Here is a 55,992-nt window from a genome sequence, read left to right as displayed (position 1 = left end):
ATATTTTGCAGCATCACCGTCTTGCCGACGCGCGGGGGCGCGACGATCAGCGTGCGCTGGCCCTTTCCCTGCGGCGAGATGATATCGATCACCCGCGCCGACTTGTCCTTCACCGTCGGGTCGGACGGATCGAGCGTTAGCTTCTCATCCGGATAGAGCGGCGTCAGATTGTCGAAATTGACGCGGTGGCGCACCGCATCGGGATCGTCGAAATTGACTGCGGTCAGTTTGACCAGCGCGAAATAGCGCTCGCCATCCTTCGGCCCGCGGATTTCACCTTCGACCGTATCACCGGTGCGCAGGCCGAATTTACGGACCTGATTGGGCGAGATGTAGATATCGTCGGGCCCGGCGAGATAATTCGCTTCCGGGCTGCGCAAAAAACCGAAGCCGTCGGGCAGCACTTCGATCGTGCCCAGCCCCATGATCATCTCGCCTTCTTCGGCCTGGACCTTGAGGATCGCGAACATCAGATCCTGCTTGCGCAGCGTCGATGCGCTCTCGATGCCGAGTTCCTCGGCCATCGCGACCAGTTCAGCCGGCTTTTTGTTTTTCAGGTCTTTGAGATGCATGGGTAACGTCCGGGCATGAAGATGCTGGGGAAGAGCTTCGATCGGCGAAGGGTACGCGACGATGCTTGAGGAAGGATACCGCAGCCGAACGGGTGGACCCGCCGCACTAGGGCACGCTCACGGAATACGACCGCGCTTTGCTCGCGTCAAGGCTCGACACTCCTGACGGATTGAAACCGCGATCCTCAGAAGGGCTGAACGATCGCCAGAATGACGATGAAGGTCACGAGGACCGCCGGAACTTCGTTGATGAGGCGCAATTGCCGGCCCGTCAGCGTCGGCTTTCCCGCCGCGAGTTTCTTGCCATAGCCGACCGCCCAGCCATGATAGCCGGTCAGCACAACCACCAGCAAAAGCTTGGCGTGAAGCCAACCCAGCCCGCTCATGCCAGAAAATAGCCCGGCATTGGCAGCAAGAACCAGGCCGAGCACCCACACCACCACCATCGCAGGCGTCATGATGATCGTGCGGATCTTGGCCTCGCGCTCGACCCACAGCGCCGCTTCAGGCGAACCAATTGCGGCTTCCTGATGATAGACGAGATAGCGCGGCAGCATAAACAGCCCCGCCATCCAGAAGATCACGAAAATCAAATGCGCCGCCTTTACCCACGGATACGCATTGCCGAGCATTCCGATCATCTCACGCTCCGGATATAGGCCAGCAACTGCTCGACATGTGCGATCGGCGTGTCCTGCAGGATGCCGTGGCCGAGGTTGAAAATGTGCGGCCGGTCGGCAAAGGCATCGAGGATGCGCTGCGCCGCCTGCGCCATCGCTGACCCTCCGGCGATGAGCACGAGCGGGTCGAGATTGCCTTGCACCGGCATCCCGTTCGGCAAATTGGCAGCGGCCCATTCGGGATCGATCGTCTCATCGACCCCGACCGCATCGACCCCGGTTTCGCGCGCATACGCGGGGAGTTTTTCGCCGGCACCTTTGGGAAAGCCGATCACCGGCACGCCGGGATGGCGCGCATGGAGCGCCGCCACGATCGCCGCATTAGGCGCGATCACCCAGCGTTCGAATTGCGCCGGGCTGAGGCTGCCCGACCAGCTGTCGAACAATTGCACCGCCTCGACCCCGGCCTCAATCTGCTTCGACAGATAGTCGATCGTGCACGCCGAGATCGCGCCGATAATCTCGGCAAAGGCCGCCGGATCGCCGTACGCGAAGCGCCGCGTCTCGCTCTGATCCTTGCTGCCATGCCCCGCGACCATGTACGTCGCGACCGTCCACGGGCTTCCGGCAAAGCCCAGGAAGGTGGTCTGAGGCGGCAATTGCGCCGCGACTTGCCGCACGGTCTCATAGACCGGATTAAGCCGTTCCAGCGCCAGCAGCAGCCCCGACAGGGCATGATCGACCAGGGCTGGCGTCAGCGCCGGTCCCTCGCCTACCCCGAAGGTCAGGTCCTGCCCCAGCGCCGCGGGAACCATCAGAATGTCGGAGAAGAGGATCGCACCGTCGAAACCAAAGCGACGGATCGGCTGGATCGTCACTTCGGCCGCCGCTGCGCTATCGTTGACCAAAGCGAGGAAGCCGCCTTTTTCGGCGCGAAGGGCGCGATACTCGGGCAAATAGCGTCCCGCTTGGCGCATCAGCCAGACCGGCGGGATCGGTTGACGCTCCCCCTGCAGACACGCGAGCAGCGGCTTTTTAACAGTCGTCACGGTCGAAACTCCCACCGGCTTTCGCTCACCCTCTTCTATAAGATTCTAGAATCTTAAAAGGATGTAGTCGTTGTTGGCACGTCGAAAACGGGGCTTATGCCGTCATCCCCAAAATGCCAACAGCTTGCGGTCCGGGTACGCCCACAACCGCTGTGAGTCGGGTCGGCTATCCCCATAATCCACAGGCTGTGCACTGAATTCGCCGCCGTGCAGGCAATTGTGGATAAAGGGGCGGTTATGCACGGGCGGACCATGGCTTTGCTGGACGGCGAAGTTGCGCTAGCGGTTGCGACCATGTTGTCCACAGTTTCGCCCAGCCGGCCTATTTGATGCGCTTGCATCTGCATCTGTTGTCGGATTCGACCGGCGAAACGCTCGAGAACATCGCGAAGGCGGCGCTCGCGCAATATGACGGCGTCGAAACGATCCGTCATTTCTGGCCAATGGTGCGGACAGAGGCGCATCTCGAACGGATCCTGCAGGAAATCTCGCAAAATCCGGGGCTGGTGCTGTTCACCTTAGTAAATAGCGAGACGCGGCGGACACTTGAGACGCGCTGTCGGGCGTTGGGTCTGCCGGCGATCGCGCCGATGGATGGGGTGACGCATGCGCTTTCGGGTTTGCTCGGCCAGGCAGCGAAGGCGCGGCCGGGGCGGCAACACGTGCTCGATGCTGCCTATTTCGCGCGGGTCGAGGCGATTCACTTCACCATTGCGCATGACGACGGCATTGGTGCCGAGGACTGGGAAGAAGCCGACATCGTGCTCGCGGGGGTCTCGCGATCGTCAAAAACGCCGACCTCAATCTATCTCGCCAATCGCGGTTTCAAGACCGCCAATATCCCAATCGTGGTGGAAAGCCCGCCGCCACAGATCCTTTATGCGCTGAAAAATCCTTTGGTCGTAGGGCTCACCACCAGCGCCGACCGCTTGATTCAGGTGCGGCGCAACCGGCTTTTGTCGCTCAACCAAGTGACCGAGACCGCCTATGTTGATCAGGAGTCGGTGACGCGCGAGGTCGCCTATGCACGGCGGATGTTTGCCGACAATGGCTGGCCGGTGATCGACGTGACGCGGCGCTCGATCGAAGAGACGGCAGCAGCAATCATCGCGCTGGTCGGGGAGCGCAGCGGCGACATGCAGGGAGCATCATGATGCAGGTCGCACAGCGTTTGGTGCTGGCATCGCAAAGCAGCTCGCGCCGCGCGATGCTGACGGCGGCCGGCGTGGTCTTCGACGCAGTTTCCGCAGGGGTGGATGAGGAATCGGCCAAGGCAGCGCTGCTGGGCGACGGTCTTGCCGCACGCGACATGGCGGATGCGCTGTCCGAATTGAAGGCGATCAAGGTCTCGTCGGGTGACGGACAAGCGCTGGTGCTGGGGTGCGATTCGATCGTCGCGCTCGAAGATGGCACGATGCTCGACAAGCCGCGCGATCGTGCCGAAGCGGTGGCGCATTTGCAGCGATTGTCGGGGAAACGCCACGAATTGGTCAGCGCGGCGGTGATCGCTGAAGGCGGTCGCCCGGTCTGGCGCGTCGTTGATCGCGCCCGGATGCACGTCCGTCCGCTGTCAGAGGCGTTCATCGAACAGTATCTCGATCTCGAATGGCCCGAGATTAGCGGGTGCGTCGGGTGTTACCGGATCGAAGGGCCCGGCGCGCAACTATTCAGCCGGATCGAGGGGAGTCAGTTCACCGTGCTCGGGCTGCCCCTGCTCCCTGTGCTCGATTATCTGCGGGTACGGGGAGTGTTGGCGTCATGATGTTTGCCGAAGTGATCGGCGATCCGATCGCGCATTCCAAATCGCCGATGATTCATAAATTCTGGATCGACGCAGCCGGGATCGACGCCGACTATAAGCGTTCGCATGTCCGGCCCGACGCGCTGGCCGGCTACCTCGCCTCCGCGCGCGCCGATCCCAATTGGCGAGGGTGCAACGTCACGTTGCCGCATAAGATTGCGATTATGGAGCTGGTCAATGATCCGGGTAATATCCGCGGGACGATCGGCGCGATGAACACGATCCTGCGGCAGGATGACGGATCCCTCATCGGCACCAACACCGATGCGGCGGGTTTCTACGCGCCGATTGCCGAGCTCGATTTGGCGGGCGCGCCGGTCGTGGTGATCGGCGCCGGCGGTGCCGCGCGGGCGGTGCTGTTTGCGCTGTCACGGCTTGGCGTGGGGCCGGTGACCATTCTCAACCGGAATGTATTGAAGGCGGCCGCCTTGCTGTCGTCCTTTGGGTTAACGGGGCAAGCGCTGGCGCTCCATGCAAAACTTCCACCCGCCGCGTTGCTGGTCAATGCCAGCTCGCTCGGTATGGCAGGTCAACCGCCGCTTGATTTGGACCTGAGCGCCCTGCCGGACGACGCGGTGGTCTACGATGTGGTCTATGCGCCGCTTGAAACGGTGTTGCTCGCAGCGGCGCGGTCGCGCGATCTCGAGACCGTCGACGGGCTCGACATGTTGATCGGCCAAGCGGCGTTGGCGTTCGAGCTGTTCTTCGGCGTAGCGCCGCCGCGCGACGAGAACAGCGATGCTGAGCTTCGCGCGTTGCTGACGGCATGACGTCACCCAATCCGATCAGGCCGGGTCCGATCACGATCGGCCTGACCGGATCGATCGGGATGGGCAAATCGACCGTCGCCGCGATGTTTGCAGAGGCCGGCGTGCCGGTGTTCGATGCCGACGCCGCGGTCCACCGGCTGCAAGGCAAGAATGGACGTCTGGTTCCTGCCATCGAGGCTGCCTTTCCCGGCTCGACCGGACCCGAGGGAGTCGATCGTGCGCGGCTCGGGCCGATGGTGCTGGGCGATTCGGCGGCGTTGAAGCGGCTCGAAGCGATCGTCCATCCCGCCGTGGGCGAGGAACGCGCCATGTTCCTCGCGGCCCATGCCGATGCGCCGCTGGTGGTGTTCGACGTGCCCTTGTTGTTCGAAACCGGCGGCGAGTCGCGCGTCGACAGCGTTGTCGTAGTGTCGGCGGACCCCGACGCGCAGCGTATGCGCGTGCTGGCACGGCCTGGGATGACGCCGGAAAAGCTCGACGCCATCCTCGCCAGACAATGGCCCGATCACGAAAAAGTCGCGCGAGCCAACTTCGTCGTGCCGACCGGCGGTTCGCTCGACGCGACGCGCCGCGCGGTCCACGCCATCATCGCTTGCTTAGCGGCGCGCCAACCCCCATCATCGTGAGTACCATGCGCGAAATCGTCTTCGATACCGAGACCACCGGATTCAGTTTCGCCGACGGCGACCGCATGGTTGAGATCGGTTGCCTTGAAATGATCAACCGGGTCGAGACCGGACGCACGTTCCACGCATACTTTCACCCCGAACGGCCGATGCCACCCGAGGCACAGCGCGTCCACGGGCTGAGCGACGCCTTCCTCGCCGACAAGCCGCTGTTCGTTCAGCAAGCCGACGATCTGCTTGATTTCATCGCCGACAGTCCGCTCGTCGCGCACAATGCGAGCTTCGACTTCGGATTCCTCAACGGCGAATTGCAGCGCTGCGGGCGTGGCACCGTCGGCTTGCACCGCATGGTCGATACCGTGGCGATGGCGCGGATGCGGCATCCAGGGGCGAAGCACAGCCTTGATGCGCTATGCGGTCGCTATGGCATTGATCGTAGCCATCGCACGCTGCACGGCGCGCTGCTCGACGCGCAATTGCTGGCGCAAGTCTATGTCGAGCTCACCGGCGGGCGGCAAATCGGGCTCGGTCTGGTGAGCGAAGCGGCGATCGACCTGACCCCAGCCCTGCCATCGGTCCCTGCGATCGTCCGTCCAGCACGCGTCTTCGCGTTGAGCGAGGGCGATCTGGCGCGGCACGCAAGCTTCATGAAAACCGTGGTTAATCCATTGTGGGGGAGCGATCCGGCGCTGCAATAGTTTGAAGGGGGTCGAGGTATCCGACCGATACCGTCTATCGGCTAGGTGATCGTCACAGGCGACACCGGCCGAACCTAAGGAGAATGCTCATGGATATTCGGGTTTCCGGCCATCAGGTCGAAACGGGCGAGGCGCTCAAGATCCATGTCGACGAGCGACTCCAGGGTATCGCCACCAAATATTTCGCGCGCGCCATTTCGGCCAAGGTCACCTTTGGTAAGGGGCCGCACGATAACCGCTTCACCTGCGATATCGTGGCGCATGTCATGCAGGGACTGATCCTGAAGGGCAGCGGCGATGCCACCGAAGCGCATGTCGCTTTTGAAGGCGCTGCGGGCAAGATCGAAAAGCAGCTACGCCGGTATATGCGCCGCCTGAAGGACCGTAACGCCGGGGTCGCCATTGCCGTAACCGCCGAGGCGGTGATCGCCGCGGATAATGCCGGTTACACGCTGTTTCAGGAAAATCTGGCCGAGGAGGAAGTCGAGGATTTCCCGCTGATCGTCGCCGAAACGCGCGTCGATGTCCCTGATGCGACGGTGTCCGATGCGGTGATGATGCTCGATTTGCGCAATACCGCCGCCTTATTGTTCCGCAATTCGGGGTCGGGCACTTATAATATGGTCTATCGTCGCGGCGATGGCACAATCGGTTGGGTCGAGCCGCATCGGCAATAGCCTGATTTCCCAGCGGATCGGTCGCGCTTTCGCGAAGGCTGGATCGCCGCTATGGGCCCGCGTCTCGCCGCATGCGATGGGCGGGCCCCAAGGATTGTAATGACCGATCTGAACGACCTTCTCTCGCCCGATGCCGTGCTCGAACATGTCAGTGCAGGCACGCGTAAAGCCCTGTTTCAACAGCTCGCCGCCGCGGCGGCTGCCGCTTACACACTCGACCCGGCGGTGGTGGCGAGCGCCGTTACAGCGCGCGAAAAGCTCGGCTCGACAGCGTTCGGCGCGGGGGTCGCAACGCCGCATGGCAAGGTGCCGGGGCTGGCACAGGTGTGCGGCGTGTTCGCCCGACTGACCCATCCGCTCGATCTCGACGCCGTCGACGATCTACCGGTCGATATCGTCTTCATGTTGCTCTCGCCGCCCGATGCCGGGGCGGATCATCTGAAAGCCCTGGCACGGGTGTCCCGCGCGCTCCGCGACAAGCCGCTGGTCGAAAAACTGCGGGGGGCGGCGTCGCGCGATGCGCTGGTTGTCTTGCTCACCGCCGATGCGGTGCGGGACGCTGCCTGAGATGGAGCACTCGCCCGCTGGGGCGGCGGCGCATTTCCGGGCGCTCGAATCGCTCTATGCCGCAGCGCCGATCAACCGCCTGTTCGACTCCACACTCGAAATTCCCGAAGCGGGGATCGCGCGAATCCACTTCACGCTTGATGAGCGCTATTTCCATGCGGCCGGTGCCGCACATGGCACGAGCTATTTCAAGATGCTCGATGATGCCGCCTTTTATGCCGCGAACAGCCTCGTCACCGACCGCTTTCTGCTAACGACTGCGTTCAACCTGTTGCTCACCAAACCGCTCCGCGCGGGGCCAGTGACTGCTGAGGGGCGCTGGATCTCGGGTCAGCGCCGCGTGTTCGTGGCCGAAGCGCGCCTGATCGATGCCGAGGGCGATGAAGCGGCGCGGGGAACCGGCACGTTTATGCGATCGCAGATTCCACTGGCCGGGTTGCCGGGATATCGCGCTTCATGAGCGGATCGCTGCCGACCGCGATCCTCGTGTCGGCTTTGCTTAAACGCGTCAACGACGCCGGTGGTATGGGCATGGTGCGTGCGCGCGGCGATGCCGAATCCGGCACTATCCTGCTGATCTTAAATGAGGAACCTGGGGCATCCCGACTGTTAGAGCGTGTGATCGGGGTGCACGGTAAGCCGGTATTCGTGGCAACCGGTCCCATCGACGCGAACGACGCCGGTGCTCGCGACGCATATTGGCGCAGGCGGCGGTCCCGTGATCCCGATTTGTGGGTGATCGAACTGGATATCGCATCGGCAGAACGATTCGCCGCAGAAACGATCCTCGATGGTTGACGGCGCTGCGCTGCACAACGATAGGCCGCCGCCTTAGTCACGCGCGTTGTGCCGTGCCGGGTGCGATCCGGCGAGGTTACGCAGTCGGGGGGCTGTCCGGGTGGGCGACATCGTGTCGCGCATGTCCGCGCACCAACCGCATTTTAGTCGTTTTCATGTCGTTTTCGAATCGCGTCGCTACCTTTGCGACGGTTACTTTCGCCCTTGCCGCTTTGATCGGCATTGGTACTCCTGGCTTCGCGCAGGAAATCAATCGTGCCATTAACGTGCCGACCCTTGCTTCGGTTCCTGCCCAAGCCACCGCGAACCAGCCGGTTCTGACGCCCGCCATCGCGACCAGCGCTGGACCGACCGACCCTCTCGATTCCTCCGCGAGCGATGATCTTCAGAACGGTGATACCGTCGAATATGGCACGCTCGCAGATGCCGTTGCCGCACAGTCGATGCCGGAAACGATCGCCGACGATCTGCAGTGCATGGCCGGCGCGATCTATTTCGAATCGAAGGGCGAGCCGCTCACTGGCCAGCTTGCTGTCGCCGAGGTTATCCTCAACCGCACCAAATCCGGGCGCTTCCCCAAGTCGGTTTGTTCGGTCGTCACGCAGCGCGGACAATTCTCGTTTGTCCGCGGTGGCCGCGTTCCGGCGATCGCGCTGAACAAGCAGTATCGCACCGCCGTTGCCGTCGCACGCGTTGCGCTCGCCGATGCGTGGGACAGCCCCGCCTCGGGTGCGATGTACTTCCACGCGCGCCGCGTTTCGCCAAGCTGGAACCGCACCCAAGTCGCTGCGATCGGAAATCACGTCTTCTATCGCTGAAGCAAGCGCGTCGGATTTGACGCGTTCGTGAAATGTTCTAGGATTGGGGGATGCTGCAACCGCCCCCCGATTCAGCGATAGCCGCGTGTGCCGAGCCTTTCGGATCGCAGTTGTGCGCCGCCGATGTGGCGCGCGGCACGATCCGACTGTTGCTGCGCCACGATCTTGTCGCGCTCGCCGAAGTCCCGCTCGACGGCAATCGCCGTGCCGATCTGATGGCCATCGATGCGCGCGGTCGAATCGTCATCGTCGAGATCAAGGTATCGCGCGCCGATTTGTTGGGTGACGCGAAATGGCCGGACTATCTCGGCTGCTGCGACCGTTATTATTGGGCAGTCCCGGCCGGGTTCGACATCGGACCGCTCGACGGCCCCGCCTTCCTGCCCGCGCGAACCGGCATCATCGTCGCTGACCGTTACGACGCGGCGATCGTGCGCGAGGCGGATACCGAAGCGGTTTCCGCCGCGACGCGCAAGCGTGTGACCTTGGCCTTTGGACGGCGCGCCGGGCGGCGTTTGATCGCGTTGACCGATCCCGACGCGCAACCGCTGCTTTAGAGCTTCGGGCCGGATACTGCGCGCCGAACCTTTTTCGGCGCTGCGTCGAGCATCGTGGCGATGGCGGGGGAGCGCGTGTCCTGATGCGCATAATCGCGCGCCGAAAAACCCTGCAAATGGTCGGCTTGGTCGGGGTCGCCGCCAAGATCGAGCAATTCGCGCACCATCGGCTGGTCGCGGCGCTGCACCGCGATGATCAGCGCGGTCTCGCCGCTCGCGTTGCCGAGATTGGGATTGGCCCCGCCCTTGATGAGCACGCTGATCAACTCGCCGCGCCCCAGCCGCGCTGCGATCAGCAAGGCGGTCTCGCCCTTGCCGTCGCGCAGGTTCGCGTCCGCACCCTTGGAGAGGAGATAACTGAGATACGGCAAGTCGCCACGCCGCGTCACGATATGCAGCGCGCCTTCGCCCGATACGACATCGCGGGTGTTGACGACGGTTGCGCCAGGCTTGTCGAGAAAGGCGATGACCTCGTCATTCTTCGAATCCTTCACGGCCTGAAGAAATTTGTAGCCCGGCGACTGGCCGAGCTGCGCCGTGGCGGGCCCGGCGATCGTCATTGCCATCGGTACGGCAATCAGGGCGAGGGCAAAGGAGGAGACACGAAAAAGCATCGAACACGTCCTGGCTGACAGGTGGGTTTTGAAATGGGTCATGGGCTTGGGTAAATGCGGCAAACCTTGCACCGTATCGCCTAACAGATCATGGCTGGCGGCGCCATGAACCAGATTTTCCGCGCCATCTCGATCCTGTTGCTCGCCGCTTTGCCGATTGCGTGTGGCGGCCCTGCTACGCCCGGCCGCGCGCCGCTCGAGGGCGTGAAGATCGGCGGGCCGTTCAGTCTGATCGATCAGGATGGCAAGCCACGCACCGATCGGGATTTTGCCGGACGCTATCGCATCGTCTATTTCGGTTACACCTTCTGCCCCGATGTCTGCCCGACCGACGTCCAGACGATTGGCGCGGGGCTGCGCGCATTCGAGGCGCAGGACCCCGCGCGGGCGGCCAAGGTTGTGCCGATTTTCGTAACGGTCGACCCCACGCGCGATACGTCGGCGGTGCTCAAGGCGTTCGTTTCGGCCTTTCACCCGCGCATGGTCGGCCTGACCGGGACCCCGCAAGCGATTGCGGCGGCGGCCAAGGCGTATGGCATCTATGTCGAGGCCGAAAAGCCCAATGCCGAGGGCGGCTATCTCGTCGCGCACAGCCGCTTCGCCTATCTGATGGATCCGGCCGGCATGCCGATCGCTTTGCTGCCGCAAGACAAGACGCCGCAGGATGTCGCGGCGGAACTCAACCGGTGGGTGCGCTGACGATGTCGGATGGCAGCAAAGGCAGTGGCAAATTCTGGGAAGAACCGATCGACACGCTCGATCGCGGCCAGTGGGAGGCCTTGTGCGACGGCTGCGGTAAATGCTGCGTCCACAAGCTCGAGGATGAGGAAACCGGCGAGCTGTTGCCGACCAACGTGTCGTGCCGCTTGCTCGACCGTGCGACGGCACAATGTTCGAATTACAAACATCGCCACGCCTATGTCAGCGAATGCGTCCGCCTGAGCCGCGCCAATGTCCGCACGATCGACTGGTTGCCCGCAACCTGCGCCTATCGGCTGCGCGCGGCCGATGAGCCGTTGTACGACTGGCACTATCTCGTTTCGGGCGACCGGGAATCGGTCCACCGTGCGGGCCAGTCGGTGCGCGGCTGGACCGTGTCGGAGGACGATGCGGGCGAGCTCGAATTTCATTTGGTCGACCGCGAGCTGTGAAGCCAATGCGGATCGGGGTGGCATGAGCGCGCCGGTCGAAATCGTCCGCAATGCCCGTGCCCGTCGCGCCCGGCTGTCGGTCGACAGCGCGACCGGGCGGGTCCGGTTGGTGCTGCCGCTGCGCGCCCCGCTCAAGGCGGCCTTGGCTTGGGCCGAAGAGAAAGCGGATTGGATTGCGGCGCAGCGGGCGCGCTTGCCCCAACCCGTCCCGTTTGCGCCAGGTGCCGAGATCCCGTTCGGCGACGGCGCTTTGACGATCGCCTGGGACGAGCGCGCGCCGCGCCGCGTGGAGCGCGTCGGCGATGTCTTGCGCTGCGGCGGAACCGAAGACGGCCTGTCGCGCCGCGTTGCCATGTGGCTGAAGCGCGAGGCGCTGCGCGTGTTGAGCGCCGAAACCGTCGAATTCGCGGCCCGCGCCGGGGTCGAAGTTACGAAGGTAGCGATTGGCGATCCGAAGACGCGCTGGGGCAGCTGCGCGTCGTCGGGGACGATCCGCTATAGCTGGCGCTTGATCCTGATGCCCACCTTCGTTCGACGATCGACCGTCGCGCACGAAGTCGCGCACCGGCTGCACATGAACCACAGCGCGCAGTTTTATCGTGTCGTCGCGGTTCTCGACGAAGGTGAACCGGACGCGTCGCGTCGCTGGCTCCGCGCAAACGGTGCCGCGCTTCACTGGGTTGGGCGCGGATCCTGACGATCGGCCGGCGGCGTGCGCGTCGGGGCGGGCGCAGGGCGCGAGGGTTCGCGGCCTAGCACGCGGTCGATCCAGGCTTGATCGAGCTTCTGATCGTCTTTCTTGTCGGCGGGTGGGGCGCCTGGTTGTTCGGCGGACCCACGACTTTCGATCGGGTTGCCATCGGCATCGACTTGCTGCCCCGGCGGGAGCGGCGCGGTGTCGCCTGGCGCGAGCGGATTGCCATTTTCGTCGACGAACAGGCCGTTATCGGCCTCCCCGAAATAGGATTCCTGATCGGGTTCGAGCTGGAATTCGGGCAAGGTCACTTTGGTATCGAACTCTTCGGGCGGACGGCTCGCCACCGCAATTTTCATGAATGTGGCAAACGCCTTGGCCGGCGCGGTGCCGCCGTGCAGGCCGGGGATCGGCTTTGCATCGTCACGCCCCATCCACACGCCCGTCGTCAGCCCGCTCGAAAAGCCGAGGAACCAGCCATCCTTGCTCGATGTCGTCGTGCCGGTCTTGCCCGCGACCGGGCGACCGATCTGCGCGGCGCGGCCGGTGCCGGTATTGACCGTCGTCTGCAACAGGTCGGTCATTTGCGCCGCGACGTAGGGCGCGACCAGCACATGGCTGGTATCGACCGACTGCGCATAGATCGTCTCGCCCGAGGCGGTCACCTTGGTGATGCCATAGGGGGTGACTGCGACGCCCTTATTGCCGACGCTGGCAAACGCACGCGTCATGTCGATCAAGCGCACCTCGGACGTACCGAGCACCATCGAGGGATGCGTGTTGACCTTGGTCGTGATGCCAAAGCGCCGCGCCATATCGGCGACGGTCGCGAAACCAACCTCCTGGCCAAGCTTCGCCGCAACCGTGTTGAGCGAATAGGCAAAGGCGGTACGCAAGCTCACCGCGCCGCTGTTGCGCCGCGAATCGTTGCGCGGGCTCCACCCGTCGATCGTGATCGGCTCGTCGACGATCGAATCCTCGACCTTATGCCCCGCCTCGAGTGCCGCCAGATAGACGAACAGCTTGAACGCCGAGCCCGGCTGGCGCTGGGCTTGCGTCGCGCGATTGTAGATCGACGTGACATAATCGGTCCCGCCGACCATTGCGCGGACCGCGCCGTCGCGGTCGATCGACACCAAAGCCCCTTGCGCGCCCTTCGGCGCATTCGCCTGGATCGCAGCATCGGCGGCACGCTGCATATTGAGATCGAGCGTCGTCCACACTTCCAATGGGCGCTGCGTTTCGTCGATCAGCACTTCGAGCTGCGGGAGCGCCCAATCGGTGAAATAGCGCACGCTGTTCTGCCGTGCTTCGGGGACGAAGGCGATCGCACCGACGCCGGCTTCTGCGTCTTGCGCTTGCGCCGGGGTGATCGCGCCGGTTTCCTGCATCACCGACAGCACGACTCGCGCGCGACCGCGCGCCGCGTCGATATCGGCGGTCGGCGAATAATTGGACGGCGCCTTGACCAGCCCGGCGATGACCGCCGCTTCGCTTAAACTCAGATGATCGGCACCGTGGCCGAAGAATTTCCGGCTCGCCGCGTCGATGCCGTACGCGCCGCCGCCGAAATAGACCTTGTTGAGGTACAGTTCGAGCACTTGATCCTTGCTGAACTTGCGCTCCAGCGCGAGTGCGAGGATGCCCTCGCGGATCTTGCGATCGAACCTTTTGTTCGAATTGAGGAAAATGTTGCGCGCAATCTGCTGGGTGATCGTCGATCCGCCCTGCCGCCAATGGCCCTTCTCGATCCGCACCTGGACCGATCGCGCCATGCCGATCGGATCGACGCCAGGGTGCATGCGGAAGCGGCGATCCTCGACCGAGATCATCGCATCGCGCATCACCGCCGGAATGCGATCATAGGGCAGCCATTCGCCATAGCTCGGGCCGATCGACACGATCACCGTGCCATCGGCGGCATGGACGCGAATCATCTGGCCGTTGGGCGAGGATTTCAGCTCGTCATAGCTCGGCAATTGCCCTTGCGAGACATAGACCGTGATCGCAAGAATGATGAACGCCAGCAGGGCAAGGCCGCCCGCAATTTGCAAGCCCAGCACGCTGCGCCGACGCCAGAGCGGCGCCTTGGCAGAACGGGGGGTGGAGAAATAAGAACGGGCCATCGAGCGATCGCAGCGTTAGGCTTTACGGCGCGCGCCGACAAGCCGTGACGCCAAGGATTAACCGTGCAGTTCGTCGCGTGTTGCGCCCTCTCCGGCGCTTTCCCCGGCACCTTCGGCGGCGGCTTCGCGCCCGCGGAAATCGAGGCTCAGCGAATTCATGCAATAGCGCAGACCTGTCGGCGGTGGGCCGTCGGGGAAGACATGGCCAAGATGCCCGTCGCAGCGCGCACAGCGGGCTTCGGTGCGGGTCATGCCGTGGCTGGTGTCGCGATGCTCGATCACGCGCTCAGGCGAAATCGGTTGGGTAAAGCTCGGCCAGCCCGACCCGGAATCATATTTGTCCGCCGAATCGAACAAGGGCTGCCCGCAGCCGCCGCAGCGATACAGCCCGTTGGCCTTGTTATTGTTGTACCGCCCGGAGAAAGCGGGTTCGGTCCCGGCCTCGCGCAGCACGTGATACGCCTCGGGGCTCAACTTCTTGTGCCATTCGGTTTCGGACAAAGTGATGTGATCCATGGGTACGATGTTCCTGTCAGCGGGGGCTGTCGTCAAGCGGGGAATGGCCGATCCGCGTCAGCGACGCGATCGTATCGATCAAGCGTGGAATATGGGACAGCAGCGGCAGCGCGGCAAGGGTCACGCGGGGGCGTTCGGCCGCATCGCGCACCAGCCCGGCCAGCGCGATCGGGCGCCGCGTCGCCCGCGCGAAGTCACGCTGGAATCGTGGTGCCGCCGCCGCGCCGCCGCCCAGAAAGGCATGCGCCGCGCGGAGTCCGCTGGCGATCGCGATGCCCATACCCTCGCCCGCAAGCGACGGGATGACCCCGGCCTGATCGCCGAGCCGGAACAGGCCGCCCACGCCGTGCGTGGCGCGCCAGCCATAGGGCACGTTGGCGATCGCATCGATCGCTTCGCTGCCGCTGCGATAGGCCAGGCGTTCGCCGAGTCGGGGGTACTGTTGCGCAAGGGCGTCGAGCAACGCGGCAGGGGATCCCGCCGCCAGCATCGCCGAGCGGTGGACCGCCATGCAGACGTTGGCGCTATTATCCTCCTGCAAATTGATCCCGACATAGCCGCGATCGAACAGATGCAGCTCGACCGCATCGCCGATCAGCCGGGTAAGGCCCGGCGCGGCGGCGAGCCGGATACGCAGCCCCAGCACCGGATCGTCGCCGCGTGCCTCCGCGGGCCGTGCTGCACCGCGCACGTCATGCTTTCCGCTTGCGAGGAACAGCGTATCGCTTGCGAGCGCTGCACCATCGTCGAGCGACGCGGTCGTGCCCTCAAGGCTGCGCACGGTAACGCCGCGCTCGACCGCGGCCCCCGCCGCCACCGCTCGGGCGAGCAAAACGGTGTCGAGCGTGCGCCGGGAGACGCCAAGCGCCGGACGCGGCAAGGCTGCCTCGATCACACGCTCACCCGCGATGATCCGCGTCCGCGTAATCCGCGCCGCGCCCAAGGCGCTCGGCTCGACCCCGAGCCGCGCGAGCGACTCAAGCGTGCGCCAGCTCAGGAACCCGCCGCAAATCGCATCGCCGGTTTCGCGGCTGCGCTCGACCAGCACATGGGTCGCGCCAGCGCGCGCAAGCACGATCGCGGCACTTGCCCCGGCCGGGCCACCGCCGACGATTAGTGTGGGGATTGGGCGCACAGCGTTTCCACACACAATTTTTCAACACACAGGCGAAACGGGAAGGCACGATAAACCCGCGCATCGACGCCGGCCTCAGCCAGGATCGGGGGCCATTCCGCGGGTCGATACGACCGTGCGATCGACAGCGTCCCGTCATGCCGGACGATCGGGTGCCAGCGTGCGAGCGTGGCGAGCAGTGGATAGCCGAAATACGCAAAGCCGTGGCGGTGGAGATCGTTGACCAGCCAGCCAGCAGCGCTTTCGCGCTCCATGAAGCGTAGGAAGGAAACGAGTTGGTCGTGCGTCATGTGGTGCGCGACCAAGCTGGAGATGACAAAATCCCACCCTTCCCCGGCATGATCGGCATAATCGCCGGTTCGATACCGGATCGGCAGCTCCGCCGACGTATGCGCTGTCGCCGCGGCTTGGCTGCGCGGATTGAGGTCGACGCCGAACAGTTCGGCCTCAAGGCCGCGTTTCGCCGCCCAGCGCGCGATCCGGCGCAGCATGTCGCCATCGCCATAGCCAACATCGAGCAGCCTGAAGCGCGTCATGCCCGCAGTCCCACGCCGCAGGAAATCGAGCGTCGGGCGCGCGGCCATCGTCACGACATTGACCTTGGCGAGGTCCCCGACCACCGCCGCATAGGTTTCGGACGCCAGATCGTCGGCGTCCATCAGCTCTTCGGCCATGGCGCGAGTCGCCAACGTCACGCCGCGCTCCGGAAGCCGAAGCCTTCGGCGGCAAGACCGGGGCCGAACGCCAGCGCCACGCCGTCGTGGATCGGCGGGCCGCCGAGCAAGCGCGCCAGCACGAACATCAGCGTTGCGGACGACATATTGCCGAAATCCGCCAGCACCCCGCGCGACGCGGCGAGCACACCTTGCTGGAGATGCAGCGCGCTTTCGACCGCATCAAGGATCGAGCGGCCACCGGCATGGACCGCCCACCCGTCGATCTCGCTCGGGTCGCGCCCACCGGTCGCGGCGGCGGCGAAGGCGGGGTCGGCGAGCCCAGCGGCAATCCGCGCCGGGACTTCGCCCGACAAATGCATCGCAAAGCCGCGGTCGGTAATGTCCCAGCGGATCAAGCCCGCCGAATCGGGCAAGGTTGTCGCGAACGGCTGGCCGAGTGCCAGGCCGACCGGTTCGGCGGTGACGAGCGCGGCGGCGGCCCCATCGCCGAACTGCAGCATCGCCAGTAATGGCTCTAGCGCAGGATTATCCTGCAAATGCAGCGTCGACAGCTCGACGCACAGGACCAACACGCGCGCGTGCGGGTCGGAGCGAACGATGTGGCGCGCGCTGCGCAGGGCCGCGACGGCGGCGTAACAGCCCATGAAGCCGACCAGCAACCGCTCGACCGAGGGCGCAAGGCCGATCTGCGCGGCGATGATCTGGTCGATGCCGGGGGCGACGAAGCCGGTGCAGCTCGCCACCACGAAATGCGTGATGCCGTCGAGCGCGACTTGCGCGCGCAACGCTTCGATCGCAGCGATGCTCAGGACCGGGGCGGCCTCGGCATAAAGCCGCATCCGCTCGGCCGTACCGGGCAGCAGATCGCGCGCGTAAAAGCCGCCGGGATCGACCGGCGATCCACCATCCGCGCCGCGCGGCAACACCGACCAGCGGTGCCCGATCGCGGCACGCCCCGCCATCCGATCGAACACGCGCGCGGCGCGTTCATCGGGCAGCCGCGTGCGCGCCCAGCCGATAAAGGCTTGATGGATGTCGTGATCGGGAACGGCGGTGCCGATCGCGGCGATATGGGCAGTAGGATGCAAAGCAGGCTTTCGGGCGGCGCGGGCGGGGTGCGTCCGGTCCAGGCGTAACGCTACCCCAGCCGATACGATCCGCAAAGCCCGGCCTTATGCCGTATCGACTCGCACCCGCAGCATCGCGAGCGCCGCCAGCGCCATCACCACGGCGGCGAACAGCATCGTCCAGATCGGCTCGTTGGGAAAAAACGCCTGCATGATCGAGCCCATGACCGTCGCCACCAGCAATTGCGGAATTACGACGAAGACGTTGAACAGCCCCATATAGATGCCAAGCTTGCGCTGCGGCAGGCTCGAAGCGAGGATCGCATAGGGCATGGCGAGGATCGAGGCCCAGGCGATGCCGATGCCGATCTCGCTCAGCAGCAGCATCTGCGGGTCGCGAATCACCAGAAAACTGGCATAGCCTGCCGCCCCACATAGCAGGCCGACGACATGCGTTCGCGCCGCGCCGATTCGCTTGGCAAGGAACGGCAACAGCGTCAGCGCGGCGATCGCGGCGACGCCATTATACGTGCCGAACAGGACATCGACCCAGCTTGCGCCTTCCTGATAGCGCGCGCTCGTCGGATCGCTTGCGCCAAAGGCATATTGCGCGACGATCGGGGTGGTGTTGATCCACATGATGAACAGTGCCGACCAACTGAAGAATTGCACCAGCGCGAGGCGTTTCATCAGATCGGGCATACCCGAGAAGTCGCCGACGATATGGCCGAGCATCGACGCCGAATTCCCGGCGCGCGCCCGCGCAATCGCGATGATGCTGGCGATGCCATAGCCGCCCAGCAGTCCGCCAAGCAGATAGACTTCCTTCTTGAGCCCGAACCCGGCAACCGTAGCGATCACCGCGACCCCGCCCGCGATCCACCACAGACTGCCGGTGAAGGTGCGCGCGGCGAGCAAGCGCAGCGTTTCGCTCTCCTGTTGGGTCGTGCCGTCGAACGCGGCCATTTCGGCGGGCGAATATTCGCGCGTCGTCAGCACCGTCCACAACACCGACAGGAAGAGTGCCGCCCCGCCGAACCAGAAGGCGTAGCGCACCGTATCGGGAATTACGCCGGGAGCAGCGGTATTGGCGACCCCCCAATGTTCGAGCAATTTGGGGAAGATCGACCCGACCACCGCCCCCGCCCCGATAAAGGCGGTCTGCACGGCATAGCCGACGCTGTGCTGATCCTTGCGCAACATATCGCCGACGAACGCGCGGAACGGCTCCATCGAAATGTTGAGCGAAGCGTCGAGCACCCACAGCATAACGGCGGCGAACAGCAGCAGGTTCGCCAGCGGCATGACGAACAAGGCGAGCGTGGCGAGGATCGCACCGGTCAGGAAATAGGGTCGCCGCCGCCCCAGCCGCCCAAGCCAGGTCTTGTCCGACAGGTGCCCGATGATCGGCTGGACCAACAGCCCGGTCAGCGGGGCCGCGACCCACAGCGCCGGCAAATCGTCGAGATTGCTGCCGAGCGTCTGAAAAACGCGGCTCATATTGGCGTTTTGCAGCGCAAAGCCGATCTGGATGCCGAAAAAGCCGAACGAGATGTTCCACAGTCCGGCAAAGGACTGGCGCGGCCGTTCGTTCACTGATCCATCCCCTGCGCTTTTATCGCCTGTACGCGCGGTCGTGGCGGGGAACGCGGTGTCAGTCGCCATGAATACGTATGTCGCTCGACGCGCGCACGACCAGGCGCGGCGGCAGGATCGCGGTGGCGGTCGCCTCCCCCCGGATCCGCGCGAGCAGCGTGTCGACGAGGAATTCGCCGGCGCGGCGATAATCCTGCGCGACGGTCGTGAGCGGCGGATGCGCGAGCGTAGCGGCGGGCAAATCGTCGAAGCCGATGATCTTGACGTCGTCGGGAACGCGGCGCCCCGCCTCGGCCAGTGCGCGCATCGCGCCGATCGCGATCAGATCGCTCGCGGCGAAGATCGCGTCGAAATCACGCGCGCGCGCCAGCAGCGTGACGGCGGCGGCATAACCCGAGGCTTCGGTGGTGATCGCATCGACTTGCAGCGCGGGGTCGAACAGCATGCCCGCCTCGTCGATCGCTTCGCCGAGGCCACGATAGCGATCCTCGAATTCGGGATAATGGCTCGACGCTTCGCCCAGAAACGCGATCCGGCGGCACCCTTGCGCGATCAGATGGCGTCCGGCGTCGCGCCCGCCGCGGACATTGTCGCAGCCGACCGTCGCATCGGCGGCGCGGTTCGACCGCACCGATCCCCAACGTACGAAATGCGTGTTCTGCGCCGCGAGCAAATCGAGCCGCGCGCGATATTGCTCATAATCGCCATAGCCGAGCAGGATGATGCCGTCGGCTTTGCGGCTATCCTCATAATCGACGTGCCAGTCGTTCGACAGCTGCTGAAACGAAATCAGCAAATCATAGCCGCGCAAAGCGCACGTCCGTGTGATCGACCCGAGCATCGCCAGGAAGAACGGGTTGATCAGCGAATCGTCGGGTGTGGGATCTTCGAAAAACAGCAAGGCGAGCGTGTTCGAACTGCCGCGCCGCAAGTTCGACGCATTCTTGTCGACCTTATAGTTGAGCTGTTGCGCGATCGCTTCGATCCGCAGCCGCGTGGCTGCGCTGACCGTCCGGTCGCCGCGCAGCGCGCGCGACACGGTCGGTTGCGACACGCCGGCGAGCGCCGCAATATCGAAAGATGTCGGTTTGTCGTTCAGCGCCATTTGCGCAAGCGGTTCCTCAGCCTGATCGGCGCCGGGCTTCCGGTCGCCGCACCCGGTGTACGCCTTGCCCGACGCTTACGAAAGACCCCTGCCGGGGCAGGTTTGAATACGTATGTCGTTTCCTTGGCTTTGCAATCGCCCGGGCGCAATCACGCTGGCGAAACGCTCAACGCGCAAAAGACGCCGTGGAGCCAAAGGGGAGAGAGAGCATGATCGCATCGATGCGCCGTGAGGCGACGCAATTCCGCACCACCTTGTCATTGGGGACGAGCATCGGCGCACTGGGGGCGGCGCTGCTGCTATTCGGCACCACTGCCGCGCACGCGCAGACTGCGCCGGCGACCGACACGCCGGCCGCCGACGCGGACGACAAGGAAATCGTCGTCACCGGCTTCCGCGCCTCGCTGCAAAGTGCAGTCAACGCCAAGAAAACGCGCGATCAGGTCGTCGAATCGATTTCGGCGGAAGATATCGGCAAGCTGCCCGACGCCTCGATCGCGGAATCGATCGCGCGCTTGCCGGGCCTGACCTCGCAACGTGTCTCGGGCCGCTCGAACGCGATCTCGATCCGCGGTTTCGCCCCCGATTTTTCGACCACCTTGCTCAACGGGCGCGAGCAGACCTCGACCGGCGACAATCGCGCGGTCGAATATGACCAATATCCGTCGGAAATCATCAGCTCGGTACTCGTCTACAAGACGCCGCAAGCCAATATTATCGGCCAGGGCCTGTCGGGTACGGTCGATCTCAAGACGGTCCGTCCGCTCGAATATGGCAAGCCTGCGATCTCGATCGGCGGGCGCGGCACCTATGCCGATCTCGGCAAGCTCAACGCCGAATCGCAGGATGTCGGCTACCGCGTCAATGGCACTTTCATCGACCAGTTCGCCAACGACACGATCGGCGTTGCGCTGTCTGCCAGCTATCTCAACGAACCGTATCAGATCCAGGAATTCAACGCCTGGGGCTATGCCGGCGGCGGTACCGCGGCGAACCCGGTCGTGATCGGCGGCTCCAAATCCTATGCCACCTCGACCACGCTCAAGCGGCTCGGGCTTCAGGGCACGCTCGAATGGCGCCCGACACCCAATTTCACCACGACCATCGACGGTTTCTATTCCGATTTCAGCGATAATCAGATCAAGCGCGGGATCGAACTGCCGCTCGGCTTTGACGTTAACAACAGCGCCACCGCGCCGAATGCGACCAAGCTGAACGTCACCGCCAATGACGGCGTGTTCGCAACGGCGGGCACCTTTTCCAACGTCGAGGGTGTGGTCCGCAACGACGCCTTCCAACGCAAGGCAAAGCTCTATTCGTTCGGCTGGAACGGTAAGTGGACCGGCGACGACGGCTGGAACGTAATGGGCGATTTCAGCTATTCGAAGACCGACCGCAACGAACTGATCCTCGAATCCAACGCCGGCACCGCGCGCGGGCAGGATACCGGTGCGGTCGACACGATCGGCTTCACCAGCAATTCGAACGGCACGGTGTTCCGCCCGACGCTCAATTACGGCGACTATAACCTCATCAAGCTGACCAGCCCGCTTGGCTGGGGTGGCAATCAGACCGGCGTGGACGGCAAGCAGATCCTCAACGGTCAGGACGGTTATTATAACAACCGCATCATCAAGGACGAACTGAAGCAGTATCGTCTCGAGGTCGAGAAGGAGACCGACGGCTTCCTCAAGAGCGTGCAATTCGGCCTGAATTATACCGACCGCTCCAAATCGCTGACTCCGGACGAGGCGTTTCTTGGGCTGGTTGCCAACACCAACGGCACCACGGACGTCGTCGTTCCGACGCAGTTCCGACTGCCGACGACGAATCTGAACTATCTCGGGCTCGGGCCGGTGATCAGCTATGATCCGATCGCGTTGCTCAACGCCGGGATCTATCAGCTCGTCAAGAATCCGTATGGCGATGTGGTGGTCAAGGCGTACAACGTCACCGAGCGGCTGATGACCAGCTACCTCCAGGCCAATATCAAGCAGCTGATCGGATCGAACACGCTGACCGGCAATGTCGGCGTCCAGGCGGTCTTCACCGATCAGCATTCAAGCGGTGCGCAGGCGGCGTATCTTGGCACCAATCCCAACGGATCGCCCAACATCGCGGGCATTCCCCGGCGCGAGGGCGCGAATTACGCCGATATTCTGCCCAGCCTCAATCTGTCGTTCCGCACGGCGAGCGATTTCGTGTTCCGCTTCAGCGCGGCGCGCGAGACGATCCGTCCGCGGCTCGACGATATGCGCGCTTCGCTTAGCTATGGCACGACCGTCGGCGACAATGGCGGAATCGCCAACCCGCTGCCGAACCGTACCTATGCCGTGGTGCGGGGTGGATCGGGCAACCCCGATCTACGGCCGTGGCGTGCCAATGCGGTCGATCTCACGTTCGAGAAATACTTCGGCACCAAGGGATATGTTGCCCTCCAGCTCTTCTACAAGGACCTGAAGAGCTACATCTATAACGCCGATGTACCGTTCGATTTCACCGGCTTTCCGGTCCAGTCGGCCGGTGTCGACGGCAATGGCCTGCCGATCATCATCAATTATCAAGGCACCGTGAACGTGCCGATCAACGGCAATGGCGGCAGCCTGTACGGTGTGGAATTGGCAGCCACCTTCCCGCTGGCTACGCTGACCCGCGCGCTCGATGGTTTCGGCGTGACCGGCGGCGTTTCCTATACGAAGACCAAGATCAGCCCGACTCCGGGTGCCCCAGCCGAGGACATCCCTGGCTATTCGAAATATGTCGCCAACGGCACCGCCTATTTCGAGAAATGGGGTTTCTCGGCCCGCGCCAGCGCGCGCTATCGCTCGACTTTCATCGGCGAACTGTCGGGCTTTGGCGGCGCGCGGACGCGGCGCCGTGCACGCGATGAGACGATCATCGATGCGCAAATCGGCTATGATTTCAGCAGTGGGTTTGCCAAGGGCCTCTCGCTGTTCGTGCAGGGGCAGAACCTGACCAACTCGCCGTTCGTGACCGCCGATCCGCGTGACGATCGTGCGGTGATCGACTATCAAACCTATGGTCGCCGCTATCTTGCGGGTGCCAGCTTCAAGTTCTGATTCGATCGTATGCATTGCCCCGGCCCGACTTTGGTCGGGCCGGGGCAAGCGGGTCCAAAGGTCTTCGGTGTGATGGAACGCGGCTCAGAGACCGGCGATATGACGGCCGCGCGATCCGCGATCCGGCGCGTCGTCATTGTCGGCGGCGGCACCGCGGGGTGGATGGCGGCCGCCGCGCTTGCGCGCTTCCTGCCAGCGGGGACCAGCATCGCTTTGGTCGAATCCGATGCGATCGGCACGGTCGGCGTCGGCGAAGCGACGATCCCGCAAATCCGTCTGTTCAATCAGGGGCTGGGGATCGACGAGGATGATTTTATCCGCGCGACGCAAGGGACCTTCAAGCTCGGCATCGAGTTCGTCGGCTGGTCGGGCGCGCCGGACGGGGTCGAGAGTCGCTACATCCATGCCTTCGGGACGATCGGGCGCGGGCTCGGGCTCGTGCCGTTCCACCAGCATTGGCTGCGGCATCGCAGCGGTGGCGGCGCGCGCGGGCTGTGGGATTTCTCGGCCAGCGCGCTGGCGGCGCAGCACGACCGTTTCGCGCGTGAATTGGGACGGCCCGATCTGCCGAGCGGAGTCGCCTGGGCGTTCCAGTTCGATGCCGGGCTCTATGCCGCATATTTGCGCAGCTATGCCGAGGCGCGCGGCGTGGTGCGGCACGAGGGGCGCGTCGTCGCGGTCGGGCAGGATGGCGAACGCGGTGACATCACTGGCGTCACACTCGACAGTGGCACGGAGGTGTCGGGCGATTTCTTCGTCGATTGCTCAGGCTTTCGCGGGCTGCTGATCGAACAGACGTTGCACGCCGGCTATGACGATTGGTCGGCGCTGCTGCCATGCGACCGCGCGCTGGCGGTGCCGTCGGCCAATGTCGGTGCGACGACACCCTATACGCGGGCGACAGCGCGTGAGACCGGATGGCAGTGGCGCATTCCGCTGCAGCATCGCACCGGCAACGGCCTCGTCTATTGCAGCGCGTTTCTCGACGATGCGCGTGCGGCCGACCTGTTGTTGGGCGGGCTCGATGGCAAGCCGCTCGCCGATCCGCGACCCTTATCCTTCACCACCGGGCGCAGGCGCAGCGCCTGGGTCAAGAATTGCGTCGCGCTCGGGTTGGCCGCCGGGTTTATGGAGCCGCTCGAATCGACCAGCATCCATTTGATCCAGGCGGGCATCGCCCGATTGTTGCAGCTGTTTCCGCAAGATTGCGACAGCAGCATCGAGGCGGCCGAATTCAACCGCCAGACGACGCGCGAATGGCGCGCGGTGCGCGATTTTCTGGTGCTGCATTATCATGCCAATGGCCGCGACGAGCCGTTCTGGCGCGCCTGCCGCGAAGCCCCGATTCCCGACAGCCTCGCGCACCGGATCGACCTGTTCCGCTCGACCGGCCGCTTGTTCCGCGAGGGCGAGGAGCTGTTCGCGGAACCCGGCTGGCTGCAAGTGCTGATCGGCCAAGGCGTGACGCCGCGACGCTACGATCCGCTCGCCGATGGCTTGCCGGCGGCGCAGCTTGACGAATTTCTGAGCCTCGCGCGGCGGCATGTCGAACAGGTCGTGGGCAGGATGCCGACGCACGACGCCTTTATCGCGGCGCATTGCGCTGCTTCGGACAGGATGGCCGCATGAGGATTCGCAAGAGGCTGCTCGCCGCGCTGCTGGCGCTCGCCGCCACGCCCGCCGCTGCGCAAACCGCGCCGTCCTATCGCGATCGTCTACCGCAGGACGAAGTGATCTATTTCGTGTTGCCCGATCGCTTCGCCAATGCCGACCCAACCAATGATCGCGGTGAACTGAAGGGCGATCGGCTCGCCACCGGCTTCGATCCGACCGCCAAGGGCTTTTATCACGGTGGCGATCTGAAAGGGCTGATCCGCCGGCTCGATTATATTCAGGGGCTTGGTGCGACAGCCTTGTGGGTCGGGCCGATCTTCAAGAACAAACCGGTGCAGGGCGCCAAGGGCCAGGAATCGGCGGGCTATCACGGCTATTGGATCACCGATTTTACGCAGGTCGACCCGCATCTGGGCAGCGATCATGATTTCAAGGCGCTGGTCGATGCGGCGCATGCGCGCGGGATGAAGGTCTATATGGACATCATCGTCAACCACACCGCCGACGTGATCAAATATCGCGAATGCGCGCCCGACCACTATTGCCCGTACCGCAGCCTCGGCGATTATCCGTACCAACGCCGTGGCGGCGTGACCGGCGCGGCGATCAACTCGGGGTTCGCGGGGCATAATGATGGCAGTGCCGCCAATTTCGCAAAGCTGACCGACCCGAATTATGCTTACACGCCCTACCTGCCCAAGGGCGAGGAACGCGTGAAAACCCCGGCGTGGCTGAACGACGTCACCTTGTACCACAATCGCGGCGATTCGACCTTTGCGGGTGAGAGCTCCACTCTCGGCGATTTCTCCGGGCTCGATGATCTGATGACCGAAAACCCCCACGTGGTGGCGGGCATGATCGAGATTTTCGGCGGTTGGATCGATCGATTCGGCGTCGATGGTTTCCGCATCGATACCGCGCAGCATGTGAACCCCGAATTCTGGCAAGCCTTCGTCCCCGCGATAAAGGCGCGCGCTGCGGCCAAGGGCATCCCGAACTTCCACATCTTCGGCGAAGTGGCGACGGGCGAGATGGATCCCGCGCGGCTCGCCACGCATACCCGTGTCGATGGGTTGCCCGCGGTGCTCGACTTCGCGTTCCAGCGCGCGTTGGTCGATACCGTCGGCGGCAGTGCCGGGACCGACGAATTGCGGCGACTGTTCTTCGCTGATCCGCTGTACGAAGGCGGTGCAGTGGGCGCGCTGCAATTGCCGACCTTCCTCGGCAATCACGATGCCGGGCGCTTCGCGATGTTCGTCAAGCGCGGCTTCCCCAAGGCAAACGACGACGAGCTGCTCCAGCGCGTCATCCTCGGCCATGCGATGCTGCTGACGCTGCGCGGGGTGCCGACGATCTATTCGGGCGACGAACAGGGTTTCGTTGGCAAAGGCGGCGATCAGGATTCGCGCGAGGACATGTTCGCCAGCAAAGTGGCGACCTATAACGACAATCGCCTCCTCGGCACCGCCAAGACGACCGCGACCGACAGCTATGACACCGCGCATCCGCTCTACCGCGCGATCTCCACGCTCGCGAAGCTCCGCGCCGAGCTCCCCGCGCTGCGCCGCGGCAAGCAAGTGCTGCGCGCCGATGGCAATAAGCCGGGCCTGTTCGCGGTGTCGCGCTTCGACCCCGAGACGGGCCGCGAAGTGGTGCTCGCGTTCAACACCGCGACCGCACCGGTGAGTGCGCAAATACTGGTCGAAACCCGCTCGACCGATTTCGTCGCGCGCCACGGCGACTGCGCGCCCAAGGCGAGCGCGCCGGGCAGCCTTTCGGTGACCGTTCCTCCCCTCGATTATGTGATCTGTACCGCGCAATGACCGCTCAACCGCTGCACCTTGCCGACACCCCACCCGAACCGCAGCCCGATCGCCCGTGGTGGCGAGGGGCTGCGATCTATCAAATCTATCCGCGCAGCTTTGCCGATTCGAACGGCGACGGCATCGGCGATCTTGCCGGGATCACCGCGCATCTCGATTATGTCGCGGCGCTCGGCGTCGACGGCGTGTGGCTGTCGCCCTTCTTCGCCTCGCCAATGAAGGATTTCGGCTATGATGTGGCGGATTACCGCGCGGTCGACCCGATCTTCGGCACGCTCGCCGATTTCGATGCTTTGGTCGCGCGCGCGCATACGCTCGGTCTCAAGATCATCATCGACCAAGTCTATTCACACACGTCGGACGCGCACGCCTGGTTCGCCGAGAGCCGCGCCGACCGGACCAACCCGAAGCATGACTGGTACGTCTGGGCCGATGCCAAGGATGACGGATCGCCGCCCAACAATTGGCAATCGGTGTTCGGCGGGCCCGCCTGGACGTGGGATGCACGGCGCGGCCAATATTATCTGCACAACTTCCTGAGCGCGCAGCCGCAGCTCAATCTGCACGCGCCGGCGGTGCAGGATGCTTTGCTCGACGTCGCGCGCTTCTGGCTGACGCGTGGCGTCGACGGGTTCCGCATCGACGCGATCAATTTCGCGATGTGCGATCCGCAATTGCGCGACAATCCGCCCGCCCCGGCCACCAATGGCGTGCGCACGCGGCCGTTCGATTTCCAGCGGCACGTGCATAATCAGTCGCACCCTGACATCCCGCTGTTTCTCGAACGGCTGCGCGCGCTGACCGATCGCTATGACGGCTGCTTCACCGTCGCCGAAGTGGGTGGGGCCGAGGCCGAGGTGGAGATGAAAAGCTTTACGCATGGGCAGCGGCGGCTGAACAGCGCCTATGGCTTCAACTTCCTCTACGCGCCTGCGTTGACGCCCGCGCTGGTGCGCGATGCGGTCGAGCAATGGCCCGATACCCCCGACATGGGCTGGCCGAGCTGGGCATTCGAGAATCACGATGCGCCGCGCGCGGTGTCGCGCTGGGCAAGCAGCGCCGATCGCGCGGCGTTCGCCCGCGCGAAAATGCTGCTGCTGGTCGCGCTGCGCGGCAATATCTTTCTGTATCAGGGCGAAGAGCTCGGGCTGACGCAAGTCGATATCCCGTTCGCGCGGCTACAGGACCCTGAGGCAATAGCCAATTGGCCGCTGACGCTGAGCCGCGACGGCGCGCGCACGCCGATGCCGTGGGTGGCAATAGCGCCGCAGCGCGGCTTTTCGAGCGTCGAGCCGTGGTTGCCGATCGGGGCGGACCACGCAGAACTCGCGGTCGATGTGCAGGCTGCTGCGCCCGATTCGATGCTGACGCTGACGCGCGATTTGCTGGCGCTGCGCCGCGCGCATCCGGCATTGCAAAGCGGCGACATTCAGGTGCTTGAGGCGGCGGACTCGCTACTCGTGTTCGAGCGCCGCGCGCCCGGGCAGACGCTGGTGTGTGTGTTCAATCTCGGCGCCGATCCCGTGACGTGGCGTCCGGCCGACCCGACTGCGTGGCGCATCTGCGCGTCGGTCAATCACGTGCAGGACTGGCAGTTCGGCGGCTATGCCGCGCTGATCGCCGAAAGGATTTCATCATGAAGACGACCCACATGCTCGCGCTCGCCGCCGCGCTCAGCGCGAGTGCCGCCGCGGCGCAGGACAAGCCGACCGTTCCCGCGCCCGTCGTCACCAACGAGACGATCAAGCCGCAACCCGCCGCCGCGATCCCCAGCGTCACCGCCACCTCGCCCGACGGCAGCATCGTGGTCACGCTGGCGACCGATGGCGAAGGCCATGCAAGCTATGCGATCACGCGCAAGGGCGAGACGATCGTCGCGCCGTCGCGGCTCGGTTTCCTGTTCACCGATGCACCCAAGCTCGACCGGCATTTGCAGATCGCGAAGGTCACGCGCGGCGCGTCCGATACGCGCTGGACCCAGCCATGGGGCGAATGGACGACGATCCGCGACAACCACAGCGAACTGCGCGTGCATCTGCAGGAAACCAGCCCGCCCGGCCGCAGCCTCGATGTCGTGTTCCGGATCCAGAATGACGGTGTCGGCTTCCGCTACGAATTTCCCGAGCAAGCGGGCGGCAAGCCGGTCAATATCGCCGAGGAACTGACGCAATTCGCCTTTGCGGCAGACGCGACCGCGTGGTGGAAGCCCGCGTTCGAATGGAACCGCGAGGAATATCTCTACAATCGCACCCCGCTTCGCGCGGTCGGCACCGCCGCCACGCCGATCACCTTGAAGCTGGCCAGCGGCACGCACGTCGCGCTGCACGAAGCCGCGCTGATCGATTATGCGGGCATGGCGGTGGCCAAGGTCGGCGACAGCAACACGCTGAAAGCGGTGCTGACGCCGGGTTCGGGCGCGCCGAAGGTCACGCGGACGGGGCCGTTCACGACGCCGTGGCGCACGCTGATCATCGCCGACGACGCGCCGGGCCTGTACATGAGCCACCTCGAACTCAACCTCAACGAACCCAATAAATTGGGCGACGTCAGCTGGGTCAAACCCGGCAAGTTCGTCGGCGTGTGGTGGAACATGATCACCGGAAAATGGAGCTGGGCGACGGGACCGAAGCACGGCGCGACCACCGCCAACGTCAAAACCTATATCGATTTCGCATCCGCCAACCGCATTCCCGGCGTGCTGGTCGAGGGGTGGAATGTCGGGTGGGATGGCGACTGGTTCGGCAATGGCAATGCGATGCAATTCGACACCCCGACCCCCGATTTCGATGCCGCCGCGCTGATGCGCTATGCGAAAGCGAAGGGCGTCTATCTGATCGGCCATAACGAGACCGGCGGCTCGGCCAGCCATTACGACAGTCAGCTCGACCGCGCCTTTGGCTATGCCCGCGATCACGGCATTCCGGTGGTGAAGACGGGGTACGTCACCGATGCCGCCGAGATCGAGCGCGTCGATGCCGATGGCAGCCAGCACCGCGAATGGCATGAGGGGCAGTGGATGGTGAATCACTATCTGCGCGTCGTCACCACTGCAGCAAAGTATCACGTGTCGATCGACAGCCATGAGCCGGTCAAGGACACGGGTCTGCGCCGTACCTACCCCAATTGGGTCGCGCGCGAGGGGTCGCGCGGGATGGAATATAATAGCTGGCCGGGCAAGAACCCGCCCGAGCATGAGGCGAATTTGATCTTCACGCGGATGTTAGAGGGGCCGATGGATTTCACCCCCGGCGTGCTGAGCCTGAAAGGATCGGATGACAGCGATTTGCTATCGACCGAGGCCAAGCAATTGGCGCTCTACGTCGTGCTTTATTCGCCGGTCGTGATGGCGGCAGATACGCCCGAGCAATATGCCAAGCACATGCCGGCCTTCCAGTTTATCCGCGACGTGCCGACCGATTGGTCTGACACGCGCGTGCTGAACGGCGAAGTCGGCGATTATGCGACGATTGCGCGAAAGGATCGCAAATCGGACGATTGGTATCTCGGCAGCGTGACCGACGAGAACGCGCGCACGCTCACGGTGTCGCTCGATTTCCTCGAGGCCGGACGGCGTTATACCGCGCAAATTTATCGCGACGGCCCGGACGCCGATTATCGCACCGACAAGCGCCATGCGATGACGATCGAAACGCGCGCCGTAAAGCGCGGCGACACGCTCAGCCTGCCGCTCGCACCCGGCGGCGGCATGGCGGTGCGCTTCGTGGCGGCGAAGAAGTGATGTTCCCCCAACTTCCCACCCCGGCGAAGGCCGGGGCCCAGTTGCGCAGGTCCTGGTTACGAAGCGCAGTGTCCGAAGCATCGACGCTGCGGAACTGGGCCCCGGCCTTCGCCGGGGAAGCGGTGTTGGTGGCGCTGCTTTTGCTCGCATTGCTGATCCCGCTGCGCGCCAATGCGCAGGATGCCGGACGCTTCGTCACGATCGACGCCGCGCCCTCGGTCAACATCACGCCCCCGCGCGTCACCATCTGGCTGCCGCCGGGTTATGATGCGGGCAACCGGCGCTATGGCGTCGTCTATATGCATGACGGGCAGAATCTGTTCGATCGCAAGCGTTCAAGCTTCGACAAGGTGTGGGCAGCGGACAAATCCGTGCTGCGGCTGGTGGCGGCCGGCAAGATCGCGCCGGTCATCATCGTCGGTGTCGATGAACCGGGTCAGGCGCGCTATCGCCAATATTTCCCGCAAGCGCTCTATGCCGCCGCCTCGCCCAAATTGCGCGCCGAGATCGAGCAGAGCGCCAAGGGCCCGCTGACCGGCGACGCCTATCTGCGCTTCCTGACCGACGAATTGAAACCGATGATCGACCGTAGCTATCGTACCCGAAGTGATGCCGCGCACACGGCGGTGGTCGGGTCGAGCATGGGCGGGTTGATGTCGTGCTACGCCTTTATCGAGCGGCCCAAGGTGTTCGGGCGTGCCGGGTGCGTATCGACGCATTGGCCGCTGACCTTCGGCCTGATGCTGATGCCGGGTGACGAGCGACCGGCGCTGTGGAAAGCGTATCTAACGCAGCATCTTGGCAAGCCGAACGGGCGGCGGCTGTGGATGGACCACGGCGACAAGACGCTCGATGCCGCGTACCCGCCTTTTCAAGCACTGATCGATCAGGATGTTGCGGCCCTCGGGTGGCAGAAGGGCCGCGATTTCGAAAGCCGCGCCTATCCTGGCGCCGAGCATGAGGAAAACGCCTGGGCGGCGCGGCTCGACGAGATTTTTGGCTGGCTTCTGAAGTGACGTCGTCGCCTGCTAGTCACCGCATCGTCATCCTCGGCGGCGGTACGGCGGGGTGGATGGCGGCGAACTTGTTCGCGCATGCTTGGCCGAGTGCATCGGTTACCGTGATCGAAAGCCCCGAGATCGGGATCATCGGCGTCGGGGAGGGATCGACCCCGCAATTGAAGGCGTTCTTCGACCGATTGGGCATTGCCGAGGCGGAGTGGATGCCGGCCTGCAACGCAACCTACAAGAACGGCATCGCCTTTCACGGCTGGTCCGAGCGAGCGGGTTACGACGGGTATTTCCACCCCTTGCCTAGCCCGCTTGATCTCCACACCGCGCCTGCCTTTTTCGATGCGACGCGGCAGCGGCGGCATGGGCAGGACGTATGGGCGCACCCCGACCGCTTCTTCCTGCCCGCGCGGCTGGCGGCTGAGCGGCTCGCCCCGATTGCCGCCGAAGCGTTTCCGCTGGGACCAGCCTATGGCTATCATTTCGACGCGCACTTGGTGGGCGCGTTCCTGCGCGATCATGCGGTCAAGCAAGGCGTGGTGCATCTCGAACGCCGCATCGTCGAGGTCGCGGTGGCGGATGGGGTGGTGACGCATCTCGTCGCAGAGGGTGGCGAGCAGATCGACGGCGACCTGTTCGTCGATTCGAGCGGCTTTCGCGCGGTGATCCACCAGGCCGCGCTCGGCGTGCCGTTCGTGTCGTTCGGCGAAAATCTGTTCAACGACAGCGCGGTGGTGATGCCGACTCCGGCTGACCCGACCGGCACCGCCTCCGCCACGCGCGCTACTGCGCTGAGAGCGGGCTGGGCGTGGGACATCCCGCTGACCAGCCGCACCGGCAATGGCTATGTCTACGCGTCGTCTTACTGCTCGAAGGACGAAGCCGAGGCCGAACTCCGCGCGCATCTCGGCGTGGGCGACGAAGGGACCGCCCGGCATCTGTCGATGAAGGTCGGGCGCGTCGCCGAGACCTGGGTTGGCAACAGCCTCGCCGTTGGCCTGTCACAGGGGTTCATCGAACCGCTCGAGGCAACTGCGCTGCACATCGTGCAGGCAACGGTCGAGGGGTTCATTCAGGCCTATGAAGCGGGCGGCTTTACCCCAGCCAACCGCGATGCCTTCAACACGCGCATCGCCGCGCGTTATGACGGGATCCGCGATTATATCGTGTGTCATTACCGGATGAACCGGCGCAGCGACACGGCCTATTGGCGCGATAATGCCGCGAACGATCGCCTGTCCGATTCGCTCAAAAGCATCATCACCTGCTGGTTCATCGGCGGCGATCTTGAGGCCGAGATCACGCAGCAGGGCATTGCAGGCTATTATGCCGCAACCTCGTGGCATTGTCTGTTCGCGGGCTACGGCGTTTATCCCGAAACTGCGCCGAATCCAGCGGGTCCGGGGTCGACCGATATGGCTGCGATCGATGATTTCCTGCGCCGAGCCGCGCGCAATTTTGGCGACCACCGTGCCGCGCTTGCCGCCTTGGGCTAGCCGCGCGCCTGTGCGATAGCGTCGGCATGGACCAACACACAACATCCGCTTTGACGGTGTGGCACGACGGTGCCTGCCCGTTGTGTCGCCGCGAGATCGCGGTGATGCGGCGGCTCGATCGGGCCGGGGCGATCGATTTCATCGATGTCGCCGCTGAGGATGCGGCTTGCCCGATCGACCGCCGCGACTTGCTCGCCCGCTTCCACGCGCGCGAGAATGGCGTGCTGCTGTCGGGTGCGGCGGCGTTCGCGGCGATGTGGCGCGCGATTCCGCTGCTGCGCCCGCTCGGCCTTGCCGCGCGTTCGCCGATCGTGCTGGCGGGGCTGGAGCAGCTCTATCTGCTGTTCCTCCGCGCGCGGCCGCTGCTGCAGCGCACGATGCGAAAGTGGGAGCGGACATGACCTGGCCCACGCCTGATCCCGTCCTGCCGGGGCAGGAAAGCGTCTGGTCCTTCCCGCGTCCGGCGATCTGCGAACCCACGCTTGCGCACATCACAATCGAACATCGAACGCTAAATGTTGCAAACACGACCGCCAGCATCCGCACGCTCGAAACAAGCCATCCCCCCAGTTATTACATCCCCCCCGCCGACATCCGCCCCGGCGTGCTGCGCCGCGGCGCGGGGAGTTCATTCTGCGAGTGGAAGGGGCAAGCGGTCTATTGGGACGTCGTGCTCGACGGCGAGGTGCTGCCCGCGGTCGCCTGGAGCTACCCCAATCCCTCGCGCAGCTTTGCAATGCTACGCGATCATGTCGCTTTTTATGCGCACGCGTTCGATCGCTGCAGCGTGAACGGCGAGACCGTCGTGCCGCAGCCGGGCGGGTTTTACGGCGGCTGGATCACCAGCGCGGTGGCGGGACCGTTCAAAGGCATCCCGGGTAGCCGGCTCTGGTAGCGGCTACAAATAGCGATCGAGCAAGGCGCGCAGATCGACCCGCGCCTTGAGCCGCGCCGCCAGCCAATAGCTGCCGCCAAGCTTGCGTTGCACGAACAGCGTCTCAACCGGGGGGACGCGCCACGCGCTACGGTCCGACGCCAGCGCGAGGCCACGCCCGCGCATCGATTGGATCCAGCGCGAATCGCCGAAATCGAACGCGCCCTCCTGCAGCAACATGCCGGCGCTGAGATCGAACAAAGCGAGGACTTCGTCGCTATGCGCCGTCGGGGTCGCGGCATCGAACAGCCCGAACCCCTCGAGCGCCGTCAGCGCCGCTGCCCGGTCGCCATCAAGCACCGCGCGCAGCATTTGGCGGTAGAGATTGGCGATCTCGGGGGCGATTTCGCGCGTCGCGCCGAAATCGAGCAAGACGATCTTCCCGGTCTCCGCGTCATAGCGGTAATTGGCAAGGTTGGGGTCGGTCTGCATCAGGCCGAAGTCAAACAGTTCGCGCAACACCAAATCGAGCATCCGCCCCGCCACCGCATCGCGTTCGGCTTGCGGGCGGTCGGCCAGCGACTCGATCGGCACGCCCTCGGCATAGGACATCGTCAGGATCGTCGGGGTCGACAGCGCGGGCAGGAAATCGGGGACGTGGAAATGCGGATCGCCCGCCAGCAAGGCGCCAAAGCGCGCGAGGCATTCCCCCTCGCGCGTGTAATCGGCCTCGTCGCGCAACTGCACCTTGGCGATGGCGAGCAAGGGCGCAAGGTTGAGCTCCTTGGGCACCAGCCCCGACAAGCGCAGCAACGTCGCGACATTGTCGACATCGCTGTCGATGCTCTGCGCGACGCCGGGATATTGGACCTTGATCGCCAGATTTTGCCCGTCGTGTGTCCGGCCGCGATGGACCTGGCCGATCGAGGCGGCGGCGATCGGATTGGCATCGAAGGCTGCGAGCTTGCTTTGCCAATCCGCACCCCACTCAGCCGCCAGCACCGCGCCGAGTTGCCGCGCGGGCATCGGTTCGGCATCGGCGCGCAAGCGCGCGAAGATCTCGGATAATTCGGGCGGCAGCAGATCGCCCGAATCGAGCGACACCAATTGCCCCAATTTCATCGCCGCGCCGCGCAGCTTCGCCAGCCGATCGGTGACGCGCACGACGTTGCCGGGAGTGAGCAGTAAATCGCCGAACGCCGGGCGCTTGCCGCTGGCGAGTTGCCGCGCGCCTTCGCCGATCATGCCCCCGGCGACGCCCACCGCCAGCCCACCGAAGCGCGACAGCCGGGCAAGGCGACCGGTCGGGACGGCGCTGCCGCTGCGGGGGATGGGAGGTTTCAAAAGCGTCGGCCTCTACGCGCGGCGGATCATACCGACCTGTCGTGTCGCTATAGCACCGCTGCCAATTGCCGCTACAAGCAAGCGGACCGTTTGAAAGGGTGTTCGCCATGAACCGTTTCCTCGCCCATACCGGCGCACGCTATCCGATTGTTCAGGCGCCGATGGGCTGGATCGCGCGTTCGGCGCTGGCATCGGCTGTGTGCGAGGCTGGGGGCCTGGGCATCATCGAGACTTCGTCGGGCGAAACCGCGATTTGTCAGGCCGAAATTCTCAAGATGGCCGCGTTGACCGATGCGCCGTTCGGGGTGAATTTGCCGATCCGCTTCCTCAAGGACGAAGCGATGCTCGATTTCATCTGCACCTCGGGGGTGAAATTCGTAACCACCTCGGCGGGCAGTCCGGCCAAGTTCGTCGGCCCGCTGAAAGCCGCCGGAATCGTCGTCTATCACGCCGTGCCGACGGTCGATGCCGCGCTGAAGAGCGTCGCGGCGGGGGTCGACGGGTTGATCGTCGAAGGCGGCGAGGGTGGCGGGTTCAAGAATCCCGAGGAAGTCTCGACGCTGGTCCTGCTCCAGGCGATTCGCCGCGTCACCGACGTGCCGATGGTTGCGGCGGGCGGGATTTGCGATGGCAACGGCATGGCGGCGGCCTTCGCTTTGGGCGCGGAAGCGGTGCAGATGGGCACGCGCTTCGTGGCGTCGGCGGAAAGCCCGGTGCATCCAGGCTTCAAACAAGCGATCCTCGACGCTAAGGAAACCGGCACCTTCATGCTCAACACCAAATCGACGCCGTGCATCCGCGCGCTGAAAACCGCGCGCACCACCGCGATCCACGAAGCCGGGCTGATGCCCGCCGACACCTTCGCGCGGATTCAGGAACTGTATTTCGCCGGCGACATGGAGGCATCGGTCGGTCTGGCGGGTGAAAGCGCCGGGTTGATCGACGAGGTCCGCAGCGCGCGCGACATCATCCACGACATGGTCGGCGAATTTCACGGCATCTGCGCGCGGATGGGGGCGATGGCGACGGCGGCCGATTTCGGTTAGCCGCCGCCCGCTATCCTCACGCCTTGTGCGGGCAGATCAGATATTTGGACCCGGTCGCACGCTTGGCATAAGCCGCGAAAATCTCCGGCTGCAGTGCCTCGGTGAGCGAGATTTCGTGCGTGTAATGACTGGCGAAGGTCGTCGTCAGTTCGGCGACGACGCGGTCCTTCAACGCCTGCACCGCCTGCGGCCCGATCTTGACCAGGAACGGCGTCAGCAAAAACCCGCCGAGCGCCCAGCTGAACCCGAAATTGCGGTTGAGCGTGGTCGGCGCGAGATCGAGCCCGCCATAGATATAGACTTGCTTGAACGTGTCGGAGCCATAGCGGCTGTAGGTCGTCATGCGCTTGACCGCGGCGGCCTCCATGCAACTCAGCAATTGCCCGGCAAGCTTGCCGCCGCCGATCGCATCGAAGGCGAGCGTCGCGCCGGTTTCGACCATCATTGCGGTCAGCGTGTCGAGGAAATCGGGCGCGCTCGAATCGGCGACATGCACCGCACCGATGCCGCGCAGCAGCTCGGCCTGCGCCGGGCTGCGCACGACATTGACGAGCGGAATGCCGTCCTTCGCGCAGATCTTGACGAGCATGTGCCCGAGGTTGGAGGCGGCGGCGGTGTGGACCAGCGCGCTATGGCCCTCGCGGCGCATCACCTCGGTCATCGACAAAGCGGTGAGCGGATTGACGAAGCACGATGCGCCGTCGGCGGGCGCAGTGCCATCGGGCAGGACCAGGCAATCGGCGACGCGCAGCGTGCGGTACTGCGCATACATCGCCCCGCCCAGCATCGCGACGGTCTTGCCGAGCAGCGCCTGCGCCGCCGGGGACGCGCCCGCCGCGATCACCACGCCAGACCCTTCATTGCCGACCGGCATCGCCTCCCCGATCCGCCCCGCCATCGCGCGCATTCCTGGCGCTGGTACGTCGGCGGTGACGAGCGGTTGGCCGTCGCGCGTCGCGACCTGCGCGGTGGAAAGGTCGCCCGCGCCAAACAACAGGCCGAGATCGGACGGGTTGATCGGCGTGGCGAGTACCTTGACCACCACCTGATCCTCGCGCGGCTCGGCGGCCGGCTGATCGACCAACGACACCTCAAGCTTGCCCTCTGCGGTGACGAGCGAAAGCAATTGCAGCCCGTGCTGCGGGATCGGGTCGGTCATGATTGGCTCTCCTGTGTAATCGGGTGTTTGGCCCGACATGCCACCGGCGGGCGATCGGGGCTACTGCGAAGACGCTCGGCGCTCGCCTCAGTCTCCGGTGATCTCGCCATCTTCGTCCGGGAGCTTGGCTTTCACCTGACCGCGACGCGCCGCCTGTATCTCATCCTCGATCTCGAAGAGCAGCGCGTATCCCTCGTCGGTTTTACCGTTGGTATCGTCCTGATCGGCGGCAAACAGCGCTTTGGCGCGCGCCGCCAGATCGATGAGCTTGGCGTAACGCTCCTCGCCAAGTTTTTTGCGGACGAGCGCGAAGCCCTGCGTGAGCTTATTGAATTCGCTGTCGATGTTGCGGCCAGGGAAATCGCCAAGCCGATCAACGAAGGTTGGAGCCCCGAGGATCATCGAGCCAAGCGTGTCGTAAATCTCGCTAAGAGATGCCGGAATATAGGGCTTAGGATTGAAGTATGGGTTCGGTCCGCTCATCGTTTGGTCTCCGGACGGGCAATGACATAGGTGTGGTTAGCGCCGAGCTGGCGCGGGCGAATGATGACGACGCGACTCGGCCTGAAGTCGGTGCTGAAAAAGCCGCGCACCTGTGCCGTTCCCAATGTTTTGCGGGTGAGCGTCACGTCGAACGCGACGTCCTTTACCCGCGCATCGGGGCGGCGATAGGTGGTGTCGGTTCCAGAACTGTCATCCTCACGCCGGTTCACGCGAACAGGTCCCTTACCAGCAGAATCGATGCCGAATCGAGCATAACGCTCGCGCAGTTCCTCCCGAACCCGTCGGTCTATGTAATTACCAAGCGCTTCTTGCTCGGACAGTCGCGGCGAGAGGCGCCCGGCTTTGAGCAGGCTCAGTCCGTCCTCGTAGGCGTTGTCGGTGCGTCGCTGCACGAAGCGGAGCGTCTCGACTTGAAGCAGCCGATAGTCGCCCTGTACGCGTGCAACAGTAGCAACACGCTGAAAACGCAGGTCGTTTACCTTCGCGGTCAAACCTTGCAGCGTGACGATCGGCGTTCGGAACGCATCGGTCGGGACAATCTCGTCATAGTGCCACTTCGGATCGAAAGCCTTAATCTGTGCGGTGAGGCGCTTTGACTGGTCCTGCAGGAACTCCACCATTGATCTGTTAGCGGGTCCGGTGAAATCGAATAGATTGTCGGCTACGGCAAGGATGGTGCCACCTGGAGATGTTCGTAGTCCCGGAAAGGATTCTTCGAGCGTCATGGGGTCTTCGAAGGCCCGACTGTTGCTGCCGCGTCCCATCGCCGGACCCGGACGCGTTGGCGGGCGTGCCTGTCGCCCCGCCGGAGCCAAAGTGTCGATGCCCTGAATTTCTTCCTTATCGTCCGCGCTTCCCGCTCGGGCCGCATGCTTCACTCTTACCGGTGCTGATCGCCGGAAGCGATCACTCGCGGGACCTGCGATACCACCGGGCGCAAAGGTGAAGCGCCCATTGCGTTGATCATGGTAGGGATTAAACTTGAATTCGACGCGGTCCGCGCTGGCTGCTTCGGCAATCGGAACCTTGCCCGTCCGCAATCATATCGCGAATGCGCGCCGGCGTTCGTCATATGATAGATGAGTCATGCTGCTCTCCGCTGTTTAGGCGGCGAGAACATTTGAGCAACATTTTCCAACTTGTCAACGCAAGGGGGACGCACGACGAGGGGTTTCACCCCGCCTGCCCCCAGCATCCCTCAGAAAAAAATGGTGCGGCCGAGAAGACTCGAACTTCCACGGGCTTTCGCCCACAACGACCTCAACGTTGCGCGTCTACCAGTTCCGCCACGGCCGCACGTAACATCGCCGGGCACGCCCGGCAGCTGGTAGGGGAGCGCCCCTAGCAAAGGCTTGGGCGGGGCGCAACGCCAATCGCGCCCTATCGGCAGTGACCCGATCCGGGTAGCACGCGGCAATGTCCGAACAGCGCCGCTCGCTTTGGTCCGCTGAGACCCGCCGTTTGCTCGCGCTCGCGTGGCCAGTGATGCTCACCAGCCTCAATTGGACGATCCTGAGCGTGACCGACATCGTCGTTGTCGGGCTGACCGGAACCGATCAGGTCGCGGCGCTCGGCGCGAGTCGCGCGCTGACTTTCGTCACGATCGTCGCGGGGCTGGCGTGGCTGTCGGGCACGCTGGTCTTCACCGCGCGCGCCGATGGGGCGGGGGATTTGCCGAAGACCGGCGCGACGCTGCGCGATGGGTTGGTGCTGGCGGTCTTGCTCGGGTTGCTCGGGGCGCTGGGGTTCGGACTGTTTGCCGAATCACTGCTCGGCGGGATCGGCGTTGCTCCTGCCTTGGTCGTGCCGGCGGCGCGCGTCGTGCGCGTCATGGCGCTATCCTATCCCTTCCAGCTGACGATGATCGCGGCGAGTTTTTTCCTGGAGGGGATCGCGCGGCCACAGCGGGTGATGGTGGTCAATCTGGCGATCCTGCCGCTGAATGCGCTGCTCGCCTGGGCGTGGTCAGGCGGGCATCTCGGTCTGCCTGCGCTGGGTGCGGTCGGCGCGGCGGTGGCGACGGCGACCGCCTCGGCGATCGGGGCGGTGCTGATGCTGGCGGCGGCGTGGACGACGCCGCGCGCGCGCGAACGTGGGGTGCGCGACCTGTCGGGTACGGCGTGGGCGGCCGCTGTGCCCGGGGCAGTCCGGTTGGCGACGTTCGGGGCCATTCCCGCGCTCGCCTCGGGGCTGGAGCTCGCCGGCTTCTCAATCCTGATCGCGCTGTCGACTGGGTTCGGGCCGGTAACGGCGCATGCCTTTCAGATCGTGTTTTCGGTGCATAACGTCACGTTTGGCGTCGCTTTGGGGCTTGGGTCGGCGGCCGGGGTGCGCGTGGGCAATGCCGTGGGCGAGGGGACCCCGGCGCTCGCGATCCCGCGCACGCTGATCGCGGTCGGGCTGGCGGCGTTGTTCACCGCGGTGCTGGCGGTGCTGATCGTCGTCGCGCGCGGGCCGATCGTCGCGGCGTTTCCGGCAGCGGCAGGGGTCCATGAGATAGCTCTGGCGATGCTGCCGGTATGGGCGCCGTTCATCCTGTTCGATGGCGTGCAAGTGGTGATCGTCTATGCGCTGCGCTCACTCGGCGACCAGGTCGCGGCGGGGGTGAACAGCATCGCGGCGTTCTTCGTCGTGACCGGCGGTGCGGGCTGGTTGTTCGTACACAGCGGCGCCGGGCCGATCGGCTTGGTCTATGCCTCGGGTCTGGGCATGGTCGCCGCGGCGATATTGCACGGCGCGCGCTTTGGCCTGGTCAGCTGGCGACTTCGCCGGAAAAGCTGAGCACGAGTTCCTGCGCATTGACCGGCACGTCGATTTTCGCGCTGTTGAACTGGATTTGCGCTTTGGGTGCGAGCGTTGTCGTCTCGGGCCGGATCATCCAGCTGAACACGATTCGCTTCTGCGCATCGCGCAAATCGGCGCGAATGTCGGGGACGGCCTGGCGCGTGTCGGTTGGGTTGAGCACGGTCCCGCTGACTGCGAAAATCTCGTTACCGTTGAAGGTGTGCCGGTCGACCGGTTTGGAGACGAGTTTCAACGGCGTCGGCGCGACCGGACGAAACAGGTCACCCGCAAAGCCCGGCGCATCCGAATAGAGCAGCCCGCCGACACCCGCGAGCATCGCCGTCCCTGCAGCGAACGCCGCCATCGTCCAGCGCCGTGCCGGGTTACGGCGCGGGCGGAAGGGTGGTTCATGCGCGAACGCGTCATAATCAGGATAGGAACCGGGCGGGGCGATTTCGGGTGGTGGCTCGGCCCGAAAGGACTGCGACTGCGGCTGCGGCGCGGTCGGCGCGGGCACCAGCACGGGCGGAACATGTTCGGCGCGGGCGACCAGATCGAGCACCGGAACGCCCGCCTGAAACCAGCTATGTTTGCAGCTGGCGCAGCGCACCGTGCGCCCATCCGCCCCGATCGAAGCGTCGGGGACGAGATATCGCGTGTGGCACTCGGTACATTCGAGGATCATATGCGCGTCTTGGCTCCGTTCGTGAGCGCTGGCAACATGGTGAATCTACGCGGGGTAGCGCAGGGTAGGCAAGCGGTTGCGCACCTGCGCGCTTGTCGCAGGTGTCGCGATCGTGCGATGCAGGGCGCGGGGCATCAGATACTAAAGCGAGCAATGCGCGCCGCCATGGCGAATATCGTCCAGTTTGAGAATGTGGGGCTGCGCTACGGCAGCGGCCAGGAGACGCTGTCCGACGTCAGCTTCACGCTGTCGACCGGTGCGTTCTATTTTTTGACGGGTGCAAGCGGCGCCGGGAAAACCTCGCTGCTCAAGCTGCTCTATCTGTCGCAGCGCCCGACGCGTGGCAGCATCAAGCTGTTCGGTGAGGATGCGGTCACGTTGCCGCGCGCGCGCTTGCCCGGGTTTCGGCGGCGGATCGGCGTGGTGTTTCAGGATTTCCGGCTCGTCCCGCATTTGTCGGCCTATGACAATATCGCACTCCCCTTGCGCGTGTCGGGCGTTCCCGAAAGCGATGTCGAGGCACCGGTGCGGGAGATGCTCGCCTGGGTCGGGCTGTCCGACCGCGTCGAGGCCAAGCCGCCGACGCTGTCGGGCGGCGAGCAGCAGCGCGTGGCGATTGCGCGCGCGGTGATCGGCCGCCCCGAAATCCTCGTCGCGGACGAGCCGACCGGCAACGTTGATCCCGACATGGCCGAGCGGCTGCTCCATCTGTTCGATTCGCTCAACCGGCTCGGCACGACAGTGGTGGTGGCAACGCACGATTTCCACCTGCTTGGGCGCATTCAGAACGCGCATATGATGCGGCTCGACAAGGGCCGGTTGCTCGATCCTACAGGATCGTTGCGCTTCCCCCCACCCAATGCGCCTTCGGGAAACCCGGAATGAGCGTGGCGATGATCGCATCGGCGGCGGACCGGCGCTTGCTCGACGAGAGCCGCGGGACGCGCGCGATGACGTGGATCATGGCGATCATGCTGTTTCTGACGGTGCTGGCCGGGGCGCTCGGGCTCGGTACGCTGAGCGCGGCGGTGTTGCTGGACCGGCAATTGGCCGGGCGGCTGACGGTGCAGATTGTCGAGGCGGTCGAGGCGAAGCGTACCAACCAGACTGCGCTTGCGCTTGCGGCGTTGCGGGCGAGTCCCGAGGTGACGCGCGCGGTCGAGGTCGATCATGCCAAACTCGCGATGCTGTTACGCCCGTGGCTTGGCACCGACGGCGCCGATCCCGATTTGCCGATCCCGGCGATGATCGATGTCGATCTGGGTGTCGCAAGCGATGCAGCGGTCGCGCGGGTCAGCGCCGCGGTGCGCGTCGCGGCACCATCCGCGCGGATCGACCGGCACGAAAGCTGGATGTCGCCGGTCCGTGATTTCATGGCGATGGTAACGTGGCTTGCCGCCGCGCTCGTCCTGCTGATGGCGGCGGCGACGGCGGCGGTGGTGATTCTGGCGGCGCGCGCCGGGCTCGAGACGCATCGCGACACGATCGAAGTGCTGCACATGCTGGGATCGACCGATGTGCAGGTGGCGCGGCTGTTTCAGCGCCGGATTGCGATCGATACGTTGCTCGGCGGGGTGATCGGGACGGTGATCGCGATCGGCGTTATCGCGTTGGTCGGCTTGCAATTGGCGGCCTTAGGATCGGATTTGCTCGCCGGGCTCAGCTTGGGCGCCCGAGACTGGATGATCCTCGGCGGGCTGCCGGTTGCGTTCGCGGTGCTGGCGACGCTCGCGGCACGCCAGGCCGTCCTCACCGCACTCGGCCGGTATCTGTGATCCTGCGCATTCTCGCGGCCATGGTGCTGCTCTATGTTGCGGGACTCGGGATTTATCTGGCGACGATGCCGGCCCCGCTCGCCGGGCCCAAGACCGATGCGATCGTGGTGCTGACGGGCAGTGCGGGGCGAATCGACCGGGGGTTACGCTTGCTCGAAGCACATGCTGCACAGCGCATGCTGATCAGCGGCGTTGCGCCTGAAGTGCGGCCGAACGAGCTGGCGCACGAATATAAGGTCAGCCCGGCGCTGTTCCGCTGCTGTATCGACCTTGGCCATGAGGCGGTCGATACGCGTTCGAATGCCGATGAGACGGCGGATTGGCTGCGCTCGCACAACTATAAAACGGTGCGGCTGGTCACCTCCGATTGGCACCTGGCGCGCGCGAAGCTTGAATTGGTGAATGCGCTCGACGGCGACGCGACGGTCATCGGGGACGGCGTGCCCAGCAGCCCGCGCTACGCCGTGTTGCTCGGCGAATATAACAAATTGATCGTGCGCAAGGCCGCGTTGCTGATCGGGCGCGGGTCATGAACGGCCTGCGCAATTTGCTGTTCAAATTCTTGTTTTATGGCGGATCGGTGCCGATCGTGTTGACCACGCCGATTTCGGCGCTGATCGGCTGGCGCGCGCTGGTTGCGCACACCCATTTCTGGACGCGCTGGCACGGGTGGACGACGCGAAATATTCTCCACATCGATCAGCGGATCGAGGGGGCGCGCTTCGGAGACATGGCGTTCGGCGGCGCGCCGGTGCTGTATGCCGCCAAGCATCAGTCGATGTACGAAACGCTCGAACTTGGGCGGATGCTGCGCAACCCCGCGATCGTGATGAAGCAGGAACTGGCCGACATTCCGGTATGGGGCTGGTCGGCGCGGCGTTATGGCGTCATTGTTGTCGACCGCGAGGCATCGGCTGGGGCCTTGCGCCGGATGCTGCGCGAGGCGCGCGTAGCGCTGGCCGCGAATCGTTCGATCCTGATCTTTCCGGAAGGAACGCGCGTGTCGCCCGGTGAGCAACCACCGCTGCGCGCAGGGTTTGCCGGGCTCTATCAGATGCTGAAAATTCCGGTGGTCCCGGTGGCGATTGACAGTGGGAAAGTCTGGCCCAAACATGGCCCCAAAATCCCCGGCACCGTGACCTTCCGCTTCGGCGAGCCGATCCCGCCCGGTCTGCCGCGCGACGAGGCCGAGCGGCGCGTGCATGCTGCGATCAATGCGCTGGATGTGCCACAGGGCTAATCGTGCGTGCGCCCGAAATCGGGGGCGGGATCGTCTTGTCCCTGCTCGATGATACCGCGGCGAATCGCGCGTGTTTTGCTGAACAGGTCGAAAAGCTCGTCGCCCTTGCCCCAGCGGATCGCGCGTTGCAGCGCGGAGAGATCCTCCGAAAAGCGTTGCAGCATCTCGAGCACGGCTTCGCGATTCGTCAGGAAAACATCGCGCCACATCGTCGGGTCGGAGGCGGCGATCCGCGTGAAATCGCGAAAACCGCCCGCCGAATATTTGATCACTTCCGATCGCGTGACCTCTTCCATGTCGGAGGCGGTACCGACGATCGTATAGGCGATAAGATGCGGCAAATGGCTGGTGATGGCGAGCACGCGGTCGTGATGCTCGGGCGCCATCGTCTCGATATCCGCGCCCAATCGCCGCCAGAATTCGGCGACGCGCTCGATCGCTACCGGATCGGTCCCCTCGGGCGGGGTGAGGATGCACCAGCGTTTGTGGAACAGCGTGGCGAACCCTGCTTCCGGGCCTGAGCGCTCAGTTCCGGCGACCGGATGCGCGGGGACGATCGTCACGCCGGGCAGCGCCTCGCTCAGCGCGCGGACGACTTCGGCTTTGCAACTGCCGACATCGCTGACCACCGCGTCGGCGGGCAGATCGGCGGCAAAATCGGCCGCCGCCGCGCCCATCGCGCCGACCGGCACGCACAGGATGACGAGATCGGCATCGATCACCGCAGCGCCGCCGCTGTCGGCGACATCGTCGAACAAGTGGAGCGCATCCGCGGTTGCGCGGACCTCGGGGTCGGCGTCATAGCCGGTCAGCCGTACCGTCGGCATCGCCACGCGGGTGGCGCGCGCGATCGACGATCCGATCAGGCCGATGCCGATGATGGTGACGCGGGCGAAGGGCAACATGGCGCGGCGTGTGGCGGATGCTCCGCCTTATGGCAAGCTGGCGTTCCGCCACGCGCCTGCTAGGAGGCGGCAGCGGGAGACGGGAATGCGGGGAAGCGATACGGTCTGGCGCGCGCTGGCAGTGGCGCGGCGGGCCAATTTGACGGCAAGCGGCCACGCCGCGCCGGTGCCGGGCGAAACAGGGCAGACCCGGCGCGCGGTGTTGTTGGCGCTGGGGGCGAGCGGGGTTGCCGCCGCTCTGCCGCATCGGGCGTTTGCCGCTGGAACGGGCAGCGGCCCGGTCGCGATCATTGGCGGCGGCATCGCCGGCCTCACCGCCTTGTGGCACCTCACTCAGGCGGGGATCGATGCGCGGCTTTACGAAGCGCGCGGGCGGCTTGGCGGGCGCGTCTACACCGCGCGCGAGAAGGGCCGACCCACAATCGAGGCGGGCGGGCAGCTCGTCAACACCGACCATGCCGACATCAAGACTCTGATGCGCGAATTCGGCATCGCGCTGATCGATCGCAAAGGGACGCCGCACCGCACCATGATCCTCGCCAATGGCAGTGAAGTGCCCGAGGGCAAGCTCGCCAGCGCGCTGCGCGGGATCGCCGGGCAGATTGACGCGGATTCAGTGCGGCTCGATCAGGATTATGCCAGCGTCGCGAGCGAACTCGATCGGATGAGTTTTACCAAATATCTCGACAAGCACGCCGCGTTGATGCCCGAGCCGTGGGTGCGCCATTTGATGGAAGCGACCGCGCGCACCGAATATGGCGTCGAACCCGGTGCCGCCTCGGCAATCGAACTGGTGTTCAATCTGCCGACGATCAATGGGCGGCGGATCGACGTGCTCAGCCGCAGCGACGAACGCTATCTGATCGCGGGCGGCAGCAGCACGCTGATCGACGCGATGGCGACACGGCTGCGCGAGCGGATCCAGACCAACCGCCGCGTCGTGCGGGTCGATCCGTTCGGGCCGGGGGCTCGATTGGTGTTTGCCGACGGCACGACGGTGGATGCGGCGAATGTGATCGTGACGACCCCGGCGTCGATCACGCGGAAGATCGATTTCCGCATTCCCTTGCCGCCCTTGTGGCGACGCTTCATCGCCGAAGTGGGCCTTGGCGCGAACATGAAGGTGCAAGCGGGTATGACTGCGCGCCCGTGGGACAAGGCGATCGGGCGTGGCGGAGAAGTGTGGCAAACCAAGCCGGGGGCTGGCCTCGCAAGCGGGTGGGATGGGAGTGTGCGGGGCGGTGCCGCCAGCGGGGATGTGTGGACCTGGTTCCTGGGCGGAATGGAGCTTTTGGCTGCCGATGTTGCGGAACCGGGCGTGCTCGCGCGCAAATTCGCCGCGCAGGCCGAAAGCGCGATCCCGGGCATGGCCGCGGCCACAAGCGCGTTTGCGCGGCGCACCAATTGGCACCGCGACCCGCTGGCGATGGGGGCCTATGTCAATTTCCGGCCCGGCCAGCTGACACGGTTCGGGCGGCTGATCTGGACCGAGGTCGACGGCATCGCCAAGGCGCCGGTCGGGGCCGGGCCGGTGCTCTTCGCAGGCGAGCATCTGTCCGACGCCTATCCCGGCTATATGAACGGTGGCGCGCAGACCGGGCGGCTCGCGGCCTCGACGATCATCGCGAGCCGGGCGCATGCGCGGCGCTTGAGTTGAGCGCCGCTTGATCCTAACCCGCGCGGCATGACCGAGGATGTGCGTTTCGGGCTCGCCCGCCATGTGATCTTGCCCGGGCCGCTACGGCTCGATGGCGGGGCATTGCTGTCGCCAGTCGAGATTGCCTATGAAACCTATGGCACGCTCAACGCCGACGCATCGAACGCAGTGCTGATCTGCCATGCGCTGACCGGCGACCAGCATGTCGCCAGCCCGCATCCGGTGACGGGCAAGCCGGGCTGGTGGGCGCGGATGGTGGGGCCGGGCAAGCCGGTCGACCCGGCGCGGCATTTCATCGTCTGCGCCAATGTGTTGGGCAGTTGCATGGGATCGTCGGGACCGGCGACGATCGATCCGGCGACGAGCGCGCCGTGGGGTATGGCCTTCCCGGTCATCACGATTCGCGACATGGTGCGCGCACAAGCGCTGCTGCTGGATCATCTCGGCATCGCAGTATTGCAGGCTGTCGTCGGCGGATCGATGGGCGGGATGCAAGCGCTGAGCTGGCCCGCGACCTTCCCCGAACGTGTTCGCGCCGCGGTGGTGATCGCTTCGACCGCGCGCCACACCGCACAGAACATCGCCTTTCACGAAGTCGGGCGGCAAGCGGTGATGGCCGATCCGAAATGGCGCGGCGGCGCCTATTACGATCTGGGCGATCCGCCCGCTGCCGGGCTCGCCGTTGCGCGGATGGCGGCGCATATCACCTATCTGTCCGAGGCTGGCCTGACCGAGAAATTCGGCCGCCGCTTGCAAGCGCGACCCGACCGGCCCGACGGCGCGATCAGCTTCGGTTTCGATGCCGATTTCCAGATCGAAAGCTATTTGCGGCACCAGGGGATCAGCTTCGTCGATCGCTTCGACGCCAATTCCTATCTCTATATCACGCGCGCGATGGATTATTTCGATTTGGGCGGCGAGCATGGCGGCCATCTTGCCAACGCTTTTCGCGCGACCAAGGCGCGCTTCTGCCTGGTCAGCTTCGACACCGACTGGCTGTATCCGACCGCGCAATCGCGCGCGGTCGTCCACGCGCTGAACGCAGCGGGCGCGCCGGTCAGTTTCGTCGAACTGTCGAGCCCCTATGGCCACGATGCCTTCCTGCTCGATGCGCCTGAGATGAACCGCGTCGTCGACGGGTTTTTGAGGGCCGGCGAATGAACCTCCGCCCCGATCTCGCGATCATCGCCGAGCATGTCGCGCCCGGCAGCCGGATCCTCGATGTCGGCTGCGGCGATGGCGCGTTGATGGCGGCGCTCCGCGACACCAAAGGGGTCGACGCACGCGGGCTTGAAATCGATGCGGGGAATGTCGCTGCGGCGGTTTCGCGCGGGCTATCGGTGATTCAGGGGGATGCCGATCGCGATCTTGCCGAATATCCCGATGCGAGCTTCGATTATGCGATCCTCAGCCAGACGTTGCAGACCGCACATCGTCCCGATGTGGTGCTCGATCATCTGCTGCGGATCGGGCAACAGGCGTTCGTGTCGTTTCCCAATTTCGCCCACTGGCGGGTGCGGCTGTCGCTGTTGTGGGGCGGGCGGATGCCGGTGACGCGGCTGCTGCCCGAACGCTGGTACGACACGCCCAACATCCACCACGTTACGATCGACGATTTCCGCAGCTTCGTCGCCGAACGCGGAATTGAGGTCGAGGGCGCCTGGTTCCTGTCCGGCGACAAGCGCACGATCTCCGCGGCGGCCAACATGCTGGCCGAACATGCGGTTTTCAAGTTACGAAAGTTGAGCGAGATCAAGGAACCAACAAGGCCGATCCGGGGTTAGCTCACCCTGAACCCTTAAGGACCAAAGTGATCGTCATGCCCGCCACCGCGCTTATTGTCGAAGACGAAATCTTCGTTGCGCTCGATCTCGAACGAATCCTGATCGATGCCGGCTATGCGGTAAAGGCGATCGCGGCGGACCGGATCGGCGCGCTTGAGGCGGCAGCGGATTGCAGCTTCGCGCTGGTCGATATCAATTTGCGCGACGGACCGACCGGCCCAGACCTCGCGCGCACGCTAGCGCAGGATTATGGGCTGAAAGTGGTGTTCGTCACCGCTAATCCCGGGCAGATCGCCAATCCGAGCGGTGCGCTTGGCTATGTGCGCAAGCCGTTCAGCGCCGCCGCCATCCTTGCCGCCGCTGCGGTTGCGACCGAAGGTGCGACGATCGAGCCGCCGCACCAGGATTTCGTACCGCTCGCCTGACGGTCAGCTTCGGCTGAGCGACGTCTTCGGGATTGCGATCTCGACCCGCAGGCCGGCGGGGTTCCAATCGCGCGTCACAGCACCACCCAGTTGTCGTACCGCACTCAATTCAATCAGTTGCGAGCCGAATCCGGTCTTCTCGGGCGCGATGACGGGGGTGCCGCCATGCTCGTGCCAGTTGAGGAGCAGGCGATCGTGCTCGGCCCGGATCGCCACGGTGATGGTGCCGTGATCGTTTGCGAGCGCGCCATATTTGGTCGCGTTGGTGGCGAGTTCGTGGAACAGCAAGGCGATCGGCGTGGCCGAGCGATCGTCGATTTCGACATCGTCGCCATCGACCAGAATCCGTGCACCATCCTGTGGCTGGTAGGGCAGGAACAACTCGCCAAGCAGGCCATGCAGGCTCGTCGGCGCTGCGGTCGGTCGCGACTGGGCGCTGTGCGGCCGCACAAAATCATGCGCACGACCAAGTGCGGTCACGCGCGCGCGCAAATCGGCGGCGACGTTCGCAAAGGTCGGATTGCCGCGCGCCGAGAACGCGATCAGGCCGGAAATGACTGCGAAAATATTCTTGATTCGGTGGCTGAGTTCCTGCGCGATGATTTCGCGTTCTTCGCTTGCCTCTTTCTGCTCGTGAATGTCGGTGCAGGTCCCGAACCAGCGGACGATCGCCCCCATATCGTCACGGATCGGCAGCGCGCGGCCGAGCGTCCAGCGATACTGGCCGTCGTGCCGCCGCAAGCGATATTCGATCTGATACGGGTCACCGGTCTGCAGCGAATGCTGCCACACGATTCGCGCGCGTTCCTGATCGTCGGGGTGGAACATGTCGTTCCAGCCCTCGCCATCGGTCGATCCGGCGGGCACGCCGGTGAATTCATACCAGCGCGCATTGTAATAATCGTGAAAGCCATCGGGCAGCGTCGACCACACCATTTGCGGCATCGTATCGGCGAGTGTGCGAAACCGCCCTTCGCTGTCGCTGATCGCTGCGCGCGAGGCGGCGGTGGCGCGGCTGTCGCTCAACCGCATCATTACATCGGCGGCGAGCACACGAAGACCCTGCGCCTGCACATCGGTCAGCCCTTCGCGCGGTGCGGTGTCGAGCACGCACAGCGCGCCGAGCGCCACGCCGTCGGCGCGAATCAGCGGCGCGCCGGCATAAAAGCGCAGGCCCATTTCGCCGGTGACCAGCGGATTGTCGGCGAAACGCGGGTCGCGCGTCGCGTCGGGCACGACCATGATGTCGTCGGCGAGCATTGCGTGCACGCAAAACGAGGTTTCACGCGGAGTCTCGGCCGCATCGAGGCCGGTGCGTGCGAGGAAGGTCTGGCATGTTTCCAAGACGATGCTGACCAACGCCGTCGGTGTCCCGCACAACGCTGCGGCGAAATCGGTAATGCGCCGGAGCGACGCATCGTCTTGCAAGGCGTTCAGATCGTGTTCGGCGATCGCCGCGGCGCGGACGGTCTCGTCGATGCGCCAACCGGAATGATCCGGCTTGGCGGCGGTGAAAAGGTCTATCATGCGAGCAGAACACCGAACGGCCGTTTGGGTTCAGAACGGCACGTCGTCGTCGAGATCATCGGCGAAACCGCCGCGTGCCGCCCCGCCCGAGGGCGCCCCGCCGCCGCCGCCGCCGCGCGCCGCGCCACCGCGATTGCCGCCGCCGCCGCCATAGCCGCCGCTCGAGCCGCCGCCGAAATCGTCATTGCCGCCGAAATCGTCGCGCCCACCGGAACCGCCGCCGCCGCCGGCCCCGCCACCACCGCCGGGCGCGCCGTCGAGCATGGTCAGCACGCCGTTAAAGCCCTGCAGCACGACTTCGGTCGAATAGCGGTCCTGCCCTTGTGCATCCTGCCATTTGCGCGTCTTGAGCGCGCCCTCGATATAGACTTTCGAGCCCTTGCGCAGATAGCGTTCGGCAACATTGCCGAGGGCCTCGTTGAAGATCGCGACCGAATGCCATTCGGTCTGTTCCTTGCGCTCGCCGGTATTCTTGTCCTTCCACGATTCGGACGTGGCAATGCGCAGATTGACGACCTTGCCGCCATTCTGAAAGCTCTTGCTCTCCGGGTCGCGGCCCAAATTGCCGACGATGATGACCTTGTTGACGCTACCCGCCATAACGTGATTCCCTAAAGTCCGAGTCCGATCGCGGCCCAATAGGTCGCGCCTGCTGCGATGTAAGCGAGCGCGAACAAATAGCCAACCATGAAGGCGGGCCATTTCCAGCCATTGGTCTCGCGCCGCGTCACCGCGATCGTGGAAATGCATTGCGGCGCGAACACGAACCACATCAGAAAGGCGAGCGCGGTCGGCAAGCTCCAGCGCGCCTGGAGATTACGGCGGAGCTGGTTGTCGCCGCGCGGATCGTCGGGATTGTCGATCGAATAGACGGTGGCGATCGCGCCGACCGCCGCCTCGCGCGCGGCCATCGCCGGCAGCAATGCGAGCGCAATGTCGTGGTTGAAGCCGATCGGGCGGACCACGACCTCGATCCCCGAGGCGATTCGGCCGGCAATCGAATATTCACTTTGCTTTTGCCCGGCAGGCGCGACCGGATAGCTGGCGAGCACCCAGAGCAAGACGATCGTCAGCGCGATCGTGGTGCCGGCGCGCTTGAGGAAAATCTCGGCGCGGCTCCACAGCCCGATCGCGACATCGCGCAGCCGCGGCATCTGATATTTGGGCATTTCCATCATGAAGCCCGAGGAAACACCCGCGGTGACCGTCCGCCGCAGCACCAACGCGACGACGAACGCGCCGACCAGGCCCATGATGTAGAGCGCAAACATCACCAGCCCCTGAAGCCCGACAAAGGGTAGAACGTGCCGATCGGGGATCAGCGCGCCGATCACCAGCGTATAGACCGGCAGCCGCGCCGAACAGGTCATCAGCGGCGCGATCAGGATCGTGGTCAGCCGGTCCTTCTCATCCTCGATCGTGCGCGTCGCCATGATGCCGGGGACGGCGCAGGCGAAGCTCGACAGCAAGGGGATGAAGGCGCGGCCCGACAAGCCGACGCTCGCCATCACCCGGTCCATCAGGAAGGCGGCGCGGACCATATAGCCCGATGCCTCGAGCACGAGGATGAAGGCAAACAGGATCAGGATTTGCGGCAGGAACACGATCACCGCGCCGACCCCGGCGAGCAGCCCGTCGGTCAGCAACGAGCGCAGCGGCGTATCGGGCAGCGTCGCGCGGATCGACTCCTGTGCCCAGGCGATCCCGGCGCTGATCGCGTCGGCGGGGACGGTGGCCCAGCTGAACACCGCCTGGAACATCGTGAACAGGATGACCATCAGCAGCAATACGCCCCAGACCGGATGGAGCGCCACCGCATCGAGCGCGTGCGTCCAGCGCCGCACGGGTGCTTCGGACACGGTCGCCCCGAGCGCGATTTTGCGCGCGCGGCGTTGCAGCGTGACGATGTCTTCGCCGATCGCGGGGTCGCTCGGGCGCAGCCGGATCGCAGCCGATTCGACGATCAGGCCGCTGAGCGTCGCCTTCACCTCGTCGAGCCCGCGCCGCCGGACCGCGACCGTCGGGATCACCGGCACGCCAAGTTCCGCGGACAATTTGACCGGATCGAGCGTCAACCCGTCGCGCGCCGCCAGATCGATCATGTTGAGCGCGACCACCACCGGCAGCCCGAGCGCGATCAACTGCAAGGCAAAGCGCAAATGATTGTCGAGGTTCGAGGCATCGACCACCACGATCAGCGCATCGGGCAGCCGCTCGCCGATTTGCGCGCCGGTCACCACATCGCGCGTCACGCGCTCGTCGGGGCTCGACGGCTCAAGGCTATAGGCACCGGGCAGATCGACCAGTTCGACGATCCGGCCATCGGGGAGGACGAGCTTGCCCGAATGGCGTTCGACCGTGACGCCGGGATAATTGCCGACTTTTTGCCGCGCGCCGGTCAGCGCATTGAACAGCGCGCTTTTGCCGGCATTGGGATTGCCGACCAGCGCCACCAGCGGCGTGCTCGTCATTTACTGTGCGACGGGAGAGACGAAAATCGCCCCCGCGACCGCGCGGCGCAGTGCAACGGTCATGCGGCCGATACGGCACGCGATCGGCCCTTTGCCGAGGCTGGCGCGGTGCAACACTTCAACGCCGACGCCCTCATCGAAACCGAGTTCGCGCAAGCGCCGTGCTTCCGGAGTCGAGAGATGCGACCAGTCGATCGTCGCGACGGTCGCACACTGCCGCTGCGGCAGCGATTCGAGGCTGAGCGGGGGCTTCATGGGACTCGACCTATTCATGATGCGACTGATTATCAATAACGGCAGGCCGACGCCAGTGTTAAATGCGAATCATTCTCACACCGCCGGATAGCGCAGCCGCCCGATAAAGCGCGACAGGCTCGGGCGCAGGTCGCTTTGGCCGATCAGGCTCGCTTTGGCCTTTTCGAAACGCATGATGCCCTCGATCCGGCGCGCGAGAAAGGCGCTGGTCGCGGCATGGCCGTCGCTCTCATCGTCGAGGAAGACGGTGATCGTCGCGGCATAGACGCCGGCGAGGATCGTGCGCTTGGTATAATGGTTGTAATCGGTCGCGGTGTCGCCCGCCGCGCGCCACATCACATCGGCGGCGTGCCAGCCGAGCTTGACGCCGCGCAGCGCATTTTGCGGCAGCGCCAGGATCGCCAGCGCGCGGCGGAGTGCTTCGCGATTGGGGGCGGTCTCGGTGAGGCGGGCTTCGACCAGGGCGGTGATCTTCGCGCGGATCTTCATCGTCGCCAGTCGTTCGGGCGGAAGCTGCGCCAGCATTGCGGCGTCAACGCTGGCGAACCACGCGTCGATCATCTCGACCGCGCCGCCGGGAAAGGCGAGCCGCGCGACATCGCGGTCGACCCCCACCGCGTCCGCCGCGAGATCGCGCGCGTCGTCGCCCCATCCGTCGAACCCGGCATTGGCGGCGATGGCGGGGGCGAGCGCAAGCCGGATTTCATCGAGCGTGGCGTCGGCGAGGCCAGAGTTTAGCATAGTGTCTGTCATACGCCGTAATCTAGGCGCGCGGGCGGCGGCTGACCAGTACCAGCGCGACGGCGACGCACACCGCCCCGATAAGATCGGCAATGCCCAGCCGTTCGTTATAGACCACCCAACCGATCGTCCCCGCGACCACCGGTTGCGTCAGCAGCCCAAGCCCGACCGTCAGCGGCGGCAAGCGGCCCAGCGCGTAGATCATCAGCCCTTGCCCGACGATCTGGCTGACCACGGCAAGCCCGATTAGCGGCGTCCAGTCCGTCGGGAACAGCCTTTCCCCCAGCAAAAGCGCGAACGCCAGCAGCGGCAGCACGCTCGCCAGCGTCGACAGCGCGAGCGCGGGCAGCGGTGCCATCGTCGCGCGGGCGCGCGCCATCAGGATGAAATAGCCGGTGTAGAGGATGCCGGCGAGCAAGCAGAGCAAATCGCCCACCAGATGGCGCGGGTCGAGCTGGTACGACCGCCCCATCAGCAGCGCCGCACCGGCGGTCGCGAGCGCAAGCGCAATCCCCTGCAGCCGCGTCGGCCAGGCGCGCGCGATCAGGAAGCCGTAGATCGGGAACATCAATGTCGCCGAATTGCCGAACAAGGTCGCGTTGGCCAGCGTCGTGCGCAAAATCCCGAGGTGCCAGCTCCCCAGATCCGCTGCAAAGCACAGTCCGCCAAGCGCGATGATCACCCACAGCGCGCGCGACAGGCCGCCGCCCTGTTTCTGGCTGGGCCGCCACCCGGTCGCCAATGCCGCCGCGAGCAGCACCGGTGCCGCCAGCGTGATGCGCCAGAAGGCCGAGGCGACCGGCCCGGTCTCCGACAGCCGCACGAACCATGGCCCAAAGGCGAGCGCGGCATTGGCGGCAATCAAGGCCAGCAGCGGGAGCGCGGACGTCGTTTCCGGCGCGACAGTTTTTCTTGGGGGGGCGGCAGCGTGCATGGCGCGCTGTAGCGTCCTATCTGCTAAACGTCAGGTAGCAAAACAAAACGGAGTTTCCATGCCCAGCCTTTTCGACCCGATCCAGCTCGGCGCGATCCACGCGCCCAACCGTATCCTGATGGCGCCACTCACGCGCGGTCGCGCGACCAAAGAGGCGGTGCCGACTGATTTGATGATCGACTATTATACCCAGCGCGCCAGCGCCGGGCTGATCATCTCGGAAGCCACCGGCATCAGCCGGGAAGGGCTCGGCTGGCCGTTCGCGCCGGGGCTGTGGACCGACGAGCAGATCGAACATTGGAAGCCGGTGGTCGATTCGGTCCATGCGGCCGGCGGCAAGATCATGGTGCAGATGTGGCATATGGGCCGCCAGGTCCATTCCTCGGTGATCGGTGGGCAGCCGGTGTCATCCTCGGCGACGGCCACGGCGGGGCAGGCGCATACCTATGACGGCAAGCAGGATTTCGAGGTCGCGCGGCCGCTCGAGCTCGACGAGATCCCGCGCCTGCTGGCGGATTACGAGCATGCGACGCGTAATGCGCTGCGCGCCGGGTTCGACGGCGTGCAGATTCACGGCGCCAACGGGTATCTGCTCGACCAGTTCCTGCGCGACAATGCCAACTTGCGCGACGACCGCTATGGCGGATCGATCGAGAATCGCATCCGCCTGATGCGCGAAGTGACCGAGCGCGTCGCAGGCGTGGCGGGGGCGGATCGGACGTCGATTCGCCTGTCGCCCAATGGCGATTCGCAAGGCGTCGATGACAGCAACCCCGCACCCTTGTTCACGGCGGCGGCCAAGGCGCTCGACGAGATTGGCATCGCCTTTCTCGAATTGCGCGAGCCGGGGCCGGATGGCACGTTCGGCCGGACCGAAGTGCCCAAG

57 protein-coding genes and 1 tRNA gene (2 of these 58 only partly in view) are annotated in these 55,992 nt (G+C 64.8%); 34 read left to right on the top strand and 24 right to left on the bottom strand.

Going from position 1 to position 55,992, the window contains the following annotated elements; translation table 11 throughout:
• The 3 genes from rho to hemE form a co-directional block, all read right to left on the bottom strand.
• Positions 1–572, bottom strand: partial view of a transcription termination factor Rho gene (rho, locus tag IEV62_RS06910; RefSeq protein ID WP_188446118.1) — the 5' portion only. It extends 685 nt beyond the left edge of the window; only the first 572 of its 1,257 coding nucleotides appear in the window; the start codon lies at positions 570–572; its stop codon lies off the left edge, out of view.
• Between the two features lie 185 nt (positions 573–757).
• Positions 758–1,213, bottom strand: a complete 456-nt coding sequence (locus tag IEV62_RS06905) for a CopD family protein (protein WP_188446117.1) — start codon at positions 1,211–1,213, stop codon at positions 758–760.
• Entirely contained in the window at positions 1,210–2,241 is a 1,032-nt protein-coding gene (hemE, locus tag IEV62_RS06900; RefSeq protein ID WP_188446116.1) for a uroporphyrinogen decarboxylase, read from the bottom strand. Before hemE ends, IEV62_RS06905 begins: the two co-directional genes overlap by 4 nt.
• Before the next feature lie 329 nt (positions 2,242–2,570).
• Here hemE and IEV62_RS06895 point away from each other — a divergent pair, with 329 nt between their 5' ends.
• The 11 genes from IEV62_RS06895 (at position 2,571) to IEV62_RS06845 (ending at position 9,553) form a co-directional block, all read left to right on the top strand.
• Positions 2,571–3,395, top strand: coding sequence for a pyruvate, water dikinase regulatory protein (locus IEV62_RS06895; protein ID WP_445009363.1), 825 nt, complete (start codon positions 2,571–2,573; stop codon positions 3,393–3,395).
• Positions 3,392–4,003, top strand: coding sequence for a Maf family protein (locus IEV62_RS06890; protein ID WP_268234233.1), 612 nt, complete (start codon positions 3,392–3,394; stop codon positions 4,001–4,003). The genes IEV62_RS06895 and IEV62_RS06890 overlap by 4 nt, the downstream gene beginning before the upstream one ends.
• Positions 4,000–4,812 (top strand): shikimate dehydrogenase, encoded by an 813-nt coding sequence (aroE, locus tag IEV62_RS06885; RefSeq protein ID WP_188446114.1) that lies wholly within the window; start codon positions 4,000–4,002, stop codon positions 4,810–4,812. Before IEV62_RS06890 ends, aroE begins: the two co-directional genes overlap by 4 nt.
• Entirely contained in the window at positions 4,809–5,438 is a 630-nt protein-coding gene (coaE, locus tag IEV62_RS06880; RefSeq protein ID WP_188446113.1) for a dephospho-CoA kinase, read from the top strand. Before aroE ends, coaE begins: the two co-directional genes overlap by 4 nt.
• A 5-nt stretch (positions 5,439–5,443) precedes the next feature.
• Positions 5,444–6,136: a DNA polymerase III subunit epsilon gene (gene dnaQ / locus IEV62_RS06875; RefSeq protein ID WP_188446173.1), complete on the top strand. Its 693-nt coding sequence runs from the start codon at positions 5,444–5,446 to the stop codon at positions 6,134–6,136.
• Between the two features lie 89 nt (positions 6,137–6,225).
• On the top strand, positions 6,226–6,813 hold the full coding sequence (hpf, locus tag IEV62_RS06870) for a ribosome hibernation-promoting factor, HPF/YfiA family (protein WP_188446112.1): 588 nt from the start codon (positions 6,226–6,228) through the stop codon (positions 6,811–6,813).
• A 99-nt stretch (positions 6,814–6,912) separates the two neighbouring features.
• The gene (locus IEV62_RS06865) at positions 6,913–7,380 is read left to right on the top strand and encodes a PTS sugar transporter subunit IIA (protein WP_188446111.1); all 468 of its coding nucleotides are present in this window, start codon (positions 6,913–6,915) and stop codon (positions 7,378–7,380) included.
• Position 7,381: 1 nt separating this feature from the next.
• Positions 7,382–7,840, top strand: a complete 459-nt coding sequence (locus tag IEV62_RS06860) for a PaaI family thioesterase (RefSeq protein ID WP_188446110.1) — start codon at positions 7,382–7,384, stop codon at positions 7,838–7,840.
• The gene (locus IEV62_RS06855) at positions 7,837–8,178 is read left to right on the top strand and encodes a DUF1491 family protein (protein ID WP_188446109.1); all 342 of its coding nucleotides are present in this window, start codon (positions 7,837–7,839) and stop codon (positions 8,176–8,178) included. The genes IEV62_RS06860 and IEV62_RS06855 overlap by 4 nt, the downstream gene beginning before the upstream one ends.
• A 155-nt stretch (positions 8,179–8,333) precedes the next feature.
• A complete protein-coding gene (locus IEV62_RS06850; protein WP_188446108.1) occupies positions 8,334–8,996 on the top strand; it encodes a cell wall hydrolase in 663 nt (220 codons plus the stop codon).
• 50 nt (positions 8,997–9,046) lie between these two features.
• Positions 9,047–9,553, top strand: coding sequence for an MmcB family DNA repair protein (locus tag IEV62_RS06845; protein ID WP_188446107.1), 507 nt, complete (start codon positions 9,047–9,049; stop codon positions 9,551–9,553).
• On the opposite strand, the gene IEV62_RS06840 is transcribed toward IEV62_RS06845, so the two are convergent.
• Complete coding sequence (locus IEV62_RS06840; protein WP_188446106.1) at positions 9,550–10,167, bottom strand: ankyrin repeat domain-containing protein; 618 nt, start codon at positions 10,165–10,167, stop codon at positions 9,550–9,552. The two genes, IEV62_RS06845 and IEV62_RS06840, sit on opposite strands and share 4 nt — an antisense overlap.
• 90 nt (positions 10,168–10,257) lie before the next feature.
• Between IEV62_RS06840 and IEV62_RS06835 the strand changes: the two genes are divergently transcribed.
• The 3 genes from IEV62_RS06835 to IEV62_RS06825 are packed head-to-tail and all read left to right on the top strand — an operon-like array spanning position 10,258 to position 12,015.
• Positions 10,258–10,866 (top strand): SCO family protein, encoded by a 609-nt coding sequence (locus IEV62_RS06835; RefSeq protein ID WP_229732876.1) that lies wholly within the window; start codon positions 10,258–10,260, stop codon positions 10,864–10,866.
• 2 nt (positions 10,867–10,868) lie between these two features.
• Positions 10,869–11,318, top strand: coding sequence for a YcgN family cysteine cluster protein (locus IEV62_RS06830; RefSeq protein ID WP_188446171.1), 450 nt, complete (start codon positions 10,869–10,871; stop codon positions 11,316–11,318).
• Between the two features lie 22 nt (positions 11,319–11,340).
• Entirely contained in the window at positions 11,341–12,015 is a 675-nt protein-coding gene (locus tag IEV62_RS06825) for a M48 family metallopeptidase (protein ID WP_188446105.1), read from the top strand.
• Here the strand turns inward: IEV62_RS06825 and IEV62_RS06820 are convergent.
• The 7 genes from IEV62_RS06820 to IEV62_RS06790 form a co-directional block, all read right to left on the bottom strand.
• The gene (locus IEV62_RS06820; RefSeq protein ID WP_188446104.1) at positions 11,991–14,138 is read right to left on the bottom strand and encodes a transglycosylase domain-containing protein; all 2,148 of its coding nucleotides are present in this window, start codon (positions 14,136–14,138) and stop codon (positions 11,991–11,993) included. The genes IEV62_RS06825 and IEV62_RS06820 overlap by 25 nt on opposite strands.
• Before the next feature lie 57 nt (positions 14,139–14,195).
• Positions 14,196–14,654 (bottom strand): peptide-methionine (R)-S-oxide reductase MsrB, encoded by a 459-nt coding sequence (msrB, locus tag IEV62_RS06815; protein ID WP_188446103.1) that lies wholly within the window; start codon positions 14,652–14,654, stop codon positions 14,196–14,198.
• A 16-nt stretch (positions 14,655–14,670) separates the two neighbouring features.
• The gene (locus tag IEV62_RS06810; protein ID WP_188446102.1) at positions 14,671–15,789 is read right to left on the bottom strand and encodes an NAD(P)/FAD-dependent oxidoreductase; all 1,119 of its coding nucleotides are present in this window, start codon (positions 15,787–15,789) and stop codon (positions 14,671–14,673) included.
• Positions 15,768–16,484: a methyltransferase domain-containing protein gene (locus IEV62_RS06805; protein ID WP_188446101.1), complete on the bottom strand. Its 717-nt coding sequence runs from the start codon at positions 16,482–16,484 to the stop codon at positions 15,768–15,770. The genes IEV62_RS06810 and IEV62_RS06805 overlap by 22 nt, the downstream gene beginning before the upstream one ends.
• Positions 16,481–17,554: a type III polyketide synthase gene (locus tag IEV62_RS06800; protein ID WP_188446100.1), complete on the bottom strand. Its 1,074-nt coding sequence runs from the start codon at positions 17,552–17,554 to the stop codon at positions 16,481–16,483. Before IEV62_RS06800 ends, IEV62_RS06805 begins: the two co-directional genes overlap by 4 nt.
• 84 nt (positions 17,555–17,638) lie before the next feature.
• A complete protein-coding gene (locus tag IEV62_RS06795; RefSeq protein ID WP_229732874.1) occupies positions 17,639–19,129 on the bottom strand; it encodes an MFS transporter in 1,491 nt (496 codons plus the stop codon).
• Between the two features lie 58 nt (positions 19,130–19,187).
• On the bottom strand, positions 19,188–20,234 hold the full coding sequence (locus tag IEV62_RS06790) for a LacI family DNA-binding transcriptional regulator (protein WP_188446098.1): 1,047 nt from the start codon (positions 20,232–20,234) through the stop codon (positions 19,188–19,190).
• A 209-nt stretch (positions 20,235–20,443) separates the two neighbouring features.
• Between IEV62_RS06790 and IEV62_RS06785 the strand changes: the two genes are divergently transcribed.
• From IEV62_RS06785 to IEV62_RS06745, 9 genes are all read left to right on the top strand, one after another.
• Positions 20,444–23,314, top strand: a complete 2,871-nt coding sequence (locus IEV62_RS06785; protein WP_229732872.1) for a TonB-dependent receptor — start codon at positions 20,444–20,446, stop codon at positions 23,312–23,314.
• Between the two features lie 72 nt (positions 23,315–23,386).
• A complete protein-coding gene (locus IEV62_RS06780; RefSeq protein ID WP_229732870.1) occupies positions 23,387–24,943 on the top strand; it encodes a tryptophan halogenase family protein in 1,557 nt (518 codons plus the stop codon).
• On the top strand, positions 24,940–26,751 hold the full coding sequence (locus IEV62_RS06775) for an alpha-amylase family glycosyl hydrolase (protein WP_188446097.1): 1,812 nt from the start codon (positions 24,940–24,942) through the stop codon (positions 26,749–26,751). The genes IEV62_RS06780 and IEV62_RS06775 overlap by 4 nt, the downstream gene beginning before the upstream one ends.
• Complete coding sequence (locus IEV62_RS06770) at positions 26,748–28,391, top strand: alpha-amylase family glycosyl hydrolase (RefSeq protein ID WP_188446096.1); 1,644 nt, start codon at positions 26,748–26,750, stop codon at positions 28,389–28,391. Before IEV62_RS06775 ends, IEV62_RS06770 begins: the two co-directional genes overlap by 4 nt.
• Positions 28,388–30,490, top strand: a complete 2,103-nt coding sequence (locus IEV62_RS06765) for a glycoside hydrolase family 97 protein (protein ID WP_188446095.1) — start codon at positions 28,388–28,390, stop codon at positions 30,488–30,490. Before IEV62_RS06770 ends, IEV62_RS06765 begins: the two co-directional genes overlap by 4 nt.
• Positions 30,491–30,558: 68 nt before the next feature.
• Positions 30,559–31,506, top strand: a complete 948-nt coding sequence (locus IEV62_RS06760) for an alpha/beta hydrolase (RefSeq protein ID WP_229732868.1) — start codon at positions 30,559–30,561, stop codon at positions 31,504–31,506.
• Positions 31,503–32,996 (top strand): tryptophan halogenase family protein, encoded by a 1,494-nt coding sequence (locus tag IEV62_RS06755; RefSeq protein ID WP_188446093.1) that lies wholly within the window; start codon positions 31,503–31,505, stop codon positions 32,994–32,996. The genes IEV62_RS06760 and IEV62_RS06755 overlap by 4 nt, the downstream gene beginning before the upstream one ends.
• 26 nt (positions 32,997–33,022) lie before the next feature.
• Positions 33,023–33,397 (top strand): thiol-disulfide oxidoreductase DCC family protein, encoded by a 375-nt coding sequence (locus tag IEV62_RS06750; protein WP_188446092.1) that lies wholly within the window; start codon positions 33,023–33,025, stop codon positions 33,395–33,397.
• Positions 33,394–33,891, top strand: a complete 498-nt coding sequence (locus tag IEV62_RS06745; RefSeq protein ID WP_188446091.1) for a DUF427 domain-containing protein — start codon at positions 33,394–33,396, stop codon at positions 33,889–33,891. The genes IEV62_RS06750 and IEV62_RS06745 overlap by 4 nt, the downstream gene beginning before the upstream one ends.
• Before the next feature lie 3 nt (positions 33,892–33,894).
• On the opposite strand, the gene IEV62_RS06740 is transcribed toward IEV62_RS06745, so the two are convergent.
• Positions 33,895–35,214, bottom strand: coding sequence for an ABC1 kinase family protein (locus tag IEV62_RS06740; protein WP_229732867.1), 1,320 nt, complete (start codon positions 35,212–35,214; stop codon positions 33,895–33,897).
• Between the two features lie 107 nt (positions 35,215–35,321).
• On the opposite strand from IEV62_RS06740, the gene IEV62_RS06735 reads away from it, so the two are divergent.
• On the top strand, positions 35,322–36,260 hold the full coding sequence (locus IEV62_RS06735) for an NAD(P)H-dependent flavin oxidoreductase (RefSeq protein WP_188446090.1): 939 nt from the start codon (positions 35,322–35,324) through the stop codon (positions 36,258–36,260).
• A 16-nt stretch (positions 36,261–36,276) separates the two neighbouring features.
• On the opposite strand, the gene IEV62_RS06730 is transcribed toward IEV62_RS06735, so the two are convergent.
• The 4 genes from IEV62_RS06730 to IEV62_RS06715 form a co-directional block, all read right to left on the bottom strand.
• A complete protein-coding gene (locus tag IEV62_RS06730; protein WP_188446089.1) occupies positions 36,277–37,419 on the bottom strand; it encodes a zinc-binding dehydrogenase in 1,143 nt (380 codons plus the stop codon).
• An 87-nt stretch (positions 37,420–37,506) separates the two neighbouring features.
• Positions 37,507–37,902 (bottom strand): hypothetical protein, encoded by a 396-nt coding sequence (locus IEV62_RS06725; protein WP_188446088.1) that lies wholly within the window; start codon positions 37,900–37,902, stop codon positions 37,507–37,509.
• Positions 37,899–38,963, bottom strand: coding sequence for a hypothetical protein (locus IEV62_RS06720; protein ID WP_229732866.1), 1,065 nt, complete (start codon positions 38,961–38,963; stop codon positions 37,899–37,901). The genes IEV62_RS06725 and IEV62_RS06720 overlap by 4 nt, the downstream gene beginning before the upstream one ends.
• A 169-nt stretch (positions 38,964–39,132) precedes the next feature.
• A tRNA-Leu gene (locus IEV62_RS06715) sits at positions 39,133–39,219 on the bottom strand.
• A gap of 120 nt (positions 39,220–39,339) precedes the next feature.
• Between IEV62_RS06715 and IEV62_RS06710 the strand changes: the two genes are divergently transcribed.
• The gene (locus tag IEV62_RS06710) at positions 39,340–40,704 is read left to right on the top strand and encodes an MATE family efflux transporter (protein WP_229732865.1); all 1,365 of its coding nucleotides are present in this window, start codon (positions 39,340–39,342) and stop codon (positions 40,702–40,704) included.
• Here the strand turns inward: IEV62_RS06710 and IEV62_RS06705 are convergent.
• Positions 40,676–41,392 (bottom strand): MJ0042-type zinc finger domain-containing protein, encoded by a 717-nt coding sequence (locus IEV62_RS06705; protein WP_188446087.1) that lies wholly within the window; start codon positions 41,390–41,392, stop codon positions 40,676–40,678. The two genes, IEV62_RS06710 and IEV62_RS06705, sit on opposite strands and share 29 nt — an antisense overlap.
• Before the next feature lie 165 nt (positions 41,393–41,557).
• Between IEV62_RS06705 and ftsE the strand changes: the two genes are divergently transcribed.
• The 4 genes from ftsE to IEV62_RS06685 are packed head-to-tail and all read left to right on the top strand — an operon-like array spanning position 41,558 to position 44,407.
• Positions 41,558–42,277, top strand: coding sequence for a cell division ATP-binding protein FtsE (gene ftsE / locus IEV62_RS06700; RefSeq protein ID WP_188446086.1), 720 nt, complete (start codon positions 41,558–41,560; stop codon positions 42,275–42,277).
• Positions 42,274–43,167, top strand: coding sequence for a cell division protein FtsX (locus IEV62_RS06695; protein WP_188446085.1), 894 nt, complete (start codon positions 42,274–42,276; stop codon positions 43,165–43,167). The genes ftsE and IEV62_RS06695 overlap by 4 nt, the downstream gene beginning before the upstream one ends.
• 20 nt (positions 43,168–43,187) lie before the next feature.
• Complete coding sequence (locus IEV62_RS06690) at positions 43,188–43,700, top strand: YdcF family protein (protein ID WP_373868569.1); 513 nt, start codon at positions 43,188–43,190, stop codon at positions 43,698–43,700.
• Entirely contained in the window at positions 43,697–44,407 is a 711-nt protein-coding gene (locus tag IEV62_RS06685) for a lysophospholipid acyltransferase family protein (protein ID WP_188446083.1), read from the top strand. The genes IEV62_RS06690 and IEV62_RS06685 overlap by 4 nt, the downstream gene beginning before the upstream one ends.
• Here IEV62_RS06685 and IEV62_RS06680 read toward each other — a convergent pair.
• On the bottom strand, positions 44,404–45,312 hold the full coding sequence (locus IEV62_RS06680; RefSeq protein ID WP_188446082.1) for a prephenate/arogenate dehydrogenase family protein: 909 nt from the start codon (positions 45,310–45,312) through the stop codon (positions 44,404–44,406). The two genes, IEV62_RS06685 and IEV62_RS06680, sit on opposite strands and share 4 nt — an antisense overlap.
• Positions 45,313–45,397: 85 nt before the next feature.
• Between IEV62_RS06680 and IEV62_RS06675 the strand changes: the two genes are divergently transcribed.
• From IEV62_RS06675 to IEV62_RS06660, 4 genes are read left to right on the top strand one after another with little or no spacing between them, the layout of a single operon-like run.
• Positions 45,398–46,969, top strand: coding sequence for a flavin monoamine oxidase family protein (locus tag IEV62_RS06675; RefSeq protein ID WP_188446081.1), 1,572 nt, complete (start codon positions 45,398–45,400; stop codon positions 46,967–46,969).
• A 27-nt stretch (positions 46,970–46,996) separates the two neighbouring features.
• Positions 46,997–48,130 (top strand): homoserine O-acetyltransferase MetX, encoded by a 1,134-nt coding sequence (gene metX / locus IEV62_RS06670; RefSeq protein WP_188446080.1) that lies wholly within the window; start codon positions 46,997–46,999, stop codon positions 48,128–48,130.
• Positions 48,127–48,753: a methionine biosynthesis protein MetW gene (gene metW, locus IEV62_RS06665; protein ID WP_188446079.1), complete on the top strand. Its 627-nt coding sequence runs from the start codon at positions 48,127–48,129 to the stop codon at positions 48,751–48,753. Before metX ends, metW begins: the two co-directional genes overlap by 4 nt.
• Before the next feature lie 35 nt (positions 48,754–48,788).
• Complete coding sequence (locus IEV62_RS06660) at positions 48,789–49,178, top strand: response regulator (RefSeq protein WP_188446165.1); 390 nt, start codon at positions 48,789–48,791, stop codon at positions 49,176–49,178.
• Positions 49,179–49,181: 3 nt separating this feature from the next.
• Here IEV62_RS06660 and IEV62_RS06655 read toward each other — a convergent pair whose 3' ends face one another.
• Genes IEV62_RS06655 through IEV62_RS06630 form a run of 6 tightly spaced genes read right to left on the bottom strand, consistent with a single transcriptional unit; the run spans position 49,182 to position 55,106 of the window.
• Positions 49,182–50,705, bottom strand: a complete 1,524-nt coding sequence (locus IEV62_RS06655) for a sensor histidine kinase (RefSeq protein ID WP_188446078.1) — start codon at positions 50,703–50,705, stop codon at positions 49,182–49,184.
• A 30-nt stretch (positions 50,706–50,735) separates the two neighbouring features.
• Positions 50,736–51,305 carry a single-stranded DNA-binding protein gene (gene ssb / locus IEV62_RS06650; protein WP_188446077.1) on the bottom strand — a complete coding sequence of 190 codons (570 nt, stop codon included), beginning with the start codon at positions 51,303–51,305 and terminating at the stop codon, positions 50,736–50,738.
• Between the two features lie 11 nt (positions 51,306–51,316).
• Positions 51,317–53,176, bottom strand: coding sequence for a ferrous iron transporter B (gene feoB / locus IEV62_RS06645; protein WP_188446076.1), 1,860 nt, complete (start codon positions 53,174–53,176; stop codon positions 51,317–51,319).
• Positions 53,177–53,449, bottom strand: coding sequence for a FeoA family protein (locus IEV62_RS06640; RefSeq protein WP_188446075.1), 273 nt, complete (start codon positions 53,447–53,449; stop codon positions 53,177–53,179).
• Between the two features lie 57 nt (positions 53,450–53,506).
• Positions 53,507–54,172, bottom strand: a complete 666-nt coding sequence (locus tag IEV62_RS06635; protein WP_373868572.1) for a COQ9 family protein — start codon at positions 54,170–54,172, stop codon at positions 53,507–53,509.
• A gap of 22 nt (positions 54,173–54,194) precedes the next feature.
• On the bottom strand, positions 54,195–55,106 hold the full coding sequence (locus IEV62_RS06630; protein WP_188446073.1) for a DMT family transporter: 912 nt from the start codon (positions 55,104–55,106) through the stop codon (positions 54,195–54,197).
• A gap of 58 nt (positions 55,107–55,164) precedes the next feature.
• Here IEV62_RS06630 and IEV62_RS06625 point away from each other — a divergent pair, with 58 nt between their 5' ends.
• Positions 55,165–55,992 carry the 5' portion of an alkene reductase gene (locus IEV62_RS06625; protein ID WP_188446072.1) on the top strand. 264 nt of this gene lie beyond the right edge of the window, so the window shows 828 of its 1,092 coding nt (coding positions 1–828); it begins with the start codon at positions 55,165–55,167; the stop codon falls past the right edge of the window.

It is taken from the genome of Sphingomonas psychrolutea (assembly GCF_014636175.1).
Taxonomy (GTDB): domain Bacteria; phylum Pseudomonadota; class Alphaproteobacteria; order Sphingomonadales; family Sphingomonadaceae; genus Sphingomonas; species Sphingomonas psychrolutea.
The sequence above is the reverse complement of the archived record's forward strand: the minus strand, read 5'-3'. Positions and strand labels throughout refer to the sequence as shown.

Coding starts and splice junctions, on each gene's coding strand:
- IEV62_RS06905 (WP_188446117.1), bottom strand. CDS start 1,213: ATGATCGGAATGCTCGGCAATGCGTATCCGTGGGTAAAGGCGGCGCAT.
- IEV62_RS06895 (WP_445009363.1), top strand. CDS start 2,571: ATGCGCTTGCATCTGCATCTGTTGTCGGATTCGACCGGCGAAACGCTC.
- IEV62_RS06890 (WP_268234233.1), top strand. CDS start 3,392: ATGATGCAGGTCGCACAGCGTTTGGTGCTGGCATCGCAAAGCAGCTCG.
- aroE (WP_188446114.1), top strand. CDS start 4,000: ATGATGTTTGCCGAAGTGATCGGCGATCCGATCGCGCATTCCAAATCG.
- coaE (WP_188446113.1), top strand. CDS start 4,809: ATGACGTCACCCAATCCGATCAGGCCGGGTCCGATCACGATCGGCCTG.
- dnaQ (WP_188446173.1), top strand. CDS start 5,444: ATGCGCGAAATCGTCTTCGATACCGAGACCACCGGATTCAGTTTCGCC.
- hpf (WP_188446112.1), top strand. CDS start 6,226: ATGGATATTCGGGTTTCCGGCCATCAGGTCGAAACGGGCGAGGCGCTC.
- IEV62_RS06865 (WP_188446111.1), top strand. CDS start 6,913: ATGACCGATCTGAACGACCTTCTCTCGCCCGATGCCGTGCTCGAACAT.
- IEV62_RS06860 (WP_188446110.1), top strand. CDS start 7,382: ATGGAGCACTCGCCCGCTGGGGCGGCGGCGCATTTCCGGGCGCTCGAA.
- IEV62_RS06855 (WP_188446109.1), top strand. CDS start 7,837: ATGAGCGGATCGCTGCCGACCGCGATCCTCGTGTCGGCTTTGCTTAAA.
- IEV62_RS06850 (WP_188446108.1), top strand. CDS start 8,334: ATGTCGTTTTCGAATCGCGTCGCTACCTTTGCGACGGTTACTTTCGCC.
- IEV62_RS06845 (WP_188446107.1), top strand. CDS start 9,047: ATGCTGCAACCGCCCCCCGATTCAGCGATAGCCGCGTGTGCCGAGCCT.
- IEV62_RS06840 (WP_188446106.1), bottom strand. CDS start 10,167: ATGCTTTTTCGTGTCTCCTCCTTTGCCCTCGCCCTGATTGCCGTACCG.
- IEV62_RS06835 (WP_229732876.1), top strand. CDS start 10,258: ATGGCTGGCGGCGCCATGAACCAGATTTTCCGCGCCATCTCGATCCTG.
- IEV62_RS06830 (WP_188446171.1), top strand. CDS start 10,869: ATGTCGGATGGCAGCAAAGGCAGTGGCAAATTCTGGGAAGAACCGATC.
- IEV62_RS06825 (WP_188446105.1), top strand. CDS start 11,341: ATGAGCGCGCCGGTCGAAATCGTCCGCAATGCCCGTGCCCGTCGCGCC.
- IEV62_RS06820 (WP_188446104.1), bottom strand. CDS start 14,138: ATGGCCCGTTCTTATTTCTCCACCCCCCGTTCTGCCAAGGCGCCGCTC.
- msrB (WP_188446103.1), bottom strand. CDS start 14,654: ATGGATCACATCACTTTGTCCGAAACCGAATGGCACAAGAAGTTGAGC.
- IEV62_RS06790 (WP_188446098.1), bottom strand. CDS start 20,234: ATGGCGCTGAACGACAAACCGACATCTTTCGATATTGCGGCGCTCGCC.
- IEV62_RS06785 (WP_229732872.1), top strand. CDS start 20,444: ATGATCGCATCGATGCGCCGTGAGGCGACGCAATTCCGCACCACCTTG.
- IEV62_RS06780 (WP_229732870.1), top strand. CDS start 23,387: ATGGAACGCGGCTCAGAGACCGGCGATATGACGGCCGCGCGATCCGCG.
- IEV62_RS06775 (WP_188446097.1), top strand. CDS start 24,940: ATGAGGATTCGCAAGAGGCTGCTCGCCGCGCTGCTGGCGCTCGCCGCC.
- IEV62_RS06770 (WP_188446096.1), top strand. CDS start 26,748: ATGACCGCTCAACCGCTGCACCTTGCCGACACCCCACCCGAACCGCAG.
- IEV62_RS06765 (WP_188446095.1), top strand. CDS start 28,388: ATGAAGACGACCCACATGCTCGCGCTCGCCGCCGCGCTCAGCGCGAGT.
- IEV62_RS06750 (WP_188446092.1), top strand. CDS start 33,023: ATGGACCAACACACAACATCCGCTTTGACGGTGTGGCACGACGGTGCC.
- IEV62_RS06745 (WP_188446091.1), top strand. CDS start 33,394: ATGACCTGGCCCACGCCTGATCCCGTCCTGCCGGGGCAGGAAAGCGTC.
- IEV62_RS06735 (WP_188446090.1), top strand. CDS start 35,322: ATGAACCGTTTCCTCGCCCATACCGGCGCACGCTATCCGATTGTTCAG.
- IEV62_RS06730 (WP_188446089.1), bottom strand. CDS start 37,419: ATGACCGACCCGATCCCGCAGCACGGGCTGCAATTGCTTTCGCTCGTC.
- IEV62_RS06725 (WP_188446088.1), bottom strand. CDS start 37,902: ATGAGCGGACCGAACCCATACTTCAATCCTAAGCCCTATATTCCGGCA.
- IEV62_RS06710 (WP_229732865.1), top strand. CDS start 39,340: ATGTCCGAACAGCGCCGCTCGCTTTGGTCCGCTGAGACCCGCCGTTTG.
- IEV62_RS06705 (WP_188446087.1), bottom strand. CDS start 41,392: ATGATCCTCGAATGTACCGAGTGCCACACGCGATATCTCGTCCCCGAC.
- ftsE (WP_188446086.1), top strand. CDS start 41,558: ATGGCGAATATCGTCCAGTTTGAGAATGTGGGGCTGCGCTACGGCAGC.
- IEV62_RS06695 (WP_188446085.1), top strand. CDS start 42,274: ATGAGCGTGGCGATGATCGCATCGGCGGCGGACCGGCGCTTGCTCGAC.
- IEV62_RS06690 (WP_373868569.1), top strand. CDS start 43,188: ATGGTGCTGCTCTATGTTGCGGGACTCGGGATTTATCTGGCGACGATG.
- IEV62_RS06685 (WP_188446083.1), top strand. CDS start 43,697: ATGAACGGCCTGCGCAATTTGCTGTTCAAATTCTTGTTTTATGGCGGA.
- IEV62_RS06680 (WP_188446082.1), bottom strand. CDS start 45,312: ATGTTGCCCTTCGCCCGCGTCACCATCATCGGCATCGGCCTGATCGGA.
- IEV62_RS06675 (WP_188446081.1), top strand. CDS start 45,398: ATGCGGGGAAGCGATACGGTCTGGCGCGCGCTGGCAGTGGCGCGGCGG.
- metX (WP_188446080.1), top strand. CDS start 46,997: ATGACCGAGGATGTGCGTTTCGGGCTCGCCCGCCATGTGATCTTGCCC.
- metW (WP_188446079.1), top strand. CDS start 48,127: ATGAACCTCCGCCCCGATCTCGCGATCATCGCCGAGCATGTCGCGCCC.
- IEV62_RS06660 (WP_188446165.1), top strand. CDS start 48,789: ATGCCCGCCACCGCGCTTATTGTCGAAGACGAAATCTTCGTTGCGCTC.
- IEV62_RS06655 (WP_188446078.1), bottom strand. CDS start 50,705: ATGATAGACCTTTTCACCGCCGCCAAGCCGGATCATTCCGGTTGGCGC.
- ssb (WP_188446077.1), bottom strand. CDS start 51,305: ATGGCGGGTAGCGTCAACAAGGTCATCATCGTCGGCAATTTGGGCCGC.
- feoB (WP_188446076.1), bottom strand. CDS start 53,176: ATGACGAGCACGCCGCTGGTGGCGCTGGTCGGCAATCCCAATGCCGGC.
- IEV62_RS06640 (WP_188446075.1), bottom strand. CDS start 53,449: ATGAATAGGTCGAGTCCCATGAAGCCCCCGCTCAGCCTCGAATCGCTG.
- IEV62_RS06635 (WP_373868572.1), bottom strand. CDS start 54,172: ATGCTAAACTCTGGCCTCGCCGACGCCACGCTCGATGAAATCCGGCTT.
- IEV62_RS06630 (WP_188446073.1), bottom strand. CDS start 55,106: ATGCACGCTGCCGCCCCCCCAAGAAAAACTGTCGCGCCGGAAACGACG.